This is a genomic window from Pseudarthrobacter niigatensis (assembly GCF_030812615.1).
In the GTDB taxonomy this organism is placed as follows: Bacteria; Actinomycetota; Actinomycetes; order Actinomycetales; family Micrococcaceae; genus Arthrobacter; species Arthrobacter niigatensis.
In genome coordinates this window covers 170657-228327 of sequence record NZ_JAUSTB010000002.1, presented here as the reverse complement: position 1 = coordinate 228327, position 57671 = coordinate 170657, and the positions used below count along the sequence as shown (strand labels likewise).

The following is a 57671-nucleotide window of genomic DNA, read 5'->3' as shown; positions in this document are numbered from 1 at the left end:
CAGCAAAGCGTCGGGTCACGCCCGCGACAGGACGGAACCACCGGCCCCGCTGCGTAGCAGGAGCACTTCCGCGCGACTGGCCAAGTGGACCAAACAAAAAAGGGAGCGACCCCGCGGGGCGCTCCCTTTCCTATGCAATCGGTCAGCCGAAGATGTGCTTTGCCAGCCGTGGGAGGGAGTCCACCTTGCCCATGGCCACGGACTTGACCACCAAGGATGCAGCATTCAGCCGCGAGGTGGTGTGGAAGGACGCTGCACGGGCAGCGCGGTTCCAGCCAAGTTCCTTAAACCGGGCGGCCTGCCCCTCAAAGAAGCGCCGCTCCTCATCAAAGCGGCGGCCGTCCAGGGCACGCACGGAAGAATCCGACGCCGAGTGCCTCCGGTACAGGAAGGACAACGTGGGGTCCACCACCAGGGAACCGCCTTCTGCCGCTATGTCCAGCAGCAAGGCAAGGTCCTGAACGACGTCCAGGCCGTCGGTGAAGCCGATCCGCACGATGGTCTCCGACCGCCAGGCCAGCGACGGAAAGTAAGCCCAGTCAGCACGTACCAGGCTGGTAGCCATCTGCTCACCCTTGAGCTCGATCCGCTCGCGGGTCTTCGGGGCGTAGGCCTTTTTGACGGCATCAGCCAGGGGGATGCAGGCTATGCCCTTTTCATCAATGACCTGGACGCCCGGCTGGACGACGCTGGCATGCGGGTAGGTCTCGAACGCATCCACTACGACGTCCAGGTAGTTGGGCAGCATGACATCATCTGCGCCCATGATGACCACATACGGTGACTCGACCATGGTCAGGGCCTTGCGGTAGTTGCCGTTGGCGCCCAGGTTTTTCTCGTTCTTGAGGTACGTAACGCGAGTGTCAGTGATGGTCGAGAACCAGCGTTCCGGTTCGGGGTCCGGGTAGCCGTCATCGATCACGATGAGCCGCCAGTCCTCGTTCTCCTGGTTCATCACGCTTCGGGCTGCGAGCTTCATCTGATCGACATCGCCGTAGTAGGGCAGCATTACGTCAACGGTCATGGACCTGGGATTCCTTCCGTGGGCTCCGCTCGAAGAACTCGGCGGCTTCCCCACGATTATAGTTGACGGGCCCCTGTCGGGCCCGCCAGGCACGGCTTGCTAGACTGCTTGGGGTCCTGCCCGCCCCGCTGGCACCGCCCGGAGTGAGGAGAATTACTTTTGGAGCCCACAACCACACGGCCGCGCATCAGTGTTTGCATGGCTGCCTACAACGGCGCCCGCCACATCAGCGAGCAAATCGAGTCGATCCTTCCCGAACTCGGCCCCCACGACGAAGTCATTGTCGTCAATGACTGTTCCACGGACAACACTGCTGCCATCGTCGCCGCTGTCCCGGACCGTCGGATCCGGCTGATCAATGCCGAACATAACCATGGCTATGTTTCAACGTTTGAAAAAGCACTCGGGGAGGCACAGGGAGAGTTCGTTTTCCTGTCGGACCAGGACGATGTATGGCTCCCGGGCCGGGTGGAACGCATGATTTCGGCCTTGGACGGCAAGAGCATGGTGGTGAGCAACTGCAGGCACTTCGACGGAAAACCCGGCTCATTCCACGAAATTCGTTTACGGGCCAAGGATTCCACCCACCACCTGCGCAACCTTCTGGGCATTGTGGTCGGTTACCGCCTCCACTGGGGTTGCGCGATGGCCGTCCGGCGGAACCTTTTGGCACAGGCACTGCCGTTCCCCCACTACATGAACGAATCCCATGACCAGTGGCTTGCCACCGTGGGCAACGTCAACCGCTCCATCGTCTACATGGAAGAAGACACCATCCTGCACAGACTTCACGGCGAGAACCTGACGCCCCACGGCATCCGCTCAGCCTCAAAAATAATTCGTGCACGAATGGCTTTCCTGCGCAACGTCTACGTTGCAGTACGGCGCTCGCGTCAGGCGAGGAAGGCGTGATGGTCCAGTCTGGCCCGGAGCCGACCAGCCCCCACCCCGATGTGTGTGGAGTCGTATCTGCCTATAACCCCGGTGCAGAAAATGTTGCCAACGTAAAGTGGCTGTTGGGCTTCGTCTCCCATGTCGTGGTTGTCGACGACGGCTCGAGCGACGATGTATCGCAGGCCTTGGCAGAGATGGAGCAGGCAGGTGCCGTTGTTCTGCGCCTCGGAATCAATTCCGGGATCGCCAAGGCCCTGAACACGGGAATCAAGGAAGCACTCGAGCGCTGGAACCCGGAGTGGATTGTCACCATGGACCAGGACTCCAGGTTCACTGGAGACTACATCCGTGCCGCTCTCGCTACTGTCGAAGCGTCTAGTGACCCGCACAGTGTAGGCATGGTGTGCGCGGAGTCGCACAATCATATTCCCCTGCCCGTATGGGGCAGCCGGGATGAGCCCCAGATCTTCGACCCCATGACCAGCGGCACACTGGTGCGGGCACGCACGTTCGATGCAGTTGGCCTCTTCGACGAAGGGTTCTTCATCGATTGCGTGGATTCTGAATTCAATGCGCGACTCCGGGAACACGGCCTCCGTGCACTGGCAGGACGGGGCTGCAATCTTGAGCACAGCCTGGGCAGTGCACGGCCGATGAAGATTCTCGGCTGGCACGCGCACATTGGGGCCAAAAAGCTGTACATCTACTACCACGCACCGTTCCGGGTCTACTACATCACCCGGAACTCGCTGACACTCGCGCGCCGGTATGCATTGAAACAGCCGGTCTGGGTCCTGCGCAGAATATACATGGAAATCCAAAGCAACGTTGTGCGCTTCGGATTTGGTCCGAACAGGCGTAAGCACGCGGTAGCCGCGGCGGCCGGCATCCGCGATGCCCTTCATCAGCGGATGGGCAAGATAGACGACGCCCTCGCGGCCCGCCTACGCTAGTCGCCGGTTCCCTCATTCCCCTGCACTGCCCGGTCAACATCGAAAGAATATTCATGACCACTAACTCAGGATCAATCTTTGTCCTCTATCACCGCGGCTTGCGTACAGGAGGGCCGGAAGCCCTCCATCAGCTGGTCGATATGCTGCGTGAGCTCGGGCAGGACGCCTATCTGGTCCCCCATCCGCACACGGCAGGCAATGACCGCGTGGAGCAGTACGACATCTACGATGCCCCGGAGGCAGCTGAAATCGTCGATACCGCCGAAAACGTGGTGGTCTATCCGGAGACCTACGTCCATGAGATGTCCCACATCAAGCAGGCCCGGCGCATGTGCTGGTGGCTCAGTATCGATAACTCGCTGACCTTCATGGCCGAGCGCATGTGGTACCGGAATACGGCTGGCCTGTTTGAAAAGGCAAAGGAAGCCGCAGTTCCTTTCGCCCGTATGTGGAAGAACGGCGTGACGCCGGCAAAACTGCGCACCGATAAGGATGTCATCCACCTCGTGCAGTCCTCTTATGCGTGGGCCTTTGTAGCCACCAGATTGGACGTGGTGCCATCCTTGGTTTCCGACTACACCCCCACCGGGGAATTCCAGGCCACGGCCACCGCCGAGCGCAACCGCCAACTGGTTACCTACAATCCCGCCAAAGGCGGACACATCATCGACGCGGTGAAGGCGGCCAGCCCGCCCAGCATTGAATGGCAGCCAATTGTCGGGATGACCCGCGCCGAGGTAGTTGCGACCCTGCAGCAATGCGGCGTCTATTTGGACCTGGGGCACCACCCCGGTAAAGACCGCATGCCTCGGGAGGCAACGCTTTCCGGCGCCCTGACAATCGTGGCGCGTCGAGGGTCAGGCGCCTTCTACGCTGACGTTCCCATTCCCTGGGAACACAAAATCACGCCGGGAGACACCGAGGTTGCCACCGCTGCAGCCATGCTTCCGCAGCTCATCGCCAACTTCGAGCAGGAAGTGGCAAAACAAGACAGCTACCGGGAAACCATCCTCAACGAACGTGCCCGGTTCAAACAGGAGGTTGAAGACGTCTTCGTTAACGGCCGTTTGGGCAAGGATGCCTATGACTATGCGTAGTCGCCGCATCGCGGCGGAGACCACGACATGATCAAAAGGATCGCGGCCTTCGCCGGATTGCCGCTGCTCGCCTCGCTTGCGTCGTTCATCCTCTTGCCCATCATCGCCAGGGTCGGTGGAGCACCGGCCTGGAATTCCTTGGCCGTGGGCCAGGCCGTCGGGGCAATCGCGGCCATTGTCATCGGTCTTGGGTGGCCATTGACAGGTCCTGCCGCCGTCGCCTCGCAAAGCGACCCCATTACGCGGCGCCGGCTCTACGCCACTAGTTTCGTCACCCGATTCTTTGTCTTCGTCTGCGCCATTCCCCTTATGGCAGCCGCCCTCTCATTCACGGGCGTGAGAGAGCAGTTCTGGGTCGCTTTCCTAATGGCCTGTGCCCAAGCGGCCGCAGGGCTCACCCCGGCCTGGTACTGCATAGCGACAGGGCACGCCGGCAGGATTGCTAAATACGACGTTATTCCCCGCATGGTCGCAACCCTGGGCGTTATCCCGCTCTTGTTCGCGACCGGTGAGATCTTCCTCTACCCCCTGGCACTTCTGCTGCTTGGCCTGGCGGGAACCTTGTGGTTCAACAAGGATCACGCTGAACGGACAGACTTCCACGGGCTGACTCCCCGCGCAGTAATTCGGGAAATCTGGGAGCTGAGGGGCGGGGCAGGCGTGACCGTCGCGGCAGGAGCCTACGCCTCTACTCCGGTCCTCGTGGTGCAGTTTGCTGCCTCCACTTCCGGGTTGGCTGCGTTCGTATCAGCGGAGAAGCTGTACCGCATTGGTCAACTTGCGACTGCCGCATTGGGTAACAGCCTCCAAGGCTGGGTCAACGAGTTCGGCTCGGACCACAAGGAGCGGCGAAGGTTCTCTCTCCTGGCTTTGTCAGTCCTGGGCGCAGCAGGCTGGCTGATCCTGGCCCTCCTGGGCCCGTGGGCCAGCGCCACCATTTTTGGGTCAGCTTTGGCGGCTGACTTTTGGACCTGTTTCTGGTTCGGCCTGTCGTTCCTCCTCGTCTGTATAACAACTTCTACAGGAGCCCACTGGCTGGTACCTGCCAAACAGATGCGGGTGGTTTTCTCCAGCACTATTGCAGGAGCCATCGTCGGGCTCCCGGCCATGGTCATCCTGGCGCATCTGATGGGCGGCCCGGGCGGGGCGCTGGGGTTAGCGGTGGGAGAAATTGCGGTGACCCTCATACAGCTGCGCGCCATCATCCGGTTGATGCGGGAGCCGTCACCGAAGGACAGGACTGAGGAAATACCGTCGTGAACTGGCTGACCATCCTTCCGGCGTCGGCAGCGGCAATTCTGCTCCTTTATGTTCCCGGCGCCGCCATCGCATCCTGCCTCAAGTTCCGGTTGGGCGGGATCCTTGGCATCGCCCCCCTGCTCTCAACAGCAGCCGCCGGATTTGCCGGAGTCCTCGGCGGCCTGCTCCACGTGCCCTGGAGCATCCTGCCTTATCTCCTCGTCAGCGCGGTTCTCGCCGCCGGAGCATTGGTCCTGACCCGTGGCGTTCCTTGGCGACTGACAACCCCCCACTGGCGGAAGTACTTGCCCTTCGCTGCACTTGCCCTCGCGACGTTGCCAATGACGTGGCGGTTTATCCAACTGGTGGGATCGCCGGCCCACCCGTCGCAAGTCTTCGATAATGTCTTTCACCTAAATGCCATCCGCTTCATCCTCGACAGTGGAAACGCCTCGTCACTGACTCTGGCGTCGATCCAGGGCGTGCAGGGCCTTGACGCGGTCTATCCCGCGGCGTGGCATTCTATTGCTGCCCTCCTGGTGCAGCTTGCTTCAGTGGATATTCCTACTGCTGAGAACGTTCTGAACCTGGTCATTGTCGTGCTCCTCTGGCCTGCCTCCTGTCTGTTCCTCGTCGCCAAGACCATCTCGCGCAGGCCGGCGGCCCTCATCATCGCTGCAGTGATCGCCGGCACACAAGTTGCCTTCCCCTACCTCATGATTGTCTGGGGCCCTTTGTTCCCCTACTCCATGGCCCTCAGCATGATGCCGGTTGTGATTGTCGAACTCGCAGCGCTGGTCCGCATCGGGCGGACGCGGACGGAACCACTTCTCAGCTGGGCAGCGGCGCTGGTGTTATCGCTGGCAGGTCTCGCATTTGCCCACACGAGTTCCATCAACATCACGGTGGCCCTTGGCCTTCCGATCCTCGCCATTTTGTGGTGGCGGATCATGCCGCGCCGGGAGATGCTGCGGGTGAACCCCGCCGGAGCCTGGTTGTTCCTTGCCGGGACCGTCGGGATCCTCGCGGTTGCCGCGGTCCTGTGGTTGAAGTTGCGCCCTGCCCCCTATGACAACTGGGGACCAACCGTGAAGCCGGGCGCCGCCGTCGGGGAAATACTCACAGCCAGCACGATGCAATCAGCCATACCGGCCGTAGTGGTTTCCATCCTGTCGGTCTGCGGTCTCCTCACCACCTTCAAGGTACGGAAGTGGCGCTGGATGGCTGCGTGCTACGCCGTACTCGGAGGGCTCTATATCGTTGCGGCGTCGTTCCCGAAAGGCAGCATCCGGGACATCCTGATCGGCACCTGGTACCAGGACACCTACCGCCTCGCGGCCCTCCTGCCGCTTCTTGTGACCCCGCTTGCCGTCATCGGAGGTCTGCGTCTGTGGGATTCAACCCGTTCCTCCCGCCCAGGCACGCGGACGTGGCAGGTATGGGAAGCTTCCATCGACCGGACAGGTGCGAGCGGGAAAACAGTACTGTCCACAGCAGCTATGGTGGTTTTCGCCCTCCTGGCTTCGTTCGCAGGCCCGCTGAGCCACTACATCAACGGCGCCTCGTCCGTTTACCGCTTCGACGCACAATCGGAGCTCCTGACACCGGATGAGCTTGCTTTAATACAGCGGCTCCCGTCCCGCGTCCCTTCCGATGCAGTCATAGCTGACAATCCGTGGAACGGGAGTTCACTCGCATATGCCTACACCGGCCGCCGCGTCCTGACAACTCACCTGTTTACAACGGACGACCCTGATACGGAACTGATTAATCAAAAGCTCGGAGAGGCCGCGGACAACCCTGCCGTCTGCGCGGCCCTGCGCAATAAAAACGTGCAGTACGTCCTGGATTTTGGGGCCCGTTACCTGATCGACCTGCCAGGGTCCGAAAAATACCCGGCGTTGACCAACCTTGCGCCGGGAAACGGATTAACCCTGGTGGATTCGCAAGGCCAGGACGCACGGCTATACCGGATTTCCGGTTGTGAATGAGTGTGCCCTTCACCGGCGTGGCGACGGCCGTGCCCATACTTGCAGTGCTTGACCACTAGGCTGGATAGGTGATTCCCGTTTCTCGACGAACTAAAATCGGTGCCGCTGTTGTGCTGTCCGCACTCCTGCCCCTGTCTGCATGCGCAACCATGCCTCCGGGGACAATCGAGGGTGCCCTGACCGGAATTGGGAGCAATGCAGGCCAGGGAGCTGTCAGTGCGTGGGGCCTCGCGTGGGGAAGCACGGTGAAGGGAACCTACGTCAGCTACTCCCCCGACGGGTCTGCGGCAGGGCTTAAAGCATTCCAGGACGGGCAGGCCCAGTTCGCTGTTGGTTCCGCCCCGCTCGCGGAAACCGAGGCTTCCGCAGTCCGGGGAATGTGCACATCCGAGGGTGCCATGTCCATAGCTGCCGGTGTGCTGCCCGTGGGTGTGGCCGTCAAGCTCAAGGGCGTCAACGATCTAATCCTGGATGCGAAAACCCTGGCGCAGATCCTTCAGGGGGCCGTCACGCGCTGGAATGACCCTAAAATAGCGGCACTGAATCCGGAGACCACCCTCCCCGACGTGGCTATCACCGTTCTCGTACAGGAAGGGCCCTCGGATACTGTCCGCCCGGTTAATTCCTACCTCAGAGACGCGGGAACCGACTGGAACGCGCCCGCCGAGGACCGATGGCCGGGCAGTGTAAAAGGTCAGGTCCAGTCTCCCCCCTTGGATCTCGCGAACAAGCTGGACGACACCAACGGAGGCCTGTCGATCCTTGATGGAAGCATCATCGGGAACAGGTTCATCGCTGCCCAGCTTGTTTTCGATGGCAAGCCCCGGCGGCTCCAGGCATCCTCGGTGGTCGACGCTGTGTCCACCGGTAACGTTACCGCGTCATCAACCGCAGTCACCCAGGCACTCGATGGGCGCTCGGGTTATGGCCTGGCCACCGTTATCTACCTGTACATGTGCAGGGAGTATACCGACGAAAATATGGGCCGGCTGGCCCGCTCGTTCGGTGAAAGCGCACTCAGCGAAGAAGCACAAAAGAACGCGAACGCATTCGCCTTCGTCATGTCGCCAAGCAAAAGGGCGGTGAACGAAGGGCGCGCCCTCGTCAATGCAATTGGAGACGGACAGTGAGTTTATTCCTAAGAAGTGTTCGCGCGCGTTCCCTTCCCCGACCCCTTCCCACCTTCGCTCTCCTGACTGCCATCTTCTTCCTGCTGTTTGGGCTGTGGTCCCTGGCAACACCCTTGATGGGCGTCCCCGACGAACCGGCTCACACCATCAAGGCAGCAGCCGTGGTTCGGGGGCAGGTTCTGGTTGAGGACGGCACATCATTTGGCCACGGCGTCCACGTCCGCGTTCCCAACTACATCGCCAGTCTTCATGCCCAGAGCTGCTACAAGTTCAACAGGGCACAGGCAGCCGACTGCGCAGCGCCCATCTATGTGGACGATACGTTCACGAACATCGGCGTCACGTCAGCAGGCTCCTACAACCCGATGTACTACTGGATAGTAGGGCTTCCTACCTTGTTCATGTCCGGCGCACCCGCAATCTACGGCATGCGCCTGGTCAGCGCGCTCTTGTGCGCTGTGTTCTTCGCCGCTGGGTTCACTGCCTTGACGGAGCTGAGGCGGCCAAAGTACGCCGTCCTTGTCGCAGCCCTTGCCATGACGCCCATGGTCCTGTTCCTCGGCGGAGGAATCAACCCCAACTCATTGGAGATTGCGGCCACGATGGCTGCCTTCTCAGGTTTCGTCGTCGTTCTGGACAACCGAAGGGGCACAAGGCGCGTGCTGCCCGCCCTGGCCACCGTCGCGGCCGCGACGGTGGTGCTGGCCAATGCGCGGCAAATATCGCTGGTGTGGCTGCTGTGCGCCCTCGTCGTAGGGGTTTGCTCCTTCCGTCTCCGCAGGGTCGGGACCGTCTTCAGGGACCGGCGGGTCCTCACGGCGGTAGCACTGGCCGTTCCAGGGGCCCTGCTGGGACTGCTGTGGATGTACATCGCAGCGAACGGCCCCGCCAACGTCGGCGTTGCTCCTGAGGGCATTGCCAGTCCGCACCCCGACGCCCCCCTCTACAGGGGCTTCATGATCATGCTTGACCAGACCTACGACTTCTTCCCGCAATACATTGGGACCATGGGCTGGCTGGACACGCCGGTCCCCGAGCTGGTTGCCCTTGTCTGGGGCGGCCTCATGATTGCAGGCCTGGTGGTCCCCTTCTGCGTCCGCCCGCTGCGGAACTGGACAGGTTACTGGGTGGCGCTCGCCATGCTGTACCTGGTCCCCGCGCTCCTGCAAACCGCGTTGTGGCGCGGGATGGGATTCATCTGGCAGGGCCGCTACACGCTTCCCTTGGTGGTAGTCCTGTTCATCAGTGTCGGACTTGGCCTGCGCAAGCTGCGATTCCCCGGCGGGGCTCTGGCGTTGCGCATTTCCAGGGTCTTCTTTTGGCTCATCGTCGCGTGCCACACGCTCGCCTTTGTCTATGTTCTGCGCCGCTACGTCGTCGGCATCAGCGAGATAGCCAACTGGCAGACGCTGTTTTCGTCACCGCACTGGCAGCCGCCCCTGGGCTGGCTGCCCCTTACCATCCTGTACCTGCTCGTGACAGCGGTCGGAGCCCTGCTCCTCTTCCGGTACCTCCACCCGGGGAGCCCGCTGGTGAAGGGGCCCCTGTCCCTGGACGGCGGAGCCCGGTCGAATTCAGGCCCTGAGTCAGGTATAACGGAGGAAATCACCGGTCGGGAGCCTGCACCGTCCGGTACCGCTGCTGTGGCTGAAGCGCAGATGAGCTCCGGCGAGAGCCTGCGGCCGGGAAAATAAACTGACCCGGGCCATCTCTGCGGACATGGGGACTTTACTTACGGGGCATCCGTGTGCCGCCCGTTATCAATGGATTACCCTTCAAACTGCCTGCCCGGTATCGAACGGCGGGCAGGCAGTTTTCGGGCAGCCGCACTGAGTCTTGGTCAGCCGTCCTGCAGGCCTGTCTCCTACACGGCGATTTCGCCGGACAAAATTAGGCGCGCCGGCCAGCGGGGGTGGAAGCCAGCAGCGCACCACCCGCGTTTTCTTATGAGCGCGTCTCTTCCGGTGAACGGGTCTCTTCCGGTGTACGCCGGAAAATCCAGTGCCGGTACAGGAAGTAATTCCACGCCGTCGTAAGGATGGTGGCAGCTGTCTTGCCAATGACGTAGGTCCAGCCCACGGCGTCGAACCCAGTGACGATGAGGTCGCTGACCAGGATGTTGACGATCACCAGCAGGACGTACTTCAGCGCACTGATGCTGCCGCTGTTGTTGGCGCGGAACGTGAACAGGCGCTGCAGGAGGAAATTGAAAACCAAGCTCACGATAAACGCGATTGGAGTCGCTATCCAGAGCGGGACATCGAAAATTTCGTGGAGGATGGCCAACAGCCCGAGGTCCAGGGCAAACGAAACGCCGCCAACAAGCAGGAACCTGACCACCGGGTGCCGGTAGAGCCCCATGACCATCCCCGGAACAGCTGGAGCAGCGTCGACGGGGGTTTCCGCTGATGAAGACGTGCCTGACGGCGGTGTTGGCATGGGTGGGTGATCCTCTCATGGTTGCGGAGTGTTCAGCCTCTGCACAGCCCGCCTCCAAGTATCCTTAAAGCTATCATGCCGTATTCCACTCGCCCCTTGCCCATGCCCAAAATCAGGACTGCCGGCCCGCGCCGCCTCCCGCCGTCGCCAATCCGGGTCCTCATCGTTGCCTGGCTGATTTTCGGCTCCATTGGCAGCGTGTGGAGTTTCGCGTCCCCGTTGATGTCCGTCCCTGACGAACCCGCGCACGCCATCAAGGCTGCTGCGGTGGCGAGGGGGCAACTTATGGGTACAGGGTCCGGCGTGCAGGGAGATCCTTTGGTTGTCCAGGTCCCGGGATACATTGCGAACCTGAATGTCCGCAGTTGCTTTGCCCAGCACTCGAACATCACGGCGGACTGCGCCCGGCCGATCGACGCCACCGACCGCGGCTGGACCGTAGGAAAGACGTCTGCCGGAAACTACAATCCTGTCTATTACGCGATCGTTGGCATGGGAAGCCGGGGCCTCAGCGGGGAGCCGGCAATTTATGCCATGAGAATCATCAGCAGCTGGCTTGTCGGATTCTTCCTGGCCGCAATCTTCGCGGCCGCCTTCTCGCTTCGCCACTTCAGGCGGCCCGTCATCGCCGCCGCTGTTGCCCTGACGCCGGCCGTATTCTTCCTCTCCGGATCCATCAACCCCAATGCTCTGGAAATTGCGACCACTGGCGCCCTCTTCCTCAGCCTGTGCGCCGTCTTTGAACAAGTGGCCGGCAGGATATCACTGCAACGACTCCCGCTGGTCCTCCTTACCCTTTCAGCTTCACTCTTGGCGCACACCCGTCCGCTTTCACTGCTGTGGCTGGCGCTTGCTGCGATCGCAGCCGTGCTCTGCTACGGTTTTGGGACTCTCATGAAAGCGCTGGCCCAGCGCGGCTTCCAAGTAGCGATGGGCATCACTGCGTTGTCGTGCGTGTTCGCTCTTTGGTGGGTCTTCTCCGCCAAGAGCTTCGACAGCCTTCTTGCCGGCGCACCCATGCGGGCAGAAGATGCGGCCGTCGCCATGCTGGATAAGACAGTGTTCTTCATGGTCGAGTACGTCGGTGTCCTCGGCTGGATTGACACCATGCCCCCGCCGGGCACCCTGTACACCTGGGTGCTCGGGTTTGGCGCCCTTCTGTTTCTCGCCTACACGGCGCGCCCCGTGCGCGGCCGCTGGGTCATGGCCCTGCTCACGGTCACGGTCATCGCCGTGCCCACCGCCCTCCAAGCCAGTTCGAGTGAAAAGCTCGGCTGGATCTGGCAGGGCCGCTACGCACTCGCCATGGTCGTGACCTTGATTCTGGCGGCCGGGGTAACCACGCGGTTCCGCCAGTTCCGGATCACACCGTGGTCCAAGTCCATGATCCGTTGGGGCCTGGTCCTGGGCGTCCTCGCCCACACGTACATCTTCCTGGAGGGACTGCGGCGCTACACCATCGGCATTCAGGACCACGTCAATTGGACCGAAATGTTTGATCCCCGTTGGCAGCCGCCGCTGACCTGGCAGGGACTCGCGGTCATCTACATCGCCCTTCTGGCCGCCGGTGCCGTGTGCCTGTACCGTCTGCTCACCGTGAAACGTGCAGAGTTCAGCCTGCCCCTTGCAGAGTCAGTATCCGCTGTGGACCGGGCGTGAGCCTTATCTAGAATGCCAAACGGCTGCCGGATGTGAATCCGGCAGCCGTTTCGTTGCTTAGGTGCAGCTACCCGTTCCCATGGAAGGTTTTCCGCCACGCCTCCATCGATACCAGATCCGCAAGCGCTGCGCGGTAGTCAGCTGCAAGCGCGTCCCAGTTCTTATAGAGCGCCGCGTGCTGAACAGCGGACTGGCCCAGCATGGCTTTCAGCTTTTTTGGGTCACGTTTGTACCAGGAGGCGGCTGTTCCCTCGGCGTTGGATACTACGACGGAATCAAACTGCGCTGTACGGAACCATCTGTTGTCGACGTGGGCAAGGTAACCCTGCGGGCGTTCAAGCGAGTCCGCGGAAGGCTGCTTGAGCAACTGCCGGGCCACTGTCGTCAGGCCCCACTTGATCATGTCCTTCTTCGCAGGCATCTGACTCTCTCCCCGGCCCGAAAGTCCTGCCCCAAGTGAAGGGGCCGGAAAATCGTCTATGTCTTCACGCAGCTGTGCATCGGGGAAGGAGTCCCGCAGCTTGTTGATGCTGTCCAGCTTGGTGGCGAGGGACGGATGCAGATGGGAGGGGCCGGTCAGCAGGTCCGACCTCGCCGTCAGCCGGTTCTGCACCGTGAAGTACTGAAGCGAGACGAGGTGCTTTACGTCTTCTTGAAAAGATTCCCGCAACACGGAGCCGCCCTTCGGTTGGGGGCTGTGAAGGAGGGCGGTTATCAGGCGGTTCCGATTGTGGAAATATGCCTGCCAGCCAACCAGGTCGTCTTTATCAATCCATGAGATGTGCCAGAGCGCCGCGCCGGGCAATGATACGGTCCGGTAGCCGGCGGCCCGGGCACGCAGCCCGTATTCCGAGTCGTCCCATTTGATGAACAACGGCAGTGGAAGACCAATATCGCGGATGACAGAAGTGGGTATCAGGCACATCCACCAGCCGTTGTAGTCGACGTCGACGCGCCTGTGCAGCCAAGGCGTTTGCCGGAGGTTCGACACACTGAAGTCGTGCCGCATCTGCATGTCCTGGTGCGGCTGGCTGGGTGAAAACCGCCGGGAATCAATCGTTTCGCCCATTGAATACAGCGTGCTGCGACTGTACAGGTCGAACATGTGGCCGCCGACAATGGTGGGCTTCCGGCAGCGGCCGGAGAACGCCATCATGCGCAGGATGCTTTCCGGTTCCATCACAACATCATCGTCAAGGAGCAGAACGTAGTCGCTGCCGTTTTCAACAGCTTCATACATTCCGCGGGCGAACCCTCCCGAACCACCCAGGTTCGCTTGGTCGATCACTCGAAGCTTGGGGCCGATGCTGGCTGCAACTTCAGCGAAGCCGGGTTGGTCAGCCACCTTGACGGTGCCCTGGTCAACGATCAGTACTTCCCGGGCAACCTCAAGCGCTTCCGGGTGTTCCGCCAAGGCACGGACGTTGGCGAGGCAGAAGTCCGGCTTGTTCATTGTGGTGATCTGAATTGTCGCCGTTTCAAGGGGTCGTTCTGCGGGCGCCCCCTCCCAGCGGGCCTCACCCAGGATAAGGTCGCCCCGGCTTGAGGCCAGATCGAACCAATACCACCCACCATCACCAAAGGGTTTGATGGAAAGATTGAATTCTGTTCGCGATTCGCCGTCGACCCGTGTGCCATCCACGCGTTGAATGGTGCCGCGCGCGTTTGATTTGTAGACGGTGATGGACCCGTGGCCGGACGTCTCGACCACCAGGCGAACCTCGCGCAGGTGTGTCCACCTCCGCCAGTAACTGGCGGGAAACGCGTTGAAATACGTTCCCAGCGAGATTTGCTCCCCTGAGCGCACGCGGATGGAGAACCGGGACAGCAGGTCGTCGAAGTGCACCTCCCGCTGGCTTGATCCCACGAGTTGCAGCTTGTCCTCTGCCCTTTTGGGATTCCGGGCCGACTCATCGCTTTCCCGGAAACGTATCCCTGTTGCCGGGCCGGGATCCGCATAGAGCGACATGGTGTCGACTCCGGATTCCGGCGGGAATATCACCCGCTGGAGTGTCGCCCAGCCCGGCGAAACGCTCATGCGTCCACGCCTCCGCTTTCCAGCTTCACGCCGCTTTCGAAGTGCGGCTTGATCTTGTTGTCGAACATGCTCAAAGCAGCTCCGATGGCCATATGCATGTCCAGGTACTTGTACGTTCCCAGCCGGCCGCCGAAGAGGACGTCCTTCTCGGCTGCCGCAAGATCGCGGTACTTGAGCAGGCGTTCCCGGTCCGCGGAGGTGTTCACGGGGTAGTAGGGCTCGTCGCCTTTTTCCGCGAACCGCGAGAACTCGCGCATGATGACCGTCTTTTCGGTCTGGTAATCGCGCTCGGGGTGGAAGTGGCGGGGTTCGATGATGCGGGTGTAGGGAACGTCGTCGTCGTTGTAGTTCACAACGGACGTGCCCTGGAAATCGCCCACCTCCAGGACTTCTTCTTCGAAATCGATGGTGCGCCAGGACAAGTCACCCTCGGCGTAGTCGAAGTAACGGTCAACCGGGCCCGTGTAGACGACGGGGATGTTGCCCACCACTTTGTTCTTGCTGTATTCGTGGGACTCGTCGAAGAAGTCGGTGTTGAGCCGCACCTCGATGTTGGGGTGCTCCGCCATCTTCTCGATCCACGCGGTGTAGCCGTTGGTGGGCAGGCCCTCGTACTTGTCGTTGAAGTACCTGTTGTCGTAGTTGTACCGGACGGGAAGCCGGGAGATGATTCCGGCCGGCAGGTCCTTGGGATCCGTCTGCCACTGCTTGCCGGTGTAGTGCTTGATGAACGCCTCGTACAGCGGCCGGCCGATCAGCTGGATGCCCTTGTCGTTCAGGTTCTGGGGGTCGGTTCCTGCCAGTTCGCCGGCCTGCTCCTGGATGAGGTCCCTGGCCTGCCCGGGCGTGAGGTTGGCCCGGAAGAACTGGTTGATGGTGGCGAGGTTGATGGGCAGGGAATAGACCTCGCCCTTGTGGACGCCGTAAACCTTGTGCACGTAGTCGGTGAAGGTGGTGAACCTGTTGACGTATTCCCACACGCGTTCGTTGGAGGTGTGGAACAGGTGGGCGCCGTACCGGTGGATCTCAATCCCGGTCTGCTCTTCCTTTTCGCTGTACGCGTTGCCGCCGATGTGGTGGCGGCGGTCGATGACGACGACCTTCAGGCCGAGCTCAGTGGCGGCCTGTTCTGCGATTGTCAGGCCAAAAAAGCCGGACCCTACGATGACGAGGTCAGCGGTCACAAAATCTCCTGGTTCGAATGCGGGCAGCGCAAAGGCGTGCATTGTCTGCCTCTCCAGCCTACCCGAGGGACTGCAGGGCCCGTCGAATCAATGGGCGCGCTGTGACCCGGCGCACAAGCTCCATCAGGCGGGGCGCAGCACTCCCCCGCTCTCGAAGTATGCGTCCCCCGTTGCCGGGCAAATCCACCGGTCATCCTCGCGTTGGAGCGGTTTGCCTGCCTTTCCCACCCATCCGATCCTGCGTGCGGGAACACCCGCCACGAGGGCAAAGTCAGGCACGTCTTTGGTGACGACGGCGCCTGCCGCCACCATCGCCCAGGCGCCAATGGTCAGGGGTGCTACACAGACGGCCCGGGCGCCGATGGCGGCTCCCCGCCTGATGGTCACACCAACTTTGTCCCAGTCATCTTCTGTCTTCAATGCCCCTTCCGGGGTCACCGCACGGGGAAAGACATCATTAGTCAGCACTACTGCCGGGCCAATGAAAACCCCGGCTTCCAAGACTGCGGGTTCGTACACCAATGCGTAATTTTGTACCTTGCAGTTCTCCCCCAGGGTCACACCCGGGCCTATGTAGGCACCGCGGCCTATAACGCAGTTCTCCCCCAGCCGCGCCGCTTCCCTGACCTGGGCAAGATGCCACACCCTGCTGCCGCGGCCTATGTGCGCCCCATCGCCGATGTCCGCGCTGTCAGCAATCGTGTTCAAAGGGACTCCTTCGCTGCTGCCGGACCGCTGGCAAGGTCCAGGGTGTAGTGATCCTAACCGGCCGGTCCCCGTCAGCGGACCACTGAAACCACACGTTTATCCACATAGGCAACGAAGCTCCTGACGGTGGCTGCGTCCTGTGGCTAGCGTGTGGGTACATGCACGAAGGATCCCAACCCATGATGCTCAACTGCACGCTGGTTGATGGCCCCGGATCAGCGCGGGGTCAGGCACCCGTGGAACTGTCCATTAGCGCCCCGGCCGGCACGGCAGGCTCCGTAATCCATGAACACTTGGTCCGGAAATTCCGTGCGGGCATCGTGGCCGTCAAGGGAGAGGACCTGCGATCCCTGGTCCTCGGAGTGGCTCCCCTTGTAGAAGCAGCGGTCCTTGTCGACGGCGGTACCTCCCTGCCCGCCGGGCGCACCCGCCAGCGGCCGGCTCCCGGCACGGCGCCTCCCCTGGTGCTTGCCGTTGACAGCGGACCAGCAGCGGGCACGGTCGTTCCTTTACGGCGCGGCAACTACAGCATCGGCAGAAGCGGAACGCGGATAGCCATCCCGGATCCGGAACTGTCGCGTGAGCACGCACGGATCGTGGTCACAGACACCGACATCCTGTTGATAGACCTGGACAGTGCCAACGGCACCTATGTCGACGGCGAAAGGATCCGGACCAGGGTCATCTCCACGGAGTCGAGCATCAGGTGCGGGCAGTCAACCCTGTCGCTGGTTGTTGCAGAACCGCCTGGCCGGGCCCTGGCTGACGCCGGATCGTCCGTAACGGAGCCCATCGTCGTCCAGGGCCGTGCAAACGCCGGCAACCGGACAGCCCTGGTCCTGGCTGCGGTCCTCCCGCTGGCAATCGGGGTGCTGCTGGCCATATTCACTGGAATGTGGATGTTCCTCGCCTTTTCCGCGGCGTCCGTAGTGTCTGTCCTGGTTTCTGCTGTTACCGGCACGCGGGAGAAAAGGGAGTTCTCCCATGCAACGAAGGCGGCTGTTGCGGAAGACCGGGAACGCCGACGGCGGAGCGCCCCTCCCCTGTCCCTCGTCGCATTGGCCGCACAGCCGGCTGATGGGACGTCCGGCCCGGGTGCACGCGGCGTGTGGTTGCGGCTGGGCCAGGCAGACCAGGCAGCCAATGTCAGGATCGAGGGTCAAGGTGCTGGTCGGGCGGCGCCGCCGCCGGCGGGCATGGTTCCGGTCGTCCTCGACCCTGACTGTCAGTTCACCGCAGTGAGCGGTCCGCGGTCCGCGACCGACGGCGCGATGCGGTCCGTCCTGATGCAACTGGCAGGCTACCCGCGTGCAGGAGCCACGCACGTTCTGGTCCATGGGAACCCGGAAAGCCTTCCCCTCGCCGCCCGGTACCTGCCCCGGGTGACCCTGGCCGCAACGCCACACGCGGCCATCGCTGTCGTGAACAAAGGGCATCCCCGCGGCTGCGAGCGCGGTGTCCTGCTGATCCAAGAAGACACCCCGGCAGAAGCCGCTGACCTCTCGATACGGGACGCGGCGATCCGGCGGGGATGGCAAGTGCTTCAGTTTCAGGCCCAGGACGGGGCTTCGCCAACTTCCAACGTCATCCTCGCCGAACGCGACTCTGTCCTGGCCCAGGATCACCGCGAGACCACCTTCGTCCCCGATCTGGTCCCGGAGGCTGTGTTCTCTGATTTTTGCCGGCATATGGCGGTCGTACGGAGGCAGGACAACGACCGGCCGGGCAACATTCCCGCTGTCTGCGGCCTTGGCGACGTCCTGCCATTGACGCCCGATGCCACCGCTGACCGCTGGCAGTCAAGCCTCGATAAGGATGGACTGGCCATACCGCTGGGCATCTGCGCATCAGGAACCAAGACCATTGATCTGCAGTACGACGGGCCCCACCTGTTGGTGGCGGGCACCACCGGCTCTGGGAAGTCGGAGCTGCTCCGGAGCCTCACCCTGGCACTCGCCCTGAGCTATCCGCCCGAGCGGGTCAATTTCTTCTTCATCGATTTCAAGGGCGGTTCAGGACTCAGCCCGCTCAGTGGCCTCGTCCACTGCGTGGGACTCCAGACCGACCTGGCCAGCTCCGACATGGAACGAACGCTGACCTCGTTGCGCGCCGAACTGCGCCTCCGGGAGAAGTGCCTTGCCGACGCCAACGTCCCGGACATAACCACGTACCGTTCCACCAGTGCGTCGGAGGATTTTGCCCTCCCACACCTCGTCATCGTCATCGACGAGTTCAGGATGCTGGTTGATGACCTGCCGGAGGTGCTCCGTGAATTGCTGAGGATCGCGTCAATCGGGCGCTCTTTGGGCATTCATCTGATCATGGCAACCCAGCGGCCGCAGGGGGCGCTGACAGCCGATATCCGCGCAAACGTGACCACAAGCATCGCCCTTCGCGTGCAATCCGATATGGAGTCGGTGGACATTATCAATTGCAGGAGCGCGGCCCAGATCAGCGTTGACGCTCCCGGCCGCGCCTTCCTTGTCCGTGGAACGGAGGCCGCCGAGGAGTTCCAGGGGGCTTCGCTGGCTTCGGTGGCAGCGGACCAAGTTCCGGGTTTCGTTTCTGTCCGCCGGACGACGGACTTCCTGGCCTGCCAGGTGGCCGGCCAGGCCACCGCACCGGCTCCTGTGTCTACTCCCGTGCAGGCAGTGGAACCACTGCTGGCATTGGTGCGGAACCTCTGCACCCACGAGGGCAAGAAGGCGCCAAGGAGGCCCGTTGCCCCCGCCCTGCCGGAGGACCTGGAAGAACCTGCTCCCCGCCCGTCACCAGCCTCTGGTGTCCCCGGCCTGTGGGCCCCGGAACACGTGGACGCGGCCTCCGGTGTTTGCCTCGGCCTGATGGATACGCCGGAGAAGCAACGGGTGGAACCCCTGGTGTGGGATCCCGCCCACCACGGCCACGCAGCGTTTATCGGCAGCCCCGCGTCCGGCTCGCAGGCAGCCCAGGAACTCGCCGTCCACAAGCTGCTCACCAGGCCCCAGGAAGCCCATTTCTATGTCCTGGACGCAGCGGGAAGTTTCCTCGGGCTGGCTGGCACAGGCCGGATGGGCGCCCGGGCCGGACTGGACGATCTGCGGAGGGGGGTGCGGATTCTTGAGCGGTTGGCCGGTGAGCTGGGCCGGCGGAGGAGCCATCCAGCGCCCGGACAGGTACGTATTGTCCTGGTCGTTTCGGGCTGGGGATCCTGGGTGTCGGCTTTCCGTTCGGGGCCGCTGGCCTGGGCTGAAGATTTGGTGCACGACCTTGTCCGTGACGGTGCCAAGGCAGGAATCACGGTTCTGCTCACGGGGGAGCGGGAACTTGTCACAGCCAGATTTTTCGGCGCCGTACCAAACCGTTTCTACTTCCCTGCCGGTTCCACCGAGGAGGGCCGCGCCATGTGGCCGCGAATTCCCTCGATGCCCGCCACCGAGGGACGGGCTGTTGCCTTCGGGCCGGTCTCAGGCGGCAGCCCTGCAATCTGTCAGATTTATCGGCGATGTGCCCCGGAGTGGCCGCTCGAAAGTGGCCAGGAGTATCCGGGCCATCTGGTACCTCCCATCCGGGTTGAGCCTCTCCCTGCGCTGATCACGGTCCGGGAGGTCGAAGCGATGGCACTGGCGGCAGTGGCACAGCCGCCAACAGTTCAGATCCCAGCAGGTCAGGGCCCCTCCGCCAGCGACCGCGGGACGGGTAGCACTCCCGTCCATGCGGTGCAGCGCGATAAGTTGCTGGGGGTGGCCGGAGACGAGGTTGCCGCCGCGTTTGTCCGCGTCCCGGGTAACACGGTAGTGGCCGTTCTTGGCGGCCCGGGAAGCGGTAAGAGCAACACACTGCGGGCACTGCAGGCGCTTAATCCATCCCAACCCTGGCGCGCACATCAAGGGCCACCGCACTCCACAGAAGAGTTTTGGGCCGGCATCCTCCGGCAGGCCGAAGACAGGTTATTCCCGCGGGAAACAACGTTGTTGGTCGACGACGCCGACCAACTTGCGCCGCAGGCACTAAGGGATTTGGGTCAACTGCATTCCTTGGGGCATTCCCTGGTGGTTTCTGCTGCCTACAGTCCCATGCTCCTCCAGCGCGTCCCGCTGATGATGACCGCCCGGGCTTCCGGCATCGGCCTGTTGCTCGGCCCGCGTTCCATGGCCGATGGCGACCTCTTCGGTGTCCGGTTCGATGTCGAATCCAATTCCCCACCGGGGCGGGCTGTCTTGATCTCCGGCGGTCGCGCAGTCCCGTTCCACGTGGCATGGGCTGGGACGGATGAGTGATTGCGTTCGTTCGTTGGCTCGATGCCGGCTGCTATGGCAATAACGGCATGTCCGCGATCAAAGCGTTGGCGGGGCGCTGCCTGTGCGGGACGCGTGGCTGACAACCTTATTGGTGAAAAGGAGGACGATGGCAATGACGGCAGGAACCAGCATCGCCAACCCTGCCAGGACCAGGCCGCTGGTTAAGGTGGGCATGCCTATGGTGAGGACGAACAACTGGGCAACCAGCGCGGCGGCCCTGGTCCACCGGTAACCGCGGTAGAGGAACACTGCCACCGCGTAAAGCCAGGCCGAGAAGGCGAGCAGGAGGCCCAGGGTAAAGACAGCTCCCCAAAAGGACAGCACCGGGCTGCCGCTGAGAAGTTCGTAGGCATACCAGCCGGCCGCCGCGAGGAGGGCCGTCGCCTCGGCACCAGCAATGGCTGCCACCGCCGTCGCAGGCCCTGGGACAGGGCCGCTCCGCCAACCAGTCCCGCCGGGGCTGCCGGGCTCGCTGGAGGGGGACGGAGTACCTGCTGGGTTTACCGGGGGTCTTGACACACTGGCACCCTACCGGACATAGTCGGACACTGGTGAGGGCCGGAGCCGCCACTGTGATGCATCGCTCAGGTTTCATGGGATATCAGGCGTTATTACCCCTTGTTTACACAGCGTTAACATGACAGGCTTGATGCAGATGACCAAGGGGGCCCAGAGGGCCCTTTTCCTTTGTAGCCACTAGTGAATAATTTCACAAAGGCACTTCCCAGAAATGGAGCTACTGATCAGCATGGATTGGCGTAACCGCGCAGCGTGCCTCGACAAGGACCCGGAACTGTTCTTCCCCGTAGGGAACACAGGACCGGCCCTGCTGCAGATCGAGGAAGCCAAAAGCGTCTGCCGCCGGTGCCCCGTTGTCGACACCTGCCTGCAGTGGGCCCTCGAATCCGGCCAGGACGCCGGCGTCTGGGGCGGCATGAGCGAAGATGAGCGCCGTGCCCTCAAGCGCCGCGCTGCCCGCGCACGCCGCGCTTCCTAGGAACCCCGCACCGGCATAACATCGTCCGGAGCAACGAAACCGACGCACAGAGGCCCCGGGACCATCCAGAAATGGATCGTCCCGGGGCCTCTGTCAGTTCCACTCCCCGCCGCGGCCAGGGCGGCAGCCCGCCGCGCCTGCGGGCCCCTACCTGCCGGCCAGGCTCAGCCGGATCTTGACCTCGGTGCCGCCGCCCTCACGGCGCTCCCACATAATCGTGCCGCCCAGCTCACTGGTAACGAGGGTCCGGACAATCTGCAGGCCAAGGCCCTCCACGTGCGGTGTCTGCGGGAGTCCCACGCCGTCGTCGGCAATGGTCACCGTCAGCTCCTCACCGTCTTCCCCTTCGGATCGGTCGGCCACGAGCCACACTGTGCCGGCCCTTCCTTCCAGGCCGTGCTCCACAGCATTGGTCACCAGTTCGTTGATGACCAGGGCCAGCGGAGTAGCAAGATCGCTTGGCAGTTCCCCGAAGCTGCCGGAGCGTTCAGTCCTGACCTGCTGCGAGGGGGAAGCCACTTCAGCGGACAGCCGGAACTGGCGCCCGATCAGTTCGTCGAAATCGACGCTCTGCGTCAGTCCCTGGGACAACGTCTCGTGGACCAGTGCAATGGTGGCCACCCGGCGCATCGCCTGCTCCAGGCCTTGCTTCGCTTCGTCGCTCACCATGCGCCGGGACTGCATCCGCAGCAACGCGGCCACGGTCTGCAGATTGTTCTTGACGCGGTGGTGGATTTCGCGGATGGTGGCGTCCTTGGTCACCAGCTCCATTTCACGGCGGCGCAGCTCTGAGACATCGCGGCAGAGGACCAACGCACCGAACCGCTGCTGCTCGTCGCGGAGCGGAATGGCCCGCAGGGACAGGCTCACCCCCCTGGACTCAATCTCGCTGCGCCAGGGCATTCGGCCGGTAACGACCAGCGGCAGGGTCTCGTCGACCAGCCGGCGGTCCTTGAGCAGGCCAGCGGTGACTTCAGCGAGCGAACGGCCTTCCAGGGATTCCCCGTCACCTAGGCGGCGAAAGGCTGAAACGCCGTTCGGGCTCGCGTACTGCACCACGCCGTCGGCATCGAGCCTGATCAGTCCGTCCCCGACGCGGGGGGCGCCGCGGCGGGATCCTGTGGGCGAGGCAAAGTCAGGCCATAGACCCAGCGTGCCCATCCGCAGGAGATCGTAGGCGCACTGCCGGTAGGTCAATTCCAGCCGCGACGGCATCCGTGAACTGGAGAGGTCCATGTGGGTGGTCACCACGGCCAGTGTCCTGCCGTTGCGCACCATAGGGACTGCCTCGACCCGCAGGGCCATCTCGCTGTTCCAGTTTGTCTCGCTGGAACGCTCGATGGATCTGCTGTTCCATGCCTTGTCCACAAGCGGCTGCAGATCGGAGCGGATGCCCTCACCAACGAAGTCGCTGTGGAATGCCGTGTGTGTGGTGGAAGGACGCACATGTGCCAGGGCAATGTAGCCAAGCTCCGGGTGGGGGAACCAGAGCGCAAGGTCGGCGAACGCAAGGTCCGCGACCATCTGCCAGTCCCCCACCAGGAGGTGCAGCCACTCAGCATCGCCAGGCCCGAAATCAGCGTGTTCCCTGATGGGGTCCGTAAAGATTGCCACTGCACCTCCAGTTGCGGCGCCGAAAACCTAGCGCCGGACGATTGACCTCAAGAGCCTCAATGCTACCGACAGCGAGGCCATGTCGTCCGCCTCGAGCGCGTTCACCTCGTCGAACATGCTCTTTGCCCGGCCCAACTGCTCGGCGTTTTGTCCTTCCCAGTCCTTGAGCCGCGCGTCCGGCGACTCAGCCGTGGACGTGGCGTCCAGCACCGCCGTCGTCATATCCGACACCGTCGAGTACAGGTCATCGCGCAAGGCCGCCCGCGCCAATGCCTGCCACCGGTCCTGCCGTGGGAGGCTGCTGATCCGCTCAAGGAGTGAGTCCGCATGGAACCGGTTGAACACGGTGTAGTAGACCGCCGCAATGTCCTCCACCCGGTCCTTCCGGGAGCGGGCGATCTTGGCGATGTCCAGCAGCACAAAGCTCTCGAACAGCTCGGCCCAGCGCAGCGCAAGGCCTTCGGGGAGTTCCCACTCCCGGCCCTTGGCCAGCCATGCCGCCACCCGCTCGCGGTCGTCCCCACGGAGGTAGTCCAACAGCCGGGCGCGCATGGGATCCATCAGCGGCTTGAACTCTGCCACAACCTCGGCGATGGGGCGAGAGACACTTTCCTGGCTCAAGAGCCAGCGGACTGCCCGGTCCAGGAGCCGCCGGATGTCCAGGTGCACAGTGCTCCAGTGCTCCGTTGGGAAGGATGCCGGCAGGCTGTTGAGCTCCGCCACCATGGCGTCGAGCTCGTACACCTCGCGAAGCGCCACGAATGCCTTGGCAACCGCTACCTCGCTGGCGGACGTTTCCTCCATGACCCGGAATGCGAAGGTGATGCCGCCGAGGTTGATCATGTCATTGGCCACCACCGTGGCGATGATTTCGCGCCGCAGCGGATGGGTGTCAAGCTCGGCGTCAAAACGCTCACGGAGCTGGTGCGGGAAGTAGGAACGCAGCGTGTCCCGGAACCAGGGGTCATCGGCAAGGTCGCTGTCCCTCAGGGCCGACGCCAACTCGATCTTTGCGTAGGCGGCCAGCACCGACAGCTCCGGAGAGGTCAGTCCCTGGCCCTGCTGGAGCCGCTCCCGCAGGGTCTCCGTGGTGGGCAAGGCCTCCAGCTCGCGCTTCAGGTCGGCGCTTTTCTCCAGCCAGTCCATGAGCCGCTCGTAGCTCGGGCTCCATTCCGCCACGCGCGTCCGGTCGTTCAGGAGCAGGATGTTCTGGTCGATGTTGTCCTCGAGGACCAGGCGTCCCACTTCATCGGTCATGGCGGCAAGGAACTCTGCGCGTTCCGCGGCCGGCAGCTTGCCGGCCGCGACCATCCGGTCAACGAAGATCTTGATGTTGACCTCGTGGTCGGAGCAGTCCACGCCGGCGGAGTTGTCGATGGCGTCGGTATTGAGGATGACGCCCTGCAAGGCTGCCTCAATCCGGCCGCGCTGGGTCATTCCCAGGTTCCCGCCTTCGCCCACTACCTTTACCCGCAGGTCGCGGCCGTTGACCCGGATGGCATCGTTGGCTTTGTCGCCCACGGAAGCGTTGGACTCGGACGACGCCTTGACGTAGGTCCCGATTCCGCCGTTGTAGAGCAGGTCGGCCGGCGCCAGCAGGATGGCACGCAGGAGCTCGGGCGGGCTAAGCTCTGCGGTTTCCGCCGGGATCCCCAGTGCGGCCCGGACCTGCGGCGACACGGGAATGGACTTGGCCTGGCGGGCGAAGACACCGCCGCCTTCACTGATCAGCGACTTGTCGTAGTCGTCCCAGGAGGACCTGGGGAGGTTGAACAGCCTCTGCCGCTCCGCAAACGAGGATTCCTCGTCAGGATTGGGGTCCAGGAAGATGTGGCGGTGGTCAAAGGCCGCCAACAGGCGGATGTGCCGGGAGAGCAGCATCCCGTTGCCGAACACGTCGCCGGACATGTCCCCTACGCCAACGACGGTGAAGGGTTCTCTCTGGGTGTCCAGGTCCAGCTCGCTGAAGTGGCGCTTCACCGATTCCCAGGCACCGCGGGCGGTGATGCCCATGGCCTTGTGGTCGTATCCCACGGAACCTCCGGAGGCAAAAGCGTCCCCCAGCCAGAAGCCGTACTCCGCCGACAGCCCGTTGGCGATGTCCGAGAAAGTAGCCGTGCCCTTGTCTGCCGCGACCACCAGGTAGGAGTCGTCGTCGTCATGCCGGACAACGTTCGACGGCGGCACAAGCCGCTCGCCGTCACCTTCAGTCAGGAGGTTGTCAGTGAGGTCCAGCAACCCGCGGATGAATGTCTTGTAGCTTTCCACGCCTTCCGCCATCCACGCCGCCCTGTCCGTGGAAGGGTCCGGGAGCTGCTTGGCGAAGAAGCCACCCTTGGCCCCCGTGGGCACGATGACGGCGTTTTTGACAGTCTGTGCCTTGACCAGGCCCAGGACCTCGGTGCGGAAGTCCTCCCGCCGGTCGGACCAGCGGAGCCCGCCGCGGGCCACCTTGCCGAACCGAAGGTGCACACCCTCGACCCGGGGTGCGTAAACCCAGATTTCGAACATGGGCCGGGGGAACGGCAGGCCTTCGATCCGGGCCGGATCGAGCTTGAAGCTCAGGTGCGGCTTGTCCTGGTAGAAGTTGGTCCTCAGGGTTGCCTCGATGAGGTTCACGAAGGTGCGCAGCACCCGGTCAGCATCAAGGGTGGCGACCTTTTCGATGGACGCTGCCAGTTCCTGCCGCACGGACGCCTGCGTCTCAGCGCGCTCAGTCTCACCGAGGGAGGGGTCGAAGCGGGCGGCGAAGAGCGCGGTCAGGCCCCTGGTGACATCGGGGTTGGCAAGGAGCGTGTCCGCCATGAAGCCGAAGGAGCTGCTGTTGCCCATTTGGCGCATGTAGCGGGCGTAGGCCCGCAGGACCGTGATCTGCCGCCAGTGCAGGCCTTCGCGCAGCACCAGGCGGTCGAAGTTGTCCGATTCCGCGGCACCGGTGACTGCCGCGCCGAAGGAGTCGGCAAGAAGGCCGCCAGTAGTCAGCGGATCGACTCCCGCCGGGTACTTCAGGCCCAGGTCGTAGAGGAAGAAGTCCCGGTGGTCTGCTGTTTCGATTTCAAAGGGCCGCTCGTCCAGGACCTCAAGGCCAAGGTTGTGGAAGAACGGCAGGATCTGGCTCAGGCTCTTGGGCTCCAGCATGTAGAGCTTGACCCGGGCATCCTCCTCAAGTGTTGCCCCTGCACCTTCGGGAAGGTACACGTGCACACCGGGACGGTCCTGCCTCTCGCCGGTGTTCCGCTCTGCAGCGGCCCCGTACTTTTCGAACCGCGCGATGTCTTCGAGGGCATCCTCGACTTCATAGTCCACCCGGTAGCTGGCCGGGAAGGCCTCGGCCCAGGTCGCTGCGAGTTCCTTGGCCTCGGCCGCGTCGCGGCCCTCGCGCAGGACCTCCGCGATGCCTTCACTCCACGACCTGGCCGCCCGGACCAGCCGCTTCTCCAGCTCGTCGCTGTTGACGTGGCTTACATCGGCATCCTTGGGCAGCCGGATCCGGAAGAACAGCCGCGCAAGTGCCGATTCAGTCATGCGGGCTTCATAGTCGATGGAGACTGCCTGGAAGGTTTCGCGCAGTTCCTGTTCGATGCGGAGCCTGACGTTGGTGGTGTACCTGTCCCGGGGAAGGTAGACCACGGCAGACATGAACCGGCCGTAGATATCGGGCCTCAGGAACAGCCGGGTGCGGCGTCGTTCCTGCAGTTTCTGGATTCCAAAGGCGGTCGCGGCGAGATCGGGGATTTCGATCTGGAAGAGTTCGTCGCGGGGGTACGTTTCCAGGATTCCCAGGAGGTCCTTGCCGGAATGCGAGTCAGGCGGGAAACCTGCGTTCTGCAGCACCGCGTCCACCTTTTCCCTGACGATGGGAATGTCGCGGACGGAACCCGCGTAGGCGCTGGTCGCGAAGAGCCCGATGAAGCGGCGTTCACCGTTGACGTTCCCGGCGGCGTCGAAGCTCTTGATGCCAATGTAATCAAGGTAGGCGGACCGGTGAACCGTGGACCGCGAGTTGGCCTTGGTGATCACGAGGGCGCGCTTCTCCCGGGCCTTTTTGCGGCCGGTGTCGGTGAGGTGCTGGATGTGGGGCGAATCCGCGGATGCCCGGAGCAGGCCGAGGCCGCTGTCCTCGCGCAGTTCGAGGACGTCTTCGCCGTCAACGTTGAGCAGGTCGTATTCGCGGTAGCCAAGGAACGTGAAGTTCCCGTCGTCGAGCCAGCGGAGCAGGTCCTTGGCCTGCCGCAGTTCGGCAATTTGGGCGGAGTTGGCCACCCGGTCCAGGCTCTCGGCGATCTCCAGCGCTTTTTGGCGCATCCTGGGCCAGTCCTCGACGGCCGCCCGGACGTCGTTCAGGACACGGGTCAGGCCCGCGAGCAGTGCGGCCTTGGCTTCGTCGGAGATGCGGTGGATTTCGACGGCGATCCAGGACTCCATGTGCGAGGCATTTTCACCCTGCGCAATGAGGTGGGAGAGGTTCGGCATCGCTGCCGTGTCACCACTTGAAATGCCCAGGTGCGTGGGAACCCTGTTGACCTTGACCAGTTCGCCGCTTTCCCGGTTCCTGGTGGCGACAAAGAGCGGATGGACTACCAGCCTGATGGCGGCATGCTGGCGGACAAGCTCGGCGTTGACGGAGTCGACAAGGAACGGCATGTCATCGGTGACAACAAAGACAACGCTGCTGTCTTCTTCGTCGACGATCGATACCTTTGCCTGCCCGGGCTGCCGGATGGATGCCGCCCGGCGATGCTCAGCGGCGCGCGCCTCCAGGACATTCCGGGGGTAGCTTCGGGCATCTTCCTCAGCCAGGTGCTGGTAGTAGTCCCCCATGAAGCCTTCAAAGCCTTCAATGGACAGGGGCTGGTCCTCCACACTGGATCCAGACGACATCAACAACGCCTCCATTAGAGATATTCGCTGCACCCTTGCAGCTCTTATGGCGAGCCTAGTCCTTTGCCCTTCGCCGTGGTGTGGAAGAAAATACAGATGATTTGGATTTTCGCTGGTCGGGTGCACAAACGAGATCGCGGATCGCGCGTCGCAGCGCCGAGTCCGGAGAAGCTTCAAGCAACAAGGACCCCGCCAGGAGCGCGGCGTCTGCGGCTGCGGCATCGTAGGGCAGAAAAGCCTTGAGCTCCGATGCCGGGCCGTAGCGTTCCCAGGCGTCCCGCAACTGGCGTTCGGGCGCCCTCCCCACGGAGGACGCCCGCACCTTGTTCATCACGACAGTCGGCGACGCCTGCGGCACGGCGCCCTCCAGTTCCGCCAGGGCGCGCACCATCCGGGGTACGCCTACGGGATCGGCAGCGCCAATGGCGTACACGGAGTCGGCAAGCTCCAGCGGACGCAGGGTGGCCGCATTCCGCCGCGGCGCCATGGTGTCAAAGCTAAGTTCTTCATCGGCCTCGAGGCAGAAGCCGGTGTCCACCACCACAACCTCCGCGATCTGCCGGGCCCGTTCAAGGACGAGTGCCAAGGCAGTGGTCCTCAGTTCCGTCCAACGATCGGCCCGGGTTATGCCCGTCAGCACCCGGAACGTCCCGGACGCCGTGGCAACCGTGGCGGCCACCTTCCGGAGGGCGTCCGAGTCCAGCAGGCCCTGGTCTGCAAGCCGGCACGCCTGGGCAAGTCCGGCTGACTCGTCCAGAAGTCCCAGCACCGCGGCGACGCTGGCCCCGTAGGTATCGGCGTCGACCAGCAGGACGTCCCGGCCATCGGCAGCCATCTCCCCGGCAATGTTCACGGCGACTGTGGTCCGGCCGGGCGACCCGGCAGGACCCCATACAACGATCAGCTCGCCGGAGGGGTGGCCCTCCGCGTCGGCATCGGGCTGCACTGGGTCCGCCGCCAGGGCCGCCCCGGTGTCAGCGGCCGCACTCAGGTTGGCGGGCCGGGCCGCACCGGTCAGCTGGGCGACGGCGTCGGCGATGCGCTCCGAAAGCTCCGCGGCCTCCACGCTTGCCAGGGTCGAGGCCACACCGATCTTCCGGAGCCGGGCTGCCTCGTCGGCATCGCCCGTCAGTGCAATGACCGCCACGCCGACAGCCCCAAGGCGGTCGACGAGGGAAGCTGTCAGGCCCTCGGACCCCTCGGCAATGACGGCAGCCCGTGCCAGTCCGCTTTGACAGGCCGCAAGAAGCTCGGGAAGTTCCGTACACCTCCGAACCACCGTAACGGGTCCGTGGAGCCTTTCGAGGCCGCCCACCAGATCCTCCTGGCGCTGGCCTACTGTCACCACCGGGATACTCATCGGACGCCGCCCGGGTTCCACACAACGGATATTTTCGCGTCATTGGCCTGCGCACCCAGCAGCGCCGGCATCTGCTTATCCTCCACCAGGACCATCAGCACCGTCGTCTTGGACGAGCCGAGGGCAGTTGAGCCAGTGGTGACCTCAGCAATTTCGGCTCCGGGAAGGATGAGCTTCGGCTCGCTGAATCCGTTCTTGGCATCAGGTTGCGCCACCCAGACGTCAACCCTGGCGCCGGCAGTTGCCTGGGACGGCAAAGTCTGCGTGATGCTGAGGGCAACGGGCTTTCGGTCCAGCCGGTCCGCACCGCCAACGCTTGCTTTGGCGACCAACTGGTCCTTTCCAATCCGCTGCACGGCGACAACATCCTTCGGCAGGCCTTCAGCTGCGGTGATGTAGTGCTGTTCCGTATCACCCAGGCGCACTTTGGCGCGGACAACGTTATCCGGAGTCAGCCGCTCCCCCACAGCAATGCCGTCCCTGGCAGCGAAGACCTCTGTGGTGCGGTCGGCACTCCCCACCAGGAAGGTAACGCCGGCGACAGACACCAGGACCAGAAGAACGCCCACCAGCAGCCGCGGATCCTTCCAGGATGGGCGCTTCAACCGTGGTGCAGTGGCGCTTGAATCTGGAACCATACCGCTCTCCCCCTAGGTATACGGACCTGCCGGTTCTGCCCGGACTCCTCATTGTTACCGCCAGGCCCGGGGAACAAAAGTCATTTACTCAAATAGTGACCATCTGTGGAAAACAGGCACAAATGATGCCAGATGATGGCAAAATGGATCCATGCCAAGGTTCCTCACACTCGCGGATGTCGCTGAGCAGCTCCAGATCAACTCCCCCGCCGCTTATGCCTTGGTCCGCAGCGGTGAGTTGAAGGCCATCCAGGTGGGCGGGCGCGGGCAGTGGCGTGTGGAAGAAAAGATGCTGGAGCAGTACATCGAGGAACGCTATGCCGAGGCCAGCCGCATGATCCAGGAGTCACGCTCCAAGTCGGTGTAACACCGCTACACTGAACCGGCCTTGGGTGACCTGATCATCGCCAGGGCGGTGAAAGGAATGACTGACACCTGGCCCACGCTGTGGGTCCTCCGGGCCTCCCCCGGACTGACCACTGCCAGGTCGATGTAGTCCCCGCCAACCCGGTCGATAACTCCCGTCAGCCGTCCGGCCCCACCATCGATCGTCACAGTCACTTCCGCCCGGTCGCGCGCCAGCGCCCGGAGGGAATGCGCCAGTCCCAGAGCCCGGCGGACTGCTGAACTCTCCGGCCGGACATGCCTGCCGAGACCCACGTATCGCGCTGCAGCCGCATAGGGAACCAGCACCTGATGCCGGCCTTCATCCAAGACCAGGGCATCCGCCCCGACGTGGGTCAGTTCGCCCGCCGCCGACTCGCCGCACAGCAGATGGACCCCGATCCTGCAGCCGAGAACTGCCCGCAGCCTGTCTTCGAGCCGCAGGCCAACCATCTCGGCCCGTGTCCGCTCACCGACCTCGGCGTCGAGCGCCAGCCGATCGGCCTCCGCGAGCTGGCTTTCCATGTCATTGAAGAGGGCATCCCAGCGCATCCCGCCAGCGTAGGATGCGCTGCGCCGCCAGTCAACGCGCATACTTTTCATTCCAACGTCTGGACAAACCTCGTCCAAGCAGTTCAAACTGAACCAAACAACATCTAATCGCATCAAACAGAGCCAAAGGTAGAAACATGAGTCGATTGAACTCCAGGGAGTGGCAGGATGCCGGCATGGTGATGGCCCTGCTGGTGCTCGGCTTCCTGCTCAGCGTCCTGGGATCAGGGCTGTTGGAACAATGGCGGGTTTCGACAGCCGGCGCGCAGGAAGCATCCGTTGAATTCCTCCTGGCTGCGGCCGCGGCCGCGGCCGGCATGGGGCTATTGCTGTGGTGGGTATTTTCGATGGGGTGTGCTGGAACTTCCCTCCTGCTGGAGCGGCTGGGACGGCACAGGGCCGCGGCCGCCACCCGCAAGCTCTCTCCCGCCTTCATGCGAAGGGCACTGGTCGCCGCCCTCTCGATACAGCTGTTGGCAGGGGCCGCAGCGCAGGCCGCCACCACCGGGCCGGGGCCGGAGTGGACACCAACTTACGGGCAATCCTCCGCGGCTCCTTCCACTCATGCATCGGCCGACGGCGTTCCGGCCCCGGACCAGGATGGCCAGCCCGGGATCCCTTCCCCAGCTCAACAGGTAAGCACGGAGACCCCACGGAGCGTTATGGAAGACGCGTCGCCCCATTGGCAGCCAACGGCCGGGACGCCCATCACCGCACTTACCCCAGGGTGGCAGCCCGCTTCCCCTGTCGTTGAACCTGGCCTGCTGGCCTCACCCCAACGCAGGACCACGGCGGGGCCGAAGCCGGGGGGTCCTGGAACGGATACCCAGCCGGACCAAGTTACCGTTCTCGCCGGGGACACGCTGTGGTCCATCGTGGCCGCCCAGTTGGGTCCGGGGGCATCGGATGTGGACATAGCCCTTGAGTGGCCGCGGTGGTATGCAGCGAACCGGGCGGTTATTGGTGGCAGTCCGGACGTCCTGCTTCCGGGCCAGATTCTTCAGGCGCCCGCAGGACCCTAGCGTTCACCGTCCCCGTTGCGCCCGCCCCGTGTCCGGCAGGACCGGGACGTCGCACCACTATGCCTTCACTCCGTACCTGCATGGCCGGCGGAGCCATCCAACGCCAATACAGCCGCTCAAACATCAGCTATCTGAAGCAAGGGGAAAACAATGACCGCAGTGACACCGGTACGGGCCGTCCGGGAGATGGCCGCCAACACCGTCAACGGCGGAACGGGCTTTGCCAAACCCCCGTCGGGGACAGGCAACGCGGCGCCCGCAGGCCCGCCCCCCGGTGCGAACGCGCCGTCACTGCGGCCAATCAACGAGGCAGCGGAAGTCAAGGCCATCACCAGGGGAACGGTCCAGGCCTCCATGGAAGTCCTTGCCGGGGTCCGGCCCATTCACCAGTTGGCTCGGCGCCTTGATCCGCGGTGCCTCGCATCGCTGCAGCACCGGGCCGCACTGATCAGGAGGGAACTTACAAGGACGGGGAATCCCGCGCTGGCCCGGCTCCACCGGAATTCCACTGTCCGCTCAGTGCGGGTGTGCGAGGTGGCCGAGGGGATCTACGAGGCAAGTGCCGTGGTGGTGGATGACGTCCGGGCACGTGCCGTTGCCGTCCGGCTTGAGCGCAGCAAGCAGGTTTGGCGGGTCGTTGAACTCGTTATCGGTTGACTCTCCGAAGGCAGCACGGGACAGAAACGCTGTCCGACAACCAATCAGGGCAGGGGCCCTGAGGCCCCTGCCCTGTTGACCAACGCCGTCAATGATTTTGCGACGCTGCCGCTACTTCTTCTTTTTCTTCGCGGGGCGCTTGGCCGCGTCCTGTGCAGCTGCCTTGGCAGGGTTGCCGGATCGTCCGCTTCCTGCGCGGGTTTCCACGCGGGTCTGGGTACCGCCGCTCTCGCTGGGAGCCGTGTACTGGAGCTGTGCCGGCTTTTCGGGGGCCTCGAGGCCGGCTGCATGAACCTGCGGGTCCACGTGTTCAGTGTGGCCGCCGGCGGCGTCCGGAACCACAACATCCTGTGCCGGCGTCACTTCCACCTCAAGGTTGTACAGGAATCCGACGCTTTCCTCCCGGATGGCTTCCATCATGCTTTGGAACATGGCGAAACCTTCGCGCTGGTACTCCACCAGCGGATCACGCTGCGCCATGGCGCGCAGGCCAATGCCCTCCTTGAGGTAATCCATCTCGTAGAGGTGTTCCTGCCATTTGCGGCCAATGACGGACAGGACCACACGGCGTTCGAGCTCGCGCATGCTTTCGGAGCCGATGACCTCCTCGCGGGACTGGTACACCAGCCGGGCGTCGGAAAGGATTTCCTCCTTCAGCAGTTCCACCGTGACCCTGGACTTGCCGCCGGCTTCTTCGATGATGTCTTCCGCGGTAACGCTGACAGGGTAGAGCGTTTTGAGGTTCGTCCACAGCTGGTGGAAGTCCCAGTCGTCCCCGTTCCCTTCTGCGGTAGCGGCGTCGATCAGGGCCGTGATGGTGTCCTCAATGAAGAACTGCACCTTCTCGTGGAGGTCGTCCCCCTCAAGGATGCGGCGGCGGTCGCTGTAGATGGCTTCGCGCTGGCGGTTGAGGACGTCGTCGTATTTCAGGACGTTCTTTCGCTGCTCGGCGTTCCGGCCCTCCACTTGTCCCTGGGCGGAGGCGATGGCCCGGGACACGAGCTTCGATTCCAGCGCAACGTCGTCCGGCACGGAGCTGTTCATCAACCGTTCCGCAGCGCCGGAGTTGAAGAGCCGCATGAGGTCATCGGTCAGCGACAGGTAGAAGCGGGACTCACCGGGGTCGCCCTGGCGGCCGGAGCGGCCGCGGAGCTGGTTGTCGATGCGGCGTGATTCGTGGCGCTCGGTGCCCAGGACGTAGAGGCCCCCGAGGTCCAGGACTTCCTCGTGTTCGTCTTTGACGGACTGCTTTGCTGCTTCGAGCGCCGCGGGCCACGCGGCCTCATACTCTTCGGAGTTCTCCTCCGGATCAAGCCCGCGCTTGGCAAGTTCGGCGACGGCCGTGAATTCGGCGTTGCCGCCCAGCATGATGTCCGTACCGCGGCCTGCCATGTTGGTGGCCACGGTAACAGCGCCCTTGCGTCCCGCCTGGGCGACGATGGCAGCTTCACGGGCGTGGTTCTTGGCGTTCAGAACCTCGTGGCGGATGCCTTCCTTGGCGAGGAGCTTGGACAGGTACTCGCTCTTCTCCACGCTGGTGGTGCCCACAAGGACAGGCTGGCCTTTTTCGTGGCGTTCGGCGATATCGCGCACCACGGCGTCGAACTTTACAACTTCGTTCTTGAAGACGAGGTCCGGCTGGTCGATCCGCTGCATGTCCCTGTTGGTGGGAATGGCAACGACGCCGAGCTTGTATGTGCTCATGAACTCGGCCGCCTCAGTCTCGGCGGTACCGGTCATGCCGGAAAGCTTGCCGTACATGCGGAAGTAGTTCTGCAGCGTCACGGTGGCGAGGGTCTGGTTTTCCGCCTTGATCTCGACGCCTTCCTTGGCCTCGATCGCCTGGTGCATGCCTTCGTTGTAGCGCCGGCCCGCCAGGATGCGGCCTGTGTGCTCATCCACGATCAGCACTTCGCCGTCCAGGATGACGTAGTCCTTGTCGCGCTTGAACAGTTCCTTGGCCTTGATGGCGTTGTTCAGGAACCCAATCAGGGGCGTGTTTGCTGACTCGTACAGGTTGGAGATGCCCAGGTAGTCTTCGACCTTCTCGATGCCGGTCTCCAGCACGCCCACCGTGCGCTTCTTTTCGTCGACCTCGTAGTCCTTGTCCGCCTGCAGCCGGAGCACGACCTTGGCGAATTCGCTGTACCAGCGGTTGGTGTCCCCCTGCGCCGGGCCGGAGATGATCAACGGCGTACGTGCCTCGTCGATGAGGATGGAGTCAACTTCGTCCACGATGGCGAAGTTGTGGCCACGCTGGACCAGCTCGGTCCGGTCCCACGCCATATTGTCGCGCAGGTAGTCGAACCCGAACTCGTTGTTGGTCCCGTAGGTGATGTCGGCTGCATACTGCTGGCGGCGGACAGCCGGATCCTGGTTGGCGAGAATAACGCCGCTCGTCAGCCCAAGGAAGCGGTAGACACGGCCCATGAGCTCGGACTGGTATTCGGCGAGGTAGTCGTTGACCGTGACCACATGGACGCCCTTGCCGGTGAGGGCGTTCAGGTAGGCGGGAGCGGTCGCCACCAGGGTCTTGCCTTCACCGGTCTTCATTTCGGCAATATTGCCAAGGTGCAGGGCGGCACCACCCATCAGCTGGACGTCGAAGTGGCGCATGCCCAAGGTACGGGACGACGCTTCGCGTACAGCGGCGAACGCTTCCGGAAGCAGGTCATCAAGCTTTTCGCCATCCTGGTGGCGTGCCCGGAGGCGGTCCGTTTCTTCCCGCAGTTCCGCGTCGGTAAAGGTCTTGAATGAGTCTTCGAGGGCGTTAATGGAATCGGCATAGTTCCGCAGCTGCCGGAGTGTTTTCTTGTCACCCGTGCGGAGAATTTTTTCGATAAGTGATGCCACGTGAAGATGCTCCCAGTCTGATGCCGCCGAATTCTGGCGTGTTCAGTCTACGGGAGAGACACGCGGCCGGTGCCCCTTTTCCCTGAGAGCGGATACTCCCTTGAGCCGCGCCAGCCCGTGGGCCACGGCGGCGGCAAGGTCCCCTGCCGGCTCCACTTCGACGTCGGGCAGGCCAAGCCATTGGGCCATGAGGGCCAGCTCAGCCGCGAGTTCGACCGGCGGTGTCCGGGGGTGCGTCCGGCTCGGCGAACGCGGACCTCACCAGAAGCCGCCCGGCTGCCCGGTCCGCTTTAAGGTCCACCCGTGCCACCATCCTGTCGCGCAGCAGGAAAGGGAGCACGTAGTAGCCGTAGCGCCGTTTGGGCTCCGGGGTGTAGATCTCGATCCGGTAATGGAACCCAAAGAGTTCGAACAGGCGCCGCCGCTCGAAGACCAGGGAATCGAACGGGCTCAGCAGTGCACGCCCGGTGGCCTGCCGCGGCAGCACGGAATCCACGTGCCTGAATACCTTCCGTTCCCAGCCGGCCACGGTGACGGGCTCCAGCCTGCCGTGCTCCACCAGATGCTGAACGGCCAGCGCCGTTGCCTTGACCGGAGTCCGGAAGTAGTCGGCGAAGCAGCGGACGCTGCCGATACCGTGTGCCTGGGCTGCCGCGTCGGTCAGGCGGCGGAGTGCGGCCACGGCATCACCGTCCGATGCCGCTGCCGCCAGGTGTGGGAGGACTTTGGAGGTCAGCGTGTACCGGCGTTCGAACTGGGCGGTCCTGGAAGCGGCCGATACCAGTCCTTCTTCGAAGAGGTGCTCCAGGACGCGCTTCACGGCGTTCCAGTTCCACCCCCAGTTCTCCGCCTGTCTATCTTCGACATGCCCGATCCGTGCCGTCAGTTCCGACGCCGTCATGGGTCGGGAGCTGGCGAGAACCGCCAGGATCCTGGCCGCCACGTCGTTGCGGAGCCCTGGGTCCATGCGGGAGGCGCCTACCCATGCCCGTTTCTGCCATAGAAGGAGGTCCCGGTAGTGCTCCGGCCGGATGAAGCTTGCTTCGTGGGCCCAATACTCGAGCATCCGCCGCGGTTGGCTGCCGGACATACGTTGCAGGATGTCCCGGTCGTAGTTGCCAAGACGTGAATAGAAGGGAAGGAAGTGGCTGCGGACCAGGACGTTGACGGAATCGATCTGGACGAGCTGGAGACGGGCAAAGGTGCGGCCCACCGTCCGTGCTGTCACGGGGCCGGTGGGCCGTCCTCTGTGGAGTCCCTGCGCTGCCAGTGCGATCCGCCGTGCCTGGTCCAGGCTCAGCGATGCCGGCAATTCAGTCCTCTCTGGTGGTTGATGCCGCCTTTAAGCGTTGGCGGGGGCGTCGTCCGAGCGGTAAGCGAGGACCTTTTCCTCAACCACCGTGTCCCCCGGTTCGCACTCGTGGTCCAGGGTGATGACGCCGTAGGTCCAGCCGCGGCGGCGGTATACGACCGATGGTGTGTTGGTGGCTTTGTCGACGAAGAGATAGAAGTCGTGGCCTACAAGCTCCATGTTGTCCACGGCGTCGTCAAGCGTCATGGAGGCAGCGGGAAAGACCTTGCGACGGATCAGCACCGGCGAATTCCCGGCCGGGATGTCGTTCTCGACATCGTAGGGGGACTTTTCCTCGGCTGCCTGCGAGGATTCGCTCCAGCGGTTGGCTTCAAGGTACAGCGGCTCGTGTGCGCTGGCGGGTTCGAGGGAAGCGGTGGCTTCACGGACAGCCTTGGGGGTGTGGCGGCCATGGTGGACCTTCTTGCGGTCCTTTGCGCGCCGGAGCCGCTCAAGCAACTTGTTGTAGGCGAGGTCAAAGGCGGCAAATTTGTCTGCGGCGCTCGCTTCGGCGCGGATTACAGGGCCCCTGCCCAGGACTGTCACCTCGACGGTCAACTGGTCGCCGGTCTGCCGGGCATTGGTCTCCTTGGAGACTTTCGTATCGACCCGCTGGATCTTGTCGCCAAGCGATTCGATCTTCGCGATCTTTTCCCCGGCGTACTCGCGGAACCGGTCTGAAACGGTCAGATTTCGTCCGCTGATCATAAACTCCATGGTGCCCTCCAAATGACTTCGGTGACACGACGGCGGCACTTCCTTGGGCCCAGCTGTCTGACAGTCGAGCCCCTCTCCGAGCCGCCATCGAAAGGTACATTCTGTTCTTGGTACCCACCACCGACGTTAGTTCATAGCCACCTGTTATTCATCCTTTCCCGGTTTATTTTTTTCTAAGTCATGGCTCCTCCCGTGCGGTATGGGGACCGGAGTGGCGGGGGCGGAGGCATCGGGCGGGCGTGTCGCCGCAAGCACCACAGCGCCCCTCACCTGGGCGCCGGCGACATGCAGGGCGCGGGCGGCTTCGCCAATGGTGGCACCGGTTGTCAGCACGTCATCGATGATGATGCAGGGACGGCCCAGGACCTTTTGGCGGTTGCCCGGACGGACCCGCATGGAACCTCTGACCCGTTGCGCACGGGCTCCCCTGCCCAGGCCTTTTTGGCCGCCCATCCGGCCGGGGAGCAGAAGGCCCGGTCCAGGCTTCTTGGCCAGGACATCCGCGACGTTGAGTCCAGGCAACTGCCGTGCCGCCTCTTTCAGGAGCAGGTGGACCGGGCTAAACCCCCGGTTGAGGTACGCGGCCGTGCCGGTAGGGACCGGAACCAGCAGCACCCCGCTGCCGTCCCGGGCTGCAGCCCTGACCGCCGCGGCAAGTGCCCGGCCCAGGCTCCTGCGAAGCTGGTGCTGGCCGTGCCGCTTGAAAGAAAGCAGGCCCTGTGCCAGTTCGTCCCGGTACACACCCGCGGCAACCACCGGAAGCATGATGGTCCCGTCGACGTCCACCAACGCGGGCGCACCGCTTTCAGCCCGGAAGGGGCTCCGGGCCAGCCGGCGGATGCGGCTGGCGCAGGATGCGCAGAGAGTGCGGTCCTCCGCACCGCAGCAGACGCAGTCAACCGGCACAGCCAGGGCCAGCAGATCCGCCGCTGCGCCGGACAACCAGTCCGTGAGCCGCAGGAGGACGGCCGCGTGCTCGTCCCTGTGCAAGGCAGGGAAAGGCGGTGGCGGGTGAAGGTCCGGGTCCATCCTCCGGGTACCCTCGGGGCCCGACCCCGTTGCGCCGCCTCCGCCTGATCTGCTGTTCATTCCTGAAGCATTCATCACGTGCGCCCGGTGGTCAGGGCCCCTGCGCAGCTATGTGGACAACTCCGCCGGCGGCTGAAGGCCAGCGGCGGAACGGGTCCGGCGGGGGCCGCGAGGGGATTTGAAACCGGCCTCAGCCAGGAAAAGCGGGATCGATCGGGCCCTTGATCTGTGGCGACCAACCGTTGCCGAGCCGCTGGAAGATGCCCTCTCCGGACTGGACGTAGATGTCGTCTGCACCGTTTCCGGCGCTGATGGCAACCAGCCCGGGCCAGGGCGCCAGCTGCTGCGGCTGCCCGGAGGTGAGCGAGAGAAGTTCCGGCGTGACGTTGGCCCCGGCTGCCCCCTTCATGACGACAACAGAGGTGCCATTCACCCACACCCCCTGGTCGGGATCGCCGGCAGTGGCCAGGGTGATCGGGGGTGTCAGTTCGCGCGGGGTGCCGTCGCCGGCGCGGATCACGCCCGTCACCTGCACCTTGGATTTCCCGTTCTGTTCAGAGATGACCAGGGCGCGCACGCCGTCGCGTGAGACGCGGAATTCCTTCACCGTCCGGCCGGCAAGCCACGACGGCGCCAGGGTCACCGACGGGACGGGCGCCCCCTCGGCCACGCCGGTGGGGTGGAACGCCACGACTTCGGTGGCGCCGGAGCCTCCCGGGCCGGCCGTCCACACCCAGTCGCTGACGCTGAAAGACGGCCTGCTGAGGGTGGTTCGGGTGGTCAGGGCACGCGCAGGTTGCCCCGGGCTGATGCTGTAAAGGGTGGTGCGGCCCTCGTTGAGGAAGGCTGCGGTCTGCGACACCGGAGATTCTGCGGGATAGCGCGGGTTGAGGGCCGAGACCGGCTGCATGTCAGGCAAGGGTGATACCCGGTTGTTCTCATAACGCACCAATTCGTTGCCGCTGACGGCGATCTGGCGCGACGGAACGGTCCTGTCCAGCACCGGAGGAAGGACCGATCCGTTGTCCTCCACGCGAACCAGGTCCTGGTTGGCGCGCAGTTCAACATTGACCACATCCGGCTGGCTGCGGAAGGTCAGGGTCAGCTGCATCTGCATGCGCAGCCGGTCCTCCGCCGAGGTTTCCGTCAGTTCCTTGGCGGTCAGGTCCACCTGCGCGGCCCCCGAGACCACAGGGACGGACTCACGGGCCAGCTTGATGCCGGAGGGGAACGCGCTGGCGACTGCGCCGCGCAGGTAGGGCGCCGGACCGGACAGCAGCGCGCTGGTCATCGCTTTGACGGTCTTGTTCTTCAGGAACCAGCGGACGTCGGGGATGGCGTAGGTAAAGGTGGGGTCGTAGAAGTAGATGGGATACGCGCCGTAGATCACTTTGAACGTTTCCTCGGCGATGGCGGTCCCGTCAGGAATTGCGGAGATGCGCCACTCGCCGTCCACCTGGGTCACGGTCACGGGAATACGTTCCACTGTGCCCGGCGGCGATTGGGTGGCGATGCCGTCAGCGTCCACCGTGTAGGAGACATCCAGCTCATAGTTGAAGACGTTTTCGGTGTCAGTGGGGACGACGCGCGCCTCGCGGTAGACGAGTGCGCGTTTGTCCGGTTTCCAGGACACGGCCGATGCCTGTGTCAGGTACTGTCGTGCCACCGCGTAGTCATCCTCGTAGCCGCTGCCGGCCCGGTAGAAGTAGTCGATGATGGTCTCGGGTGACGCGCCGGGCTGCGGCGCTGCGGGCAGGAAGACGGGTGCACTGACGTTGCCTGCACTGCTTTCGCTGCTCTTTCCGACCGGCCCGGAGGTGGGAATCCGTGCGCAACCCGCCAGGAGGACCATCAGCAGCGCAAGCAGCGCAGCGGGGTACCTGGCATGGCGCACCCCGGCCCTCATGGTGTCTCCTCGGGGGACTGGACCGGGGCAGGCGCGGCCGCACCTGCCTGCAACAGCAGCATGTTCTTGTAGTCCTGTTCCGCGGGGATGGTGCCCGGCGCTCCGGGTATGGTGGCGTCCTTCGGTTCCAGTTGGAGGGGCGACTCGGTAATCACACCGTCCTGGCGCAACGGCAAGGTCAGCCGGAAGTTGGCGCCGTCGCCCTTCCTCCCCCACGCCTGCAGCCAGCCGTGGTGCAGCTTGGTGTCCTCCATGGCAATGGAGAGCCCCAACCCGCTGCCTCCCGTCGTGCGGGCGCGGGCAGGATCGGCGCGCCAGAACCTGTCGAAGACCCTGGCGGCCTGGGCCTGGTCCATCCCGATGCCGTGGTCCCTGACGGCAACGCCTACGGCGGTGTCATTCACCGCAACGGTGACGGTCACCGGCCTGCCCTCACCGTGCTCCACGGCGTTCAGGATGAGGTTGCGCAGGATGCGGTCGATCCGCCGCGCGTCCATTTCCACGATGACGGCGTCTTTGGGTGCCGTAAAGAGGATTTCCGATCCGTACTCCGCGGCTACCGGGGCGGCGCCTTCGATGACGTGGGCAATGACTTGGGTGAGGTCCTCAGGTTCAGCATCGAGGACTGCGACGCCTGCATCGAACCGGCTGATTTCGAGCAGGTCCGAAAGGAGCGACTGGAACCGTTCCACCTGGTTGTAAAGCAGCTCGGCGGACCGTTTGTTGATCGGATCGAAGTCGTCACGGGCGTCATAGAGCACTTCCGCAGCCATCCGCACCGTGGTCAGGGGCGTCCTCAGCTCGTGCGAAACGTCCGACACAAAACGCTGCTGCATCTGCGAGAGCGTAGCCAGCTGGGTGATCTGCTCCTGCAGGCTGGCCGCCATGTGGTTGAAAGAGGCCCCAAGGCGGGCCACTTCGTCCTCGCCCTTGACCACCATGCGCTCCTGCAGTTGCCCGGCGGCGAGCTTTTCGGAAACCATGGCGGCGTGGCTTACGGGGCTGACCACGTTGCGCGTAACGTACCAGGCCACGGCGCCGATCAGCAGGACCAGTACCGCACCGCCGGCCCAGAGGACGCTTTGGATCTCATTCAGTGTTTGCTGCGCGGTGTTGAGGTCGTAGATAAGGTACAGCTCGTAGACGGTGCCGTTGAAGGTGACCTTGTTGCCAACGGCGATGCCCGGCCGGTCCTCGGTCCCCACCGGGATGACGGTGGAAGCCCAGTACTGGTCCTTGCCCGACTCCTGGACAGCCTTGCGCAGGTCCGGGGGAATGACGCTGACCGTCAATTGGTCGGACGCGCGGGACTCGACCCAGCGGTTGCGGGGCTTTGTCTGGTTTGGCATCGCCTCAAAAACGTAGCGGCGTTGGATGACCGAACCCCGGCCCTCCACGGCGCTGAGGGTGTCGGAGACCAGCGTGATGACGCTGGACTGGTCGGTGACCTGGGCGCCGTCGAACGTCTCCTGCACCTGCTTGACGTTGTAGCGCGTCTCAGACTCCGCTTGCGTCAGGCGCTCCTGGAAGAGGTTGTTGGCGATCTGGTTGGACAGGTATGCCCCGACGACGGCAAACGATGTGACGGCCAGCATCAGGGTGGTGAGGACGGTTCGGAACTGCAGCGACCGGCGCCAGCGCTGCTGCAGTGCCCGGCCCAGGTACCTTAGCCCCGGAAGGAACCGGCGGACACCGGTGCCGACCAGCCGTGCCACGCGCAGCGCCACGATGAGGGCGCGGCGCTGCCAGATCCGGGCGCGGAACGCCACGTGCCGAAGGTCGGGAGCCGGTGTGCTGCCGGGCCCAGGCACGTCATGCGGTTCGCCGGCCGGGGAAGTCCCGTCCTGGGCGGCGGGGTCAGACCCCTGCTTTGTAGCCGACACCACGCACCGTCAATACAACTTCCGGGGCCTCCGGGTCCTGTTCGATCTTGGACCGCAGGCGCTGGACATGGACGTTGACCAGGCGGGTATCGGCGGCGTGGCGGTAGCCCCACACCTGCTCCAGCAGCAGCTCCCGGGTGAAGACCTGCCATGGCTTGCGGGCCAGCGCCACCAGGAGGTCGAACTCCAGCGGGGTCAGGGAAATCCGCTCGCTGCCCCTGCTGACGGTGTGGCCGGCGACGTCGATGGTGATGTCCGCGATCTTCAGCGTTTCGGGGGCCTTCTGGTCGCCGGGGCGGAGGCGGGCGCGTACGCGTGCCACCAGCTCCGCGGGCTTGAACGGCTTCGGCACGTAGTCATCGGCACCGGATTCCAGCCCGCGAACGACGTCGGAGGTATCGGACTTGGCGGTCAGCATGACGATGGGGACATCGGACTCGCCGCGAATCTGCCGGCAGACCTCGATGCCGTCCATGCCGGGAAGCATGAGGTCGAGCAGGACAAGGTCGGGCCGCGATGACCGGAAAATATCGAGGGCCTGGGCGCCGTCAGCGCAAAAGACCGGCTCGAAGCCGTCATTACGGAGGACAATTCCAATCATCTCGGCCAGCGCTTCGTCATCATCTACCACCAGAATGCGTGCCTTCATAGCTATATATTCCCTTATCGGGATGGGTTTGTCGTGTTGAGCGGCCTCCCGGCATGGCGGGACACTAGGCCGCCCGACGCCGGAACTATAGTCTTGGGGTCATGCCCAGCACGGCCGGTGCGCACTTTCCGGTGTGAGGCCCGTGGGCAGGCGGACTGGTATGGGGGAGGAAATCAGTGTCACCACATGAGCCGGGTCACGGGAACCCGCCGGAAGAACGGGGCAAGGACCGCGGCGACGGCGACGGCGGCCCCACCGGCACAGGCGCTGGCATTCCTGGGCGGACCGCCCGGGATCAGCCGTGGGCGGCTCCGGCAGGACAGCCAGGCAATCCCCAGCAACCAGGCTGGCCGGCACCGGCGTGGAACGGACCTGGAACGTGGCAGCAGCCCACGCAGCCGCAGCAGTGGCCGCAGAACGCGCCCTACCCGAGCGGGGGAACCTCACGCCCCGGAGGGACCTATCCCGGAGCGCCCTATGCCGGGCAGCCCTACAACGGAGCACCCTATGCCGGGCAGCCTTACCCGGGCTCCCCCTATAACCAGCCGCCCCACTACGCCGGCCCTTTCGGAGCCGGCCCTTACGGGCAGGCCCGCTACGTGGCCCCGCCTAAACCAGGCATCATTCCCCTGCGTCCGCTGATGTTCGGGGAAATCCTGGATGGCTCGTTCCAGTCCCTCCGGCGCAACGCCAAGGCGATGCTCGGCGCGGGCCTCCTGGCCCAGTCACTGTCCGCCATCCTCGCCGCGGTGCTCACCGGAGTGCTCGCAACATCGTCCGGGACCATTGAATCCTGGGCGAAGACGGCCAGCAGGACCGACGTCGCGTCGTTAGGGATTGGGCTGATGGTGACCTTTGCCGTGCTGTCCATCCTTTCCGTGTTCATGTCCGTGGTCCTCCAGGGCGCCATGGTGGTCCCTGTGGCCCGGTCCGTCCTGAACCGTCCCACCGGCTTCCGGCGCATGCTGTCCCTGGTGCGTCCGCGGATCGGGGCGCTGGCCGGGCTTGCGGCGGTGCTGGTGGCGGCTGCGCTGGCCGCCATGGCGCTGTTCTTCGCCCTCATCGTCCTCCTGTTCTCCAACGTCCGGGGTGCGGCGGCCCTCCTGGTCATCCCGCTGATGTTCGGTTTCGCCGCCGTTTTCCTCTGGGTGGCGATCAAGCTCATGGTGGCACCTGCCGCCGTCGTCATCGAAGAATTGGGCGCCCTTGCCGGACTTCGCCGCTCGTGGGAACTGACCCGGACAAACTGGTGGCGGATCCTGGGCATCACCCTGGTCGTGGGAATCCTGGTCGCTGTCATCACCCAGGTGGTCCTGATCCCGGCAAGCCTGCTGCCCACGGTGCTGTCCGGGGTGGTCTCGCCCCATGGCGGCAGCGGCCAGGACGCAACGCTGACCGTTGCCGTCAGCATCATCACCGCGGTGGTCGGTGCGCTGGTGGGCGCGGTGGGCTACGCGTTCCAGACGTCCGTTATGGCGCTGCTCTACATGGACCTGCGCATGCGCAAGGACGGGTTGGATATCGCGCTGCTGCGCGACATGGAGACCGGCGCCGATCCTGACGGCATCCCCGGCCGGAAGGCCGTCGCTGCGAACCCGTACCCCGGATACGGAACGGCGCCGGGAGCATGGTCCGATGGCCGTTGAACCGCCGGTGCTGCCGGGTGCCGACGAGGCACAGCGGTGGGCAGCAGAAGAATTGGCCAAACCTGAATACCGGGACGCTGCCCCGTCCTGGCTGGACAGCTTGTGGCGGAACTTCCTGGACTGGCTGCAGTCCCTGGACGGCTCCCCAGGCGAGGCGGGTCCGGTGCCCAGCCCGGTCATTGCGCTGGTCATTGCCGCGATAATTGCGGCCGCGGTCATCCTTGCCCGTCCCCGGCTGAACGCCCGGGTCCGGCAGGCCAGGGACGTCTTCGAAAGGGAAACCGTCCTGACCGCCGCGGACTACCGGAACCGCGCTGAAACCGCAGCCGCAATCGGACAGTGGGGGGACGCCGTCGTCGACCGTTTCCGCGCGATGGTCCGCAGCGCCGAGAACCGGACCATTCTTGATCCTCAGCCTGGCAGGACCGCAGATGAGGCCGCGAACGCATTGTCCGTGCCGTTCGCCGGTGAAGCCGGGCGGCTTGCCCGGGCGGCGGCTACTTTTGACGGCATCCGTTTCGGGAGCCGCGCAGCGTGCAGCGCCGACTACCAGGACATGGTGGCCCTCGATGCCGCACTGGACGCCACGAAGCCCGCCATGGGCATGGTGCCGCTGCAATGAGCGGGCCAGCGACCACCAGCGCCGGGACGGCACAGGAAACACGGCAGTCCCCCGGCGCGCCAACGGTGGGCGGAAGCCTCCGGGCCGCAAGGTTCCTGGCCTGGCTGCGGCAGCACCGTGGCATGGCCGCAGCCGCGGTCGTGGTGGCAGGTGCGCTCGCCCTGATCATCGGCACGCAACTCGCCCCCAAGGGTGACACCTTCCCCCTCTCCGTCCACAACGCAGGGCCGGAGGGAGCCAGGGCGCTGGGCGAAATCCTGGGCCGGCACGGAGTTTCGGTCCGTACCCCCACCCGGTTCGACGCGGCGCTGCAGGACCTGCATTCAAGCTCCTCCCCCACCCTCCTGCTCTACGACAGGTACGGCGTCCTGGACGCACAGCAGCTGGCCGGCCTGGTGTCGGCTGCCGGCCGCGTGGTGGTGGTGACCCCCAGGCTGGAGACCCTTGCCGCCCTTGACAGCGGCATCCACCAGGCCGGCGTCGTCCCGGATGCCTCTCCGGTCCTCAACCCCGGTTGCGGCTACCCTGACGCCGAGACAGCGGGACAGGTGACAGGCGAGGGAGGATTTGTTTACGACGGCGGCACCACCTGTTACCGCGCGGCAGGCGCCGCCGGGATGCTTGCCGTCAGCGCTGACGGACGGCTGGCCGTGCTGGGCAGCACGGCTGTCCTGGGAAACGACAAACTGGACGAGCTGGGAAACGCTGCGCTGGCGGTCCGGACGCTCGGCGCCTCGCGGGACCTCGTCTGGTACCTGCCTTCGATCGAAGACGCAACCGCGGACGGCTCCGGGAAAACCCTCGACGACCTCGCACCGGGTTGGGCCCGTTTCCTTGGCCCCTGGCTGCTGGTGGTGGCGCTCGCCGCCATCGTATGGCGGGGCCGCAGGCACGGTCCGCTGGTGTTCGAGCCGTTGCCGGTGGTGGTCAAGGCTGTTGAGACGGCAGAGGGACGGGCACGGCTCTACCAGGACTCGCGTGCCGTCGAGCAGGCCCGGGACAACCTGCGGGCCGGCCTGCTGGTGCGGCTCGCCCGAAAACTGCGCCTTGGCCCGGGCGCCACTGCCGAGGAAACGATTGCGGCGGCGGCCCGGCTGCTTGGCAGGGATGCCGCCGGCGTCCGCATGTTGATTAACGAACGCCCCACAACTGAAGCCCGGCTGGTGGCCTGGTCCCAGGCCATGGACAAACTGGAGAAAGAGGTCATGACCCGATGAGCGAACAGAGCAGTGGCCCGGGAATCCTGAACCCCGTGGACCCCAACGTCCCGGCGGACGACGACGGCGCCCGCCAGGCGCTGCTGGCTGTCCGGCGCGAGGTGGCAAAGGCCGTGGTGGGTCAGGACGCCACCGTCACTGGCCTCCTGATTGCCCTGCTTTCGCAGGGCCATGTGTTGCTGGAGGGCGTACCGGGTGTTGCCAAGACCCTGCTGGTCAGGGCCCTTTCCTCCGCCTTGAGCCTGGATACCAAGCGGGTGCAGTTCACTCCGGACCTGATGCCGGGCGACGTCACCGGCTCGCTGGTTTACGACTCCCGCACGTCCGACTTCAGCTTCCGGGAGGGACCGGTCTTCACCAACCTCCTGCTGGCAGACGAGATCAACAGGACACCGCCAAAGACCCAGGCTTCGCTCCTGGAAGCCATGGAAGAGCGGCAAGTCTCCGTGGACGGGCTGTCCAGGCGGTTGCCGGCGCCGTTCCTGGTTGCAGCAACGCAGAATCCGGTGGAATACGAGGGCACCTATCCCCTCCCCGAAGCACAGCTGGACCGGTTCCTGCTGAAACTCACCATGCCCCTGCCCGGGCGCGGTGAGGAGATCGAGGTGATCCGACGCCATGCCGCCGGATTCGATCCCCGGGACCTGGCAGCAGCAGGCGTCCGGGCGGTGGCGGGCGCCGAAGACCTGCAAGGGGCGCGGGAAGCAGTGGCCCGGGTAGCGGTGGAGCCGGAAATCATCGGCTACATCGTGGACCTGGTGCGTGCCACCAGGGCGGCCCCCTCCTTCCAGCTTGGCGTCTCACCGCGAGGCGCCACTGCCCTGCTCAACACCTCCAGGTCCTGGGCCTGGCTCTCGGGGCGTCCGTTCGTCACCCCGGACGACGTCAAGGCGCTGGCCCTGCCATGCCTGCGGCACCGGGTGGCTTTACAGCCCGAAGCCCAGATGGATGGAGTGAGGGTGGACGACGTCCTGGGCAGCATCCTGGCATCCGTCCCCGTTCCACGCTGATGGCCATATCGGGGCGCTTCGTGGCAGTGGTGCTGCTGGGCCTGGTGCCGGTGCTGCTGTTTCCGGGATGGCCGACCATTCTCACCACGACCGCCGTGCTCGCTGCCATGCTGGGTACCGACCTGCTGTTTGCCGGGTCCCCCAAGCGGGTGGCCGCGGTACGCGCGGAACCCCAGAATGTTACCCTCGACAACGCGGTGGAGGCGGCCCTTACGCTCCGCAACGGAGGTTCCCGCCGGCTCCGGGGCTCGTTCAGGGACGGGTGGCAACCCTCCGCCGGGGCGCCGGACCCGGTCCAGGCCATCGACATCCCGGCCAGCGAAAGCAGACGGTTCACCGTCAGGCTCCAGCCGGCCCGGCGCGGGGACCTTAAGGCACCCCACGTGACTATAAGGTCGTATGGTCCGCTCGGCCTGGCAGCCAGGCAGCGGACCATCGATTGCCCGGGCTCGGTGCGGGTACTGCCGTCCTTCCATTCGCGCCGGCACCTGCCCTCCAAGCTGCGGAAGCTGCGCGAACTCGATGGAAAGGCCGCCGTCCAGATCCGCGGGGCCGGCACCGAGTTCGATTCCCTGCGGGACTACGTCCGCGGCGATGACGTGCGGTCCATCGACTGGCGCGCCACGGCACGGCGTTCCTCCGTGGTGGTCCGCACCTGGCGCCCGGAACGGGACCGGCGGGTGGTCATGGTCCTGGATACCTCCCGCACGTCCGCGGCGAGGATCGCCGACGAAACGCGGCTGGACACCGGGCTCGAGGCTGCGCTCCTCCTGGGCGTCCTGGCCGAACGGGGCGGCGACCGGGTGGACTTCCTGGCCTTTGACCGCAGGACCCGGGCCCGGACCGGTTCCGCAGGCCAGGGCAACATCCTGGGCCGGCTGGTCCAGGCCATGGCGCCCCTTGAAGCCGAGTTGATCGAGATGGACTGGCCGGCGGTGCCGGCGCAGGTCCGCGCTGCCTCCGCGCACCGGTCCCTCGTGGTGCTGCTGACCTCACTGGACAGCGGAGCGCCCGAGGAAGGGCTGCTGCCCGTGGCGGAGCGGCTGGCCGGCGGGCACACAGTGGTGGTGGCTGCCGTCCGCGACCCGCAGCTGGGCACCATGCTCCGGGAACGCAGCGACGCCACCGGCGTGTTCCGGGCGGCTGCCGCCGAGCGCGCACTCCTGCAGCGCGCCGCGGTTACCGCGGAACTGCGCCGCTACGGCGTCGAGGTGGTGGACGCGGAGCCGCATGACCTGCCGTCCCACCTCGCTGACATGTATATCCGGCTCAAGGCTGCCGGTAGATTGTGAAACCGGAGGCAGACAGCGCCGCCGCAGCCAACAGGAGGTCCACGTCATGAACGTCCCCATTTACCGGCAGGCCCTGGGCACGGAGTTCTCCCGGCTGCAGCCCGAGCTTCAGGAGTACTTCTCGCTGGCCCCGGGTTCCGGACAGTACGGGCTAGGGGAAGGAACGTTCGACGTCGTTGGGTGCCGCCAGCGGTGGCTGCGCCCGTTGCTGGGGCTGGCCGGCCGCGAAGAAGCCTTTTTCCCCGAATATGGTGAGAACATCCCGTTCCGGATTGAAAACCACGCCCACCAGGATCCGTTCGGCCGCTCCAGCCTCACGGCGCGCCGGGAAATCCGGTTCCCGGGGCGCACCAGGCTTTTCCAGGACACGACAAGCGTCACCAACCGGGAAGGCAGCCCCCAGCTGGTGGACTACGTGGGACGCTACCGGCGGCTGGTTACGGACCTGAACCTGAGCGTCACTGCCGAAGGAAGGCTGCGTGGCGTCTCGGAGGCGTCGAGGCTGTTCGCAGGCCCGTTCCGGGTCCCGCTTCCGGCTGCACTGGACGCCAAGGCCTACGCCGAGCAGTGGTGGGATCCGGCCGAGGGCAGTAACGGGCGGCACCGCATCCAGGTGAAGGTCATCCAGCCGCAGATCGGCCTGGTCCTGGTGTACGCCGGGGCCTTCGACTACCGCCTGCGTCCTTATGCCGGCGGCAGCTCCGCCCAAAGCTTCCTCCCCCGCTACGCCCAGCCGGACCGCTGGGAGAACAGGGTCTAGCTACCCCAGCGCCTGCTGGTTCAGGCCGTCCGCCACCTGGGTGAGCCTGTTCAGGACGGCAGTTGCTTCTGCGGGTGTCCTCGCGGCCAGCCCTGCCGACGGCGTCACCCGGACTGCGGGCAGCAGTGAGGGCGGCAGTCCCAGCTGCCGCCACGGCCGCCAGACTGCCTCCACGCAATCGGCAACCCTGGGCAGCGGACCCACGGCGGCCACCTCCAGGGCGCCGGCCCAGAATTGCTTGCCGGCCTCCACCGCTCCGGCCACCAGTTCCCATTGGCGGTTGGTCAGGGCCTTCAGCGGCAACGCGACGCCGTCGGCCCCGGATGTGAGGGCCAGCTCGATCGGGGCTTCGATTTCAGGTAACGACACCACAACTCCAGCGGCGCCTGCCCCGCGCAGGGCGTCCATCACAATGCGCCAGGACTCACGTACTTCCGATGCTGCAACTGCACGGAGGGTACGGTAACCGCTGGCCGTCGGGATTGTGCCGGCCAGCACGGCGGCGATGGCAGGTTCGTCCACCTGCACCACCAGCCGGGCGCCTGGAACGGCCGCTGCCACACGGGTGAGGTAGCCGCCAACTCCGGCTGCCAGCGAGGCTGCCAGATCCCGGCGGGCGCCGTGATCCAACAGGGCGCGTTCACCGTTGTGCAGGTACAGGCCGGCAGCAAGGCTCAGCGGTCCCACCAGCTGAACCTTCAGTTCATCCGGCGACACGTCTTCGGCGCCCGCGACGTCGGCCAGGACGTTCAGGTCGGTGGACAACGCCGATGCTGCCCGGCGCATGTCCTTGCCCGGGCGGTCCACGAGCCGCCAGCCGTGCGGCTGGACATCCACCGCGAGTTCTTCCAGGAGGGAGGCTGTGCGGCCCAGGGCGTCGGAACCGACACCCCGGTCCGGCAGTTCGGCCAGGAAGGGAAGGTGCGGGCTGCCAAGCTCGCCGCGGATGATGCGGGTGGCTTCGAGCGGGTCGTCACCCGGCCACGTCCCCAGGGCGGTGGCGGTGACTTCCCTGGCTGTGGTTTCTTCCTGGAGGGGCGCGGCCGGAAGCCTGCTGCCTCCTGGTCCGTGCTGTTCCCGGCTCACGCCAGCGCGGAGGTCTGCGGCCGCTGGCCTGATGAGGCCTGGTGGTCCTCTGCGATCGCCTCGTGGTGGCGGATCACCTCACCGATGATGAAGTTGAGGAACTTCTCCGCGAAGGCCGGGTCAAGGTGGGCGTCCTCGGCAAGCCGGCGCAACCGGGCGATCTGGGCGGCTTCACGTCCGGGGTCACCGGCGGGGAGCCGGTGGGCCGCTTTCAGGAAACCCACCTTTTGCGTGGCCTTGAAGCGCTCCGCGAGAAGGTAAACCAAGGTGGCATCAATGTTGTCAATGCTGGAGCGGATGGACAGCAGTTCAGCCATCACCGATTCGTCCACGTGGCCTGCAAGCGAGCTGGCGGAGGGATCAAAATCGTCGGCGCCAGGAGAGCTGGGGGTGTGCTGCGTCATTGCTCCAGTCTATGGGAGCGGAGGGAGCCGCCGCGGGTGTGAAGCGCCGGTGCCGGCCGTCTGCCGGTACCGGCGCTTCGTGCTGCGGCAATCCAGGGGTCAGATGCCCAGGAGTGCCCGGTGTTCCTCGCGCCGTTTTGCCTGTTCAGCCGGGTCGGGCACGGGCAGGGAGGCGATCAGCCGCCGCGTGTAGTCATGCTGCGGGTTGCCCATGACCTGGCTGCCGATCCCTTGTTCCACGAGCTTGCCCTTGTACAGGACGCCGACCCAGGACGACAGGATGTCGACCACTGCCAGGTCGTGGCTGATGAACAGGCAGCCAAAACCAAACTCCTCCTGGATGTCCCTGAACAGCTCCAGGACCTTCGCCTGGACCGATACGTCCAGGGCCGACGTCGGCTCATCAGCGATCAGCAGCCGCGGGTTCAGGCTCAGGGCACGCGCCAGCGAGGCCCGCTGCCGCTGGCCTCCGGAGAGTTCGTGCGGGTAGCGTCCCGCGTACGACGCCGGCAACTGGACCGATTCCAGCAGCTCACCGACGCGCTTGCGCGCCTGGGCCGGGCTGGGATTTGTGTGGATGACCATAGGTTCGGCGATGCATTCCCCGATGGTCAGCTGCGGGTTAAAGGAGGCGGCGGGGTCCTGGAACACGAAGCCGATGTCCTTGCGGAGCGGCTTGAAAGTGCGTTCGCGAAGGTTCAGCATTTCATAGCCGAGCACCTTGAGGCTTCCGCCGGTGGTCCGGTTGAGCCCGGCGATGGCCCGTCCGATCGTGGTCTTCCCGGACCCCGATTCGCCCACCAGGCCGAAGACCTCACCCCTGGACAGGGTGAAGCTGACGCCGTCCACGGCCTTGAAGGCCGGCGTCCCGAGCCGCCCGGGATACTCGATCACCAGGTTGTCGGCAGCCACAAGGACTTCCTCATCCTGGTAGCGCCGCTCGGTGAGGCCTTCCGACGCCGAGTTCCGGCCAAGGTGCGGCACCGCGGCAAGGAGGTTCCGGGTGTAGTTCTGCTTTGGTTCAGCGAACAGGGTGTTCGCCGGGGCTTCCTCGACGATGTAGCCCTGGTACATCACCACCACGCGGTCCGCCAGGTCCGCCACCACGCCCATGTTGTGCGTGATCAGCACGATGGAGGTGCCGTACTTGTCCCGCAGGTCCCGGAGGAGTTCCAGGATTTCCGCCTGCACGGTGACATCCAGGGCGGTGGTCGGTTCATCGGCCACAATGAGCCCTGGGTTCAAAGCCAGGGCTGCGGCGATCACCACGCGCTGCTTTTGGCCGCCGGAAAACTGGTGCGGGTAGTAGTTGACGCGGTGCTCAGGGTCGGGGATACCGACTTTGCCCAACGCTTCGATGGCACGGGCCTTGGCTTCCTTCGCGGATACCCGCCCCCCGCCGTTGGCATTGGCGTGGGCGCGAATCCCCTCGGCGATCTGCCAGCCCACTGTGAATACGGGGTTCAGGGCCGTGGACGGCTCCTGGAACACCATGGCCACATCCCGTCCGCGGATCTGCCGCAGCCTGTGCGGACTGAGGCTGATGACGTTGGCACCGTTGATCAGCACCGCACCGGAGCTCACCGCCGTTTCCGGCAGCAGGCCCAGGATGGTCTTGGCGGTGACCGTCTTCCCGGAACCGGACTCCCCCACGATGGCGAGGACCTCGCCCGCTTTGACGTCGAGGCTGACATCCTTGACGGCGTACACATCGCCGCCGTCCGTTGCGAACGTGACCTTCAGGTGATCGATATCGAGGACTGTCTTCCGTTCCGGGTCCTGTTGGCCCGGCACGGCTTCGCTGTTGACGGTCATTGTGCTCTCACTTCCAGTTCGATTGCCGCCTGTGCAGCGGAGGGACCACCGTCATCCTTGCGGCCCGACCGCTTGCGGCCGCGGAGCCGCGGATCGTTGAGGTCGTTGATGCTTTCGCCCACCAAGGTCAGCCCGAGGACCGTCCAGACGATGGCCAGGCCCGGGAACAGTCCCGTCCACCAGATTCCGGACGTGGTGTCCGCGAGTGCCTTGTTCAGGTCGAAGCCCCATTCCGCCGCCGAACTGGGTTCGATGCCGAAGCCCAGGAAGCCCAGCGCCGCCAGGGTCTGGATGGCTTCGGAGGCGTTGAGAGTGAAGATCAGCGGCAGCGTGCGTGTGGCGTTGCGGTAGATGTGGCGGGTCATGATGCGAATGTTCGAGGCGCCCACCACCTTGGCCGATTCGACGAAGGGTTCGGCCTTGAGCCGGATGGTCTCGGCGCGGATCACCCTAAAGTACTGCGGGATGAACACCACGGTGATGGAGATGGCCGCAGCCATAATGCCGCCGAACAGGCTGGACTGCCCGCCGCTGATCACGATGGCCATGACGATGGCAACCAGCAGTGACGGGAAGGCATAGATCGCGTCCGCCACGACCACCAGGATCCGGTCAAGCCAGCCCCCGATGTAACCGCTCACCAGGCCAAGGATGACACCGGCAAAAATGGAGAGCACAACAGCCACGATGATGACCAGGAGAGCCGTTTGGGTTCCCCAGATGACCCGGGAGAGGACGTCGTATCCGCCCACCGTGGTGCCGAGGAGGTGTTTGCCTCCAGGTGCCTGCTGGGTGGGGAAACTGCCGTCGGCATCCGACAGCTGCGCAAAGCCATAGGGCGCCAGCAGTGGGGCGGCCAGCGCGGTAATCAGGAAGATGCCGGTGAGGGCCAGGCCCACCACCAGCATGAAGCGTTGCAGGCCGACGCTCTTGTTGAAGTGCGAAATAACCGGCAGCCGCCGGAACAGGGGGGCCCGCGGGTTGGTGACGGGTTCAAGAGTTGTATTGGCGGACATTCCTAGTACCTCACGCGGGGGTCGATCAGCGCGGCGATGATGTCCACGATGAAGTTGGTGACGGCAACGATGACGGCCAGCAGCACCACAATGCCCTGGACGGCGACAAAGTCGCGCGCCGTAAGGTAGTTGGCCAGCTGGAAACCGAGGCCTTTCCATTCGAAGGTGGTCTCCGTCAGCACGGCTCCGCCGAGGAGGACAGCGATCTGCAGGCCCATGACCGTGATGATCGGGATCAAGGCCGGTTTGTAGGCGTGCTTGGTGACCAGCCGGAACTCGCTGACGCCGCGGGAGCGGCCGGCTTCCACGTAGTCCTTTCCGAGCGTGCCGATGACGTTGGTCCGGACCAGGCGCAGGAAGACCCCGGCGGTCAGGAATCCCAGGGCTACCGCCGGGAGGACCGCGTGGGAGATGACGTCGCTGAAGGCGGCCATGTTGCCACTGCGCAGGGCGTCCAGCCAGTAGATCCCGGTGGGAGCCTCCAGAGCAGTCAGCGACAGCTCTGTCCTGGTGCCCGCCCGCCCGGCGACCGGAAGCCAGCCCAGCCAGACGGAAAACACGAGCTTGAGCAGCATGCCGGCGAAGAAGACGGGGGTGGCGTAGAACAGGATGGCCAGGATCCGGAGCACCGCGTCCGGCAGGTGGTCACGGCGGGAGGCCGCGACCAGGCCCAGCGGGATGCCAACCAGCAGCGCGACGATGAGGGCGTTGACGGCCAGCTCAAGTGTTGCCGAGCCGTAGGTGGTCAGCATCTCGGTAACTTTGCGGTTGTCCGAGAGGGTGGTGCCGAAGTTCCCGGTGACCAGTTGGCCCAGGTACTCAAAGTACTGCACCAGCAGGGGCCGGTCGTAGCCGGCGGAATGGATGCGTTCCTGCAACTGCTCCGGAGGGAGCCGGCCGCCCATGGCGGCCGTAATGGGGTCACCGGTGATCCGCATGAGGAAAAACACCAAGGTGACGAGGATGAGGATGGTGGGGAAGATCAGCAGGAACCGGACCAGGATGTACTGGCCCAGCCCACCGCCTGACTGCTTTTTCTTGGGTGGAAGGAGAGCGTCGGCGTCACTGGGTGGCGCGTCAATCAAAGTTGTCATCGGTACCTGGATTCGTGGTGACCGGGAGCCAGCATTCCCCTCGGTGCTGGCTGGTGACGGGCGAAAGGCGGGACGCCGTTGCGGCGTCCCGCCTTTGGGCCGTCAGAGCCCGATGGGGGTGGAGTGCTTACTTGGACAGGACGCCCAGGCGGGTCTTGAAGGACGGGTCAAGCGTCTTCTCAACACCCTTGACGTCCTTCCCTGCCACCAGCAGCTGCGAGCCCTGGAGCAGCGGCAACGTCGAGAGGTCCTTGGCAACCGCCGTCTGGACATCACCGATCAGCTTCTGCCGTTCAGTCTTGTCCGGGGTGGTGAGCTGCTTCTGCACGAGGTCCGTGACAGTGGGGTTCTCGTAGTGGTTCTTCAGGAAGTTGCCCGGGATGAAGAACGGCGTGAGGTAGTTGTCAGCATCCGAGTAGTCCGGGAACCAGCCCAGCTGGTACACGGGGTAGGCGTCAGCGGTCCGGGCCTTGGAGTACGTAACCCACTCAGTGGACTGCAGGTCAACGGTGAACAGCCCCGACTTCTCCAGCTGTTCCTTGACCATGGCGTACTCGTCACCGGACGACTTGCCGTAATGGTCCGGGTTGTACTGCAGCTTGATGTTCACGGGGCCGGTGACGCCGGCATCGGACAAGGCCTTCTTGGCCTTGTCCAGGCTGGGCTTGCCGCTGCCGTCGCCGTACAGGTCCTTCATCGGCTGGCTTGCGCCAGGCAGACCATCGGGGACCACGGAGTACGCCGGGACGTAGGTGCCCTTGTAGACCTGGTCGGAGATGGCCTGGCGGTCCACGATGTCAGCCATCGCCTGGCGTACGGCGAGGGCCTTCGCAGGGTTGGCTTCGGGAGTCTTGGCTCCGAAGGGCATCGTGTCGAAGTTGAAGACGATGTAGCGCAATTCGCCGCCCGGGCCCTTGTAGACCTTGACCTTGGAATCCTTGTCCAGGTCTGCCGCGTCCGTCGCTGTCAGGCTGCGTCCGGCAACGTCGATGTTTCCGCCCTGGACATCCAGCTTGAGGTTGTTGGAGTCGGCGTAGTACTTGATGACGGCACTGTCATTGGCCGGCTTGCCCAGCAACCCGCTGTAATCCGCGTTTGCCTTGAGGCTGACAAGTTCGTTCTTCTTGTACGAATCGATGGTGTAGGGTCCCGCGAAGGGCTTGGCAGCAACGATGTCTTCGTCGCTCATCACCTTGTCGGCCGGGAAGACTTCCTCATCGATGATGGGGCCGGTGTTCGTGCCCAGGACGCTCGGGAACACCTGGTCGTTGCCCGCCTTGAGGTTGAAGACCACGGTGGTGTCATCCTTGGCGTCAACGGACTTGAGGTTGGAGAGCAGTGACGCGGGCCCGTTGGGATCGTTGATCTTCAGTACCCGGTCGTAGGAGAACTTCACGTCCGAGGCAGTCAGCGCGTGGCCGTTGGCAAACTTCAGGTTGGGCTTGAGCTTCACCGTGAATTCGGTGGGCGCCGTGAACGACGCCGACTCCGCGATGTCCGGGCTGACCTCGGCAGAACCGGGCTTGGAGTTCATCAGGAACGGGTAGACCTGGTTCATGACCAGGAAGGAGCCTGCGTCGTAGGAACCGGCGGGGTCGAGGGTGACGACCTTGTCCGTCGTTCCGAAGGTGATGGCACCGCCGCCGCTGCCGCCGCTGGCCGTCCCCCCGCCGCCGCCGCCCGATGGCCCGGTGCAGGCTGTCAGGGCCAGGGCGGAGATGCCTGCCAGCGCGATGGCGCGGTGCAGGGCCGTTGTGCTCTTGATCATCTGTGAACTTCTTTCCGATGAGTACGCGCACGCCGCGGTCACAGGTTGATGGCCCCGGACGCCGGCGTGCAGTGCTGATTCCTAGATTGAATCAGAGAGTCAGCCCTCGGGACTGCCGTTTCTGTGAGTTCGAACACAATATTTTCTTAAAAGTTACCCGGCAGGGTCCAGCAGCCCCCGGCGGAGGAGGGTACCCGGGCATGACAAAGCGCCACCCCGGGCAAGCCGGAGTGGCGCAAAAGGGGCCTGGGCTAAAGCGTTGCCCGCTGCAGCGACCGGGCGGCGTCTATTGTCGCCTGGCCCAGCACGCGGCTGCCCTGGTACAGCACTACCGTCTGGCCCGGCGCCACGCCGCGCAGCGGGGTCACCAACCGGACCACCAGCTGGCCTCCGGCTCCGTCCGTGGCAGGCTCCATCCTGGCGGTGGCCGGGACGGGATCCCCGTGCGCCCGGACCTGCGCGTAGCAATCAAATTCGGCCCCTGTTTCTACCTCGCCGATGGGAAGGCCGGCCCAGGAGACCTTGATGCCGCGGATTTCATCGATGGCCAGCAGGGCCTCCGGGCCCACCACCACCTTGTTTTCCTTGGGCCGGATTTCCAGGACGAAGCGGGGCTTTCCGTCAGCTGCCGGAGTTCCGAGCTTGAGCCCGCGCCGCTGGCCGACAGTGAAGGCGTTGGCGCCGGGGTGCTCCCCGACCTTGGCGCCGGTCTCATCCACGATGTCGCCGGAGGTCATCTCGATCTTTTCGGCAAGCCAGCCGGCGGTGTCGCCGTCGGGAATGAAACAGATATCGTGGCTGTCCGGCTTGTT

44 protein-coding genes and 1 pseudogene (2 of these 45 running past the window's edge) are annotated in these 57671 nt (G+C 64.5%); 20 read left to right on the top strand and 25 right to left on the bottom strand.

The window, feature by feature from the left end:
- A protein-coding gene (locus tag J2T23_RS04130) for a DUF2304 domain-containing protein (RefSeq protein WP_141159990.1) crosses the window boundary here: on the top strand, positions 1–57 show its 3' portion. It extends 330 nt beyond the left edge of the window; the window shows 57 of its 387 coding nt (coding positions 331–387); the start codon falls outside the window, past its left edge; the stop codon is at positions 55–57.
- An 85-nt stretch (positions 58–142) separates the two neighbouring features.
- Here J2T23_RS04130 and J2T23_RS04125 read toward each other — a convergent pair whose 3' ends face one another.
- Positions 143–1024: a glycosyltransferase family 2 protein gene (locus J2T23_RS04125; RefSeq protein WP_141159989.1), complete on the bottom strand. Its 882-nt coding sequence runs from the start codon at positions 1022–1024 to the stop codon at positions 143–145.
- A gap of 159 nt (positions 1025–1183) precedes the next feature.
- Here J2T23_RS04125 and J2T23_RS04120 point away from each other — a divergent pair, with 159 nt between their 5' ends.
- The 7 genes from J2T23_RS04120 (at position 1184) to J2T23_RS04090 (ending at position 10022) form a co-directional block, all read left to right on the top strand.
- Entirely contained in the window at positions 1184–1936 is a 753-nt protein-coding gene (locus J2T23_RS04120; RefSeq protein WP_141159988.1) for a glycosyltransferase, read from the top strand.
- Entirely contained in the window at positions 1936–2871 is a 936-nt protein-coding gene (locus tag J2T23_RS04115) for a glycosyltransferase (protein WP_307357482.1), read from the top strand. Before J2T23_RS04120 ends, J2T23_RS04115 begins: the two co-directional genes overlap by 1 nt.
- Before the next feature lie 53 nt (positions 2872–2924).
- Positions 2925–3968: a hypothetical protein gene (locus J2T23_RS04110; RefSeq protein WP_307357480.1), complete on the top strand. Its 1044-nt coding sequence runs from the start codon at positions 2925–2927 to the stop codon at positions 3966–3968.
- A gap of 27 nt (positions 3969–3995) precedes the next feature.
- The gene (locus J2T23_RS04105) at positions 3996–5228 is read left to right on the top strand and encodes a lipopolysaccharide biosynthesis protein (RefSeq protein WP_307357478.1); all 1233 of its coding nucleotides are present in this window, start codon (positions 3996–3998) and stop codon (positions 5226–5228) included.
- Positions 5225–7198: a DUF6541 family protein gene (locus J2T23_RS04100; RefSeq protein WP_307357477.1), complete on the top strand. Its 1974-nt coding sequence runs from the start codon at positions 5225–5227 to the stop codon at positions 7196–7198. The genes J2T23_RS04105 and J2T23_RS04100 overlap by 4 nt, the downstream gene beginning before the upstream one ends.
- Before the next feature lie 149 nt (positions 7199–7347).
- On the top strand, positions 7348–8328 hold the full coding sequence (locus J2T23_RS04095) for a substrate-binding domain-containing protein (protein ID WP_141159983.1): 981 nt from the start codon (positions 7348–7350) through the stop codon (positions 8326–8328).
- Entirely contained in the window at positions 8325–10022 is a 1698-nt protein-coding gene (locus tag J2T23_RS04090) for a DUF2142 domain-containing protein (RefSeq protein WP_141159982.1), read from the top strand. The genes J2T23_RS04095 and J2T23_RS04090 overlap by 4 nt, the downstream gene beginning before the upstream one ends.
- Before the next feature lie 250 nt (positions 10023–10272).
- On the opposite strand, the gene J2T23_RS04085 is transcribed toward J2T23_RS04090, so the two are convergent.
- Complete coding sequence (locus J2T23_RS04085; protein WP_307357474.1) at positions 10273–10767, bottom strand: GtrA family protein; 495 nt, start codon at positions 10765–10767, stop codon at positions 10273–10275.
- A gap of 75 nt (positions 10768–10842) precedes the next feature.
- Between J2T23_RS04085 and J2T23_RS04080 the strand changes: the two genes are divergently transcribed.
- The gene (locus J2T23_RS04080) at positions 10843–12426 is read left to right on the top strand and encodes a DUF2142 domain-containing protein (RefSeq protein WP_307357471.1); all 1584 of its coding nucleotides are present in this window, start codon (positions 10843–10845) and stop codon (positions 12424–12426) included.
- A 67-nt stretch (positions 12427–12493) separates the two neighbouring features.
- Here the strand turns inward: J2T23_RS04080 and J2T23_RS04075 are convergent, their stop codons facing one another.
- From J2T23_RS04075 to J2T23_RS04065, 3 genes are all read right to left on the bottom strand, one after another.
- Positions 12494–14464, bottom strand: a complete 1971-nt coding sequence (locus J2T23_RS04075) for a glycosyltransferase (protein WP_307357468.1) — start codon at positions 14462–14464, stop codon at positions 12494–12496.
- Entirely contained in the window at positions 14461–15648 is a 1188-nt protein-coding gene (gene glf / locus J2T23_RS04070) for a UDP-galactopyranose mutase (RefSeq protein WP_307357466.1), read from the bottom strand. The genes J2T23_RS04075 and glf overlap by 4 nt, the downstream gene beginning before the upstream one ends.
- Positions 15649–15771: 123 nt before the next feature.
- Positions 15772–16356 carry an acyltransferase gene (locus J2T23_RS04065; protein ID WP_307357463.1) on the bottom strand — a complete coding sequence of 195 codons (585 nt, stop codon included), beginning with the start codon at positions 16354–16356 and terminating at the stop codon, positions 15772–15774.
- Positions 16357–16535: 179 nt separating this feature from the next.
- On the opposite strand from J2T23_RS04065, the gene J2T23_RS04060 reads away from it, so the two are divergent.
- Positions 16536–20615, top strand: a complete 4080-nt coding sequence (locus tag J2T23_RS04060; RefSeq protein WP_307357460.1) for an FtsK/SpoIIIE domain-containing protein — start codon at positions 16536–16538, stop codon at positions 20613–20615.
- Between the two features lie 57 nt (positions 20616–20672).
- On the opposite strand, the gene J2T23_RS04055 is transcribed toward J2T23_RS04060, so the two are convergent.
- Positions 20673–21044, bottom strand: coding sequence for a hypothetical protein (locus J2T23_RS04055; protein ID WP_307357457.1), 372 nt, complete (start codon positions 21042–21044; stop codon positions 20673–20675).
- Between the two features lie 340 nt (positions 21045–21384).
- Here J2T23_RS04055 and J2T23_RS04050 point away from each other — a divergent pair, with 340 nt between their 5' ends.
- Positions 21385–21633 (top strand): WhiB family transcriptional regulator, encoded by a 249-nt coding sequence (locus tag J2T23_RS04050; RefSeq protein ID WP_003804966.1) that lies wholly within the window; start codon positions 21385–21387, stop codon positions 21631–21633.
- Positions 21634–21780: 147 nt separating this feature from the next.
- Here J2T23_RS04050 and J2T23_RS04045 read toward each other — a convergent pair whose 3' ends face one another.
- Genes J2T23_RS04045 through J2T23_RS04030 form a run of 4 tightly spaced genes read right to left on the bottom strand, consistent with a single transcriptional unit; the run spans position 21781 to position 30126 of the window.
- On the bottom strand, positions 21781–23247 hold the full coding sequence (locus tag J2T23_RS04045; protein ID WP_141159975.1) for a sensor histidine kinase: 1467 nt from the start codon (positions 23245–23247) through the stop codon (positions 21781–21783).
- Between the two features lie 27 nt (positions 23248–23274).
- The gene (locus J2T23_RS04040) at positions 23275–28128 is read right to left on the bottom strand and encodes an NAD-glutamate dehydrogenase (RefSeq protein WP_307357454.1); all 4854 of its coding nucleotides are present in this window, start codon (positions 28126–28128) and stop codon (positions 23275–23277) included.
- Positions 28129–28183: 55 nt separating this feature from the next.
- Positions 28184–29488: a CpaE/TadZ family protein gene (locus J2T23_RS04035; RefSeq protein ID WP_307357451.1), complete on the bottom strand. Its 1305-nt coding sequence runs from the start codon at positions 29486–29488 to the stop codon at positions 28184–28186.
- Entirely contained in the window at positions 29485–30126 is a 642-nt protein-coding gene (locus tag J2T23_RS04030) for a hypothetical protein (protein ID WP_307357446.1), read from the bottom strand. Before J2T23_RS04030 ends, J2T23_RS04035 begins: the two co-directional genes overlap by 4 nt.
- Positions 30127–30277: 151 nt before the next feature.
- On the opposite strand from J2T23_RS04030, the gene J2T23_RS04025 reads away from it, so the two are divergent.
- Positions 30278–30493 carry a helix-turn-helix domain-containing protein gene (locus J2T23_RS04025; RefSeq protein WP_018768505.1) on the top strand — a complete coding sequence of 72 codons (216 nt, stop codon included), beginning with the start codon at positions 30278–30280 and terminating at the stop codon, positions 30491–30493.
- 5 nt (positions 30494–30498) lie between these two features.
- On the opposite strand, the gene J2T23_RS04020 is transcribed toward J2T23_RS04025, so the two are convergent.
- A complete protein-coding gene (locus tag J2T23_RS04020) occupies positions 30499–31104 on the bottom strand; it encodes a hypothetical protein (protein ID WP_307357443.1) in 606 nt (201 codons plus the stop codon).
- Between the two features lie 95 nt (positions 31105–31199).
- On the opposite strand from J2T23_RS04020, the gene J2T23_RS04015 reads away from it, so the two are divergent.
- Entirely contained in the window at positions 31200–32084 is an 885-nt protein-coding gene (locus J2T23_RS04015) for a LysM peptidoglycan-binding domain-containing protein (protein ID WP_307357439.1), read from the top strand.
- 150 nt (positions 32085–32234) lie between these two features.
- The gene (locus tag J2T23_RS04010) at positions 32235–32741 is read left to right on the top strand and encodes an Rv3235 family protein (protein WP_307357436.1); all 507 of its coding nucleotides are present in this window, start codon (positions 32235–32237) and stop codon (positions 32739–32741) included.
- A 111-nt stretch (positions 32742–32852) separates the two neighbouring features.
- Here J2T23_RS04010 and secA read toward each other — a convergent pair whose 3' ends face one another.
- From secA to mtrA, 7 genes and pseudogenes are all read right to left on the bottom strand, one after another.
- Positions 32853–35594: a preprotein translocase subunit SecA gene (gene secA, locus J2T23_RS04005; RefSeq protein ID WP_141159968.1), complete on the bottom strand. Its 2742-nt coding sequence runs from the start codon at positions 35592–35594 to the stop codon at positions 32853–32855.
- Positions 35595–35636: 42 nt separating this feature from the next.
- Positions 35637–36906, bottom strand: a pseudogene (locus J2T23_RS04000) (winged helix-turn-helix domain-containing protein).
- 30 nt (positions 36907–36936) lie between these two features.
- Positions 36937–37662, bottom strand: a complete 726-nt coding sequence (gene hpf / locus J2T23_RS03995) for a ribosome hibernation-promoting factor, HPF/YfiA family (RefSeq protein WP_141159966.1) — start codon at positions 37660–37662, stop codon at positions 36937–36939.
- 144 nt (positions 37663–37806) lie between these two features.
- Positions 37807–38751, bottom strand: coding sequence for a ComF family protein (locus J2T23_RS03990; protein WP_141159965.1), 945 nt, complete (start codon positions 38749–38751; stop codon positions 37807–37809).
- Positions 38752–38881: 130 nt separating this feature from the next.
- Positions 38882–40597 (bottom strand): LpqB family beta-propeller domain-containing protein, encoded by a 1716-nt coding sequence (locus tag J2T23_RS03985; RefSeq protein WP_141159964.1) that lies wholly within the window; start codon positions 40595–40597, stop codon positions 38882–38884.
- Positions 40594–42483, bottom strand: a complete 1890-nt coding sequence (gene mtrB, locus J2T23_RS03980; protein WP_370871388.1) for an MtrAB system histidine kinase MtrB — start codon at positions 42481–42483, stop codon at positions 40594–40596. Before mtrB ends, J2T23_RS03985 begins: the two co-directional genes overlap by 4 nt.
- A complete protein-coding gene (gene mtrA / locus J2T23_RS03975) occupies positions 42455–43129 on the bottom strand; it encodes an MtrAB system response regulator MtrA (protein ID WP_141159962.1) in 675 nt (224 codons plus the stop codon). The genes mtrB and mtrA overlap by 29 nt, the downstream gene beginning before the upstream one ends.
- 176 nt (positions 43130–43305) lie before the next feature.
- Between mtrA and J2T23_RS03970 the strand changes: the two genes are divergently transcribed.
- Genes J2T23_RS03970 through J2T23_RS03945 form a run of 6 tightly spaced genes read left to right on the top strand, consistent with a single transcriptional unit; the run spans position 43306 to position 49676 of the window.
- Positions 43306–44775, top strand: coding sequence for a DUF7847 domain-containing protein (locus tag J2T23_RS03970; RefSeq protein WP_307357430.1), 1470 nt, complete (start codon positions 43306–43308; stop codon positions 44773–44775).
- Positions 44765–45397, top strand: coding sequence for a DUF4129 domain-containing protein (locus tag J2T23_RS03965; RefSeq protein WP_307357427.1), 633 nt, complete (start codon positions 44765–44767; stop codon positions 45395–45397). Before J2T23_RS03970 ends, J2T23_RS03965 begins: the two co-directional genes overlap by 11 nt.
- Positions 45394–46614 (top strand): DUF4350 domain-containing protein, encoded by a 1221-nt coding sequence (locus tag J2T23_RS03960; protein ID WP_307357424.1) that lies wholly within the window; start codon positions 45394–45396, stop codon positions 46612–46614. Before J2T23_RS03965 ends, J2T23_RS03960 begins: the two co-directional genes overlap by 4 nt.
- A complete protein-coding gene (locus J2T23_RS03955; protein ID WP_141159959.1) occupies positions 46611–47624 on the top strand; it encodes an AAA family ATPase in 1014 nt (337 codons plus the stop codon). The genes J2T23_RS03960 and J2T23_RS03955 overlap by 4 nt, the downstream gene beginning before the upstream one ends.
- Entirely contained in the window at positions 47624–48916 is a 1293-nt protein-coding gene (locus J2T23_RS03950; RefSeq protein WP_307357421.1) for a DUF58 domain-containing protein, read from the top strand. The genes J2T23_RS03955 and J2T23_RS03950 overlap by 1 nt, the downstream gene beginning before the upstream one ends.
- A 46-nt stretch (positions 48917–48962) precedes the next feature.
- On the top strand, positions 48963–49676 hold the full coding sequence (locus J2T23_RS03945) for a DUF4166 domain-containing protein (RefSeq protein ID WP_307357418.1): 714 nt from the start codon (positions 48963–48965) through the stop codon (positions 49674–49676).
- Here the strand turns inward: J2T23_RS03945 and J2T23_RS03940 are convergent, their stop codons facing one another.
- The 7 genes from J2T23_RS03940 to mnmA form a co-directional block, all read right to left on the bottom strand.
- Positions 49677–50669, bottom strand: coding sequence for a uroporphyrinogen decarboxylase/cobalamine-independent methonine synthase family protein (locus tag J2T23_RS03940; RefSeq protein WP_307357760.1), 993 nt, complete (start codon positions 50667–50669; stop codon positions 49677–49679). It abuts the gene before it with no gap.
- Between the two features lie 89 nt (positions 50670–50758).
- Positions 50759–51166 (bottom strand): chorismate mutase, encoded by a 408-nt coding sequence (locus tag J2T23_RS03935; protein ID WP_141159956.1) that lies wholly within the window; start codon positions 51164–51166, stop codon positions 50759–50761.
- Positions 51167–51265: 99 nt separating this feature from the next.
- Positions 51266–52981, bottom strand: a complete 1716-nt coding sequence (locus J2T23_RS03930; RefSeq protein ID WP_307357415.1) for an ABC transporter ATP-binding protein — start codon at positions 52979–52981, stop codon at positions 51266–51268.
- Positions 52978–53997 carry an ABC transporter permease gene (locus J2T23_RS03925; protein ID WP_141181934.1) on the bottom strand — a complete coding sequence of 340 codons (1020 nt, stop codon included), beginning with the start codon at positions 53995–53997 and terminating at the stop codon, positions 52978–52980. Before J2T23_RS03925 ends, J2T23_RS03930 begins: the two co-directional genes overlap by 4 nt.
- 2 nt (positions 53998–53999) lie before the next feature.
- Positions 54000–55091, bottom strand: a complete 1092-nt coding sequence (locus J2T23_RS03920; protein WP_141181935.1) for an ABC transporter permease — start codon at positions 55089–55091, stop codon at positions 54000–54002.
- A gap of 127 nt (positions 55092–55218) precedes the next feature.
- Positions 55219–56859, bottom strand: coding sequence for an ABC transporter substrate-binding protein (locus J2T23_RS03915; protein ID WP_141181936.1), 1641 nt, complete (start codon positions 56857–56859; stop codon positions 55219–55221).
- A gap of 251 nt (positions 56860–57110) precedes the next feature.
- Positions 57111–57671, bottom strand: partial view of a tRNA 2-thiouridine(34) synthase MnmA gene (gene mnmA / locus J2T23_RS03910; protein ID WP_141181937.1) — the 3' portion only. It continues 570 nt past the right edge of the window; the window shows 561 of its 1131 coding nt (coding positions 571–1131); its start codon lies beyond the right edge, outside the window; it ends in the stop codon at positions 57111–57113.

Bases quoted from the DNA above. Each gene is read 5' to 3' on its own strand.
- J2T23_RS04060 (WP_307357460.1), top strand. From the start codon at position 16,536: ATGATGCTCAACTGCACGCTGGTTGATGGCCCCGGATCAGCGCGGGGT.
- mtrA (WP_141159962.1), bottom strand. From the start codon at position 43,129: ATGAAGGCACGCATTCTGGTGGTAGATGATGACGAAGCGCTGGCCGAG.
- J2T23_RS03935 (WP_141159956.1), bottom strand. From the start codon at position 51,166: ATGACGCAGCACACCCCCAGCTCTCCTGGCGCCGACGATTTTGATCCC.
- J2T23_RS03960 (WP_307357424.1), top strand. From the start codon at position 45,394: ATGAGCGGGCCAGCGACCACCAGCGCCGGGACGGCACAGGAAACACGG.
- J2T23_RS04125 (WP_141159989.1), bottom strand. From the start codon at position 1,024: ATGACCGTTGACGTAATGCTGCCCTACTACGGCGATGTCGATCAGATG.
- J2T23_RS04030 (WP_307357446.1), bottom strand. From the start codon at position 30,126: ATGGTTCCAGATTCAAGCGCCACTGCACCACGGTTGAAGCGCCCATCC.
- J2T23_RS04050 (WP_003804966.1), top strand. From the start codon at position 21,385: ATGGATTGGCGTAACCGCGCAGCGTGCCTCGACAAGGACCCGGAACTG.
- J2T23_RS04110 (WP_307357480.1), top strand. From the start codon at position 2,925: ATGACCACTAACTCAGGATCAATCTTTGTCCTCTATCACCGCGGCTTG.
- J2T23_RS03955 (WP_141159959.1), top strand. From the start codon at position 46,611: ATGAGCGAACAGAGCAGTGGCCCGGGAATCCTGAACCCCGTGGACCCC.
- J2T23_RS03990 (WP_141159965.1), bottom strand. From the start codon at position 38,751: ATGAACAGCAGATCAGGCGGAGGCGGCGCAACGGGGTCGGGCCCCGAG.
- J2T23_RS03930 (WP_307357415.1), bottom strand. From the start codon at position 52,981: ATGACCGTCAACAGCGAAGCCGTGCCGGGCCAACAGGACCCGGAACGG.
- J2T23_RS03925 (WP_141181934.1), bottom strand. From the start codon at position 53,997: ATGTCCGCCAATACAACTCTTGAACCCGTCACCAACCCGCGGGCCCCC.
- J2T23_RS03950 (WP_307357421.1), top strand. From the start codon at position 47,624: ATGGCCATATCGGGGCGCTTCGTGGCAGTGGTGCTGCTGGGCCTGGTG.
- J2T23_RS03985 (WP_141159964.1), bottom strand. From the start codon at position 40,597: ATGAGGGCCGGGGTGCGCCATGCCAGGTACCCCGCTGCGCTGCTTGCG.
- J2T23_RS03945 (WP_307357418.1), top strand. From the start codon at position 48,963: ATGAACGTCCCCATTTACCGGCAGGCCCTGGGCACGGAGTTCTCCCGG.
- J2T23_RS04020 (WP_307357443.1), bottom strand. From the start codon at position 31,104: ATGCGCGTTGACTGGCGGCGCAGCGCATCCTACGCTGGCGGGATGCGC.
- J2T23_RS04015 (WP_307357439.1), top strand. From the start codon at position 31,200: ATGAGTCGATTGAACTCCAGGGAGTGGCAGGATGCCGGCATGGTGATG.
- J2T23_RS04080 (WP_307357471.1), top strand. From the start codon at position 10,843: ATGCCGTATTCCACTCGCCCCTTGCCCATGCCCAAAATCAGGACTGCC.
- hpf (WP_141159966.1), bottom strand. From the start codon at position 37,662: ATGGAGTTTATGATCAGCGGACGAAATCTGACCGTTTCAGACCGGTTC.
- J2T23_RS04075 (WP_307357468.1), bottom strand. From the start codon at position 14,464: ATGAGCGTTTCGCCGGGCTGGGCGACACTCCAGCGGGTGATATTCCCG.
- J2T23_RS03965 (WP_307357427.1), top strand. From the start codon at position 44,765: ATGGCCGTTGAACCGCCGGTGCTGCCGGGTGCCGACGAGGCACAGCGG.
- J2T23_RS04105 (WP_307357478.1), top strand. From the start codon at position 3,996: ATGATCAAAAGGATCGCGGCCTTCGCCGGATTGCCGCTGCTCGCCTCG.
- J2T23_RS04010 (WP_307357436.1), top strand. From the start codon at position 32,235: ATGACCGCAGTGACACCGGTACGGGCCGTCCGGGAGATGGCCGCCAAC.
- J2T23_RS04040 (WP_307357454.1), bottom strand. From the start codon at position 28,128: ATGTCGTCTGGATCCAGTGTGGAGGACCAGCCCCTGTCCATTGAAGGC.
- J2T23_RS04095 (WP_141159983.1), top strand. From the start codon at position 7,348: ATGCCTCCGGGGACAATCGAGGGTGCCCTGACCGGAATTGGGAGCAAT.
- J2T23_RS04035 (WP_307357451.1), bottom strand. From the start codon at position 29,488: ATGAGTATCCCGGTGGTGACAGTAGGCCAGCGCCAGGAGGATCTGGTG.
- J2T23_RS03915 (WP_141181936.1), bottom strand. From the start codon at position 56,859: ATGATCAAGAGCACAACGGCCCTGCACCGCGCCATCGCGCTGGCAGGC.
- J2T23_RS04115 (WP_307357482.1), top strand. From the start codon at position 1,936: ATGGTCCAGTCTGGCCCGGAGCCGACCAGCCCCCACCCCGATGTGTGT.
- J2T23_RS04085 (WP_307357474.1), bottom strand. From the start codon at position 10,767: ATGCCAACACCGCCGTCAGGCACGTCTTCATCAGCGGAAACCCCCGTC.
- J2T23_RS03920 (WP_141181935.1), bottom strand. From the start codon at position 55,091: ATGACAACTTTGATTGACGCGCCACCCAGTGACGCCGACGCTCTCCTT.
- J2T23_RS04025 (WP_018768505.1), top strand. From the start codon at position 30,278: ATGCCAAGGTTCCTCACACTCGCGGATGTCGCTGAGCAGCTCCAGATC.